Source organism: Photobacterium chitinilyticum (assembly GCF_004104355.1).
GTDB classification, from domain to species: domain Bacteria; phylum Pseudomonadota; class Gammaproteobacteria; order Enterobacterales; family Vibrionaceae; genus Photobacterium; species Photobacterium chitinilyticum.
The window spans coordinates 403,701-461,371 of record NZ_RJLM01000004.1 but is presented as its reverse complement, the minus strand read 5'-3'; the positions used below and the strand labels follow the sequence as shown (position 1 = coordinate 461,371).

48 protein-coding genes and 1 tRNA gene (1 of these 49 only partly in view) are annotated in these 57,671 nt (G+C 46.9%); 25 read left to right on the top strand and 24 right to left on the bottom strand.

Translation table 11 applies throughout. The features are described from left to right. Positions 1–1,898: the 5' portion of a CHASE3 domain-containing protein gene (locus EDI28_RS13075; protein ID WP_128784317.1), read on the bottom strand. It extends 61 nt beyond the left edge of the window; 1,898 of the gene's 1,959 nt are visible here — the first part of the coding sequence; its start codon is at positions 1,896–1,898; its stop codon lies off the left edge, out of view. Between the two features lie 779 nt (positions 1,899–2,677). On the opposite strand from EDI28_RS13075, the gene EDI28_RS13070 reads away from it, so the two are divergent. From EDI28_RS13070 to EDI28_RS13060, 3 genes are all read left to right on the top strand, one after another. Beyond that, positions 2,678–4,156, top strand: coding sequence for a peptide MFS transporter (locus tag EDI28_RS13070; RefSeq protein ID WP_128784316.1), 1,479 nt, complete (start codon positions 2,678–2,680; stop codon positions 4,154–4,156). Positions 4,157–4,736: 580 nt separating this feature from the next. Beyond that, positions 4,737–6,215, top strand: coding sequence for a peptide MFS transporter (locus EDI28_RS13065; protein ID WP_128784315.1), 1,479 nt, complete (start codon positions 4,737–4,739; stop codon positions 6,213–6,215). Between the two features lie 473 nt (positions 6,216–6,688). Continuing rightward, positions 6,689–7,567, top strand: a complete 879-nt coding sequence (locus tag EDI28_RS13060; RefSeq protein WP_128784314.1) for a hypothetical protein — start codon at positions 6,689–6,691, stop codon at positions 7,565–7,567. Positions 7,568–7,592: 25 nt separating this feature from the next. On the opposite strand, the gene EDI28_RS13055 is transcribed toward EDI28_RS13060, so the two are convergent. Next, positions 7,593–8,087 carry a PaaI family thioesterase gene (locus EDI28_RS13055; RefSeq protein ID WP_128784313.1) on the bottom strand — a complete coding sequence of 165 codons (495 nt, stop codon included), beginning with the start codon at positions 8,085–8,087 and terminating at the stop codon, positions 7,593–7,595. Between the two features lie 248 nt (positions 8,088–8,335). On the opposite strand from EDI28_RS13055, the gene EDI28_RS13050 reads away from it, so the two are divergent. Further along, positions 8,336–9,700, top strand: coding sequence for an 8-oxoguanine deaminase (locus EDI28_RS13050; protein WP_128784312.1), 1,365 nt, complete (start codon positions 8,336–8,338; stop codon positions 9,698–9,700). A gap of 113 nt (positions 9,701–9,813) precedes the next feature. Here the strand turns inward: EDI28_RS13050 and EDI28_RS13045 are convergent, their stop codons facing one another. After that, positions 9,814–10,428, bottom strand: coding sequence for a TetR/AcrR family transcriptional regulator (locus tag EDI28_RS13045; RefSeq protein WP_128784311.1), 615 nt, complete (start codon positions 10,426–10,428; stop codon positions 9,814–9,816). 240 nt (positions 10,429–10,668) lie between these two features. Here EDI28_RS13045 and EDI28_RS13040 point away from each other — a divergent pair, with 240 nt between their 5' ends. Beyond that, positions 10,669–11,592 carry a DMT family transporter gene (locus EDI28_RS13040; RefSeq protein WP_233353363.1) on the top strand — a complete coding sequence of 308 codons (924 nt, stop codon included), beginning with the start codon at positions 10,669–10,671 and terminating at the stop codon, positions 11,590–11,592. A gap of 17 nt (positions 11,593–11,609) precedes the next feature. On the opposite strand, the gene EDI28_RS13035 is transcribed toward EDI28_RS13040, so the two are convergent. Beyond that, positions 11,610–11,951: a histidine triad nucleotide-binding protein gene (locus EDI28_RS13035; protein ID WP_128784310.1), complete on the bottom strand. Its 342-nt coding sequence runs from the start codon at positions 11,949–11,951 to the stop codon at positions 11,610–11,612. 128 nt (positions 11,952–12,079) lie between these two features. Here EDI28_RS13035 and EDI28_RS13030 point away from each other — a divergent pair, with 128 nt between their 5' ends. Further along, positions 12,080–13,003: a histone deacetylase family protein gene (locus tag EDI28_RS13030; protein WP_128784309.1), complete on the top strand. Its 924-nt coding sequence runs from the start codon at positions 12,080–12,082 to the stop codon at positions 13,001–13,003. 87 nt (positions 13,004–13,090) lie between these two features. Here EDI28_RS13030 and EDI28_RS13025 read toward each other — a convergent pair whose 3' ends face one another. The 5 genes from EDI28_RS13025 to EDI28_RS13005 are packed head-to-tail and all read right to left on the bottom strand — an operon-like array spanning position 13,091 to position 18,683. Beyond that, the gene (locus tag EDI28_RS13025; RefSeq protein ID WP_128784308.1) at positions 13,091–14,065 is read right to left on the bottom strand and encodes an ABC transporter ATP-binding protein; all 975 of its coding nucleotides are present in this window, start codon (positions 14,063–14,065) and stop codon (positions 13,091–13,093) included. Next, a complete protein-coding gene (locus EDI28_RS13020) occupies positions 14,062–15,048 on the bottom strand; it encodes an ABC transporter ATP-binding protein (protein WP_128784307.1) in 987 nt (328 codons plus the stop codon). Before EDI28_RS13020 ends, EDI28_RS13025 begins: the two co-directional genes overlap by 4 nt. Before the next feature lies 1 nt (position 15,049). Continuing rightward, positions 15,050–15,943, bottom strand: a complete 894-nt coding sequence (locus EDI28_RS13015; RefSeq protein ID WP_128784306.1) for an ABC transporter permease — start codon at positions 15,941–15,943, stop codon at positions 15,050–15,052. A gap of 12 nt (positions 15,944–15,955) precedes the next feature. Next, a complete protein-coding gene (locus EDI28_RS13010) occupies positions 15,956–16,909 on the bottom strand; it encodes an ABC transporter permease (protein WP_128784305.1) in 954 nt (317 codons plus the stop codon). A 16-nt stretch (positions 16,910–16,925) separates the two neighbouring features. Then, positions 16,926–18,683: an ABC transporter substrate-binding protein gene (locus EDI28_RS13005; protein WP_128784304.1), complete on the bottom strand. Its 1,758-nt coding sequence runs from the start codon at positions 18,681–18,683 to the stop codon at positions 16,926–16,928. A 580-nt stretch (positions 18,684–19,263) separates the two neighbouring features. Between EDI28_RS13005 and EDI28_RS13000 the strand changes: the two genes are divergently transcribed. Further along, on the top strand, positions 19,264–19,980 hold the full coding sequence (locus EDI28_RS13000; protein ID WP_128784303.1) for an HAD family hydrolase: 717 nt from the start codon (positions 19,264–19,266) through the stop codon (positions 19,978–19,980). A gap of 158 nt (positions 19,981–20,138) precedes the next feature. On the opposite strand, the gene EDI28_RS12995 is transcribed toward EDI28_RS13000, so the two are convergent. From EDI28_RS12995 to EDI28_RS12970, 6 genes are all read right to left on the bottom strand, one after another. Beyond that, on the bottom strand, positions 20,139–21,506 hold the full coding sequence (locus EDI28_RS12995) for an alpha-glucosidase/alpha-galactosidase (RefSeq protein ID WP_128784302.1): 1,368 nt from the start codon (positions 21,504–21,506) through the stop codon (positions 20,139–20,141). A gap of 2 nt (positions 21,507–21,508) precedes the next feature. Next, positions 21,509–22,498 (bottom strand): ABC transporter permease, encoded by a 990-nt coding sequence (locus tag EDI28_RS12990; RefSeq protein WP_128784301.1) that lies wholly within the window; start codon positions 22,496–22,498, stop codon positions 21,509–21,511. Further along, entirely contained in the window at positions 22,498–23,253 is a 756-nt protein-coding gene (locus EDI28_RS12985; RefSeq protein WP_128784300.1) for an ATP-binding cassette domain-containing protein, read from the bottom strand. Before EDI28_RS12985 ends, EDI28_RS12990 begins: the two co-directional genes overlap by 1 nt. Then, on the bottom strand, positions 23,253–24,149 hold the full coding sequence (locus EDI28_RS12980; protein ID WP_199287424.1) for a sugar ABC transporter substrate-binding protein: 897 nt from the start codon (positions 24,147–24,149) through the stop codon (positions 23,253–23,255). The genes EDI28_RS12985 and EDI28_RS12980 overlap by 1 nt, the downstream gene beginning before the upstream one ends. Before the next feature lie 403 nt (positions 24,150–24,552). Further along, positions 24,553–24,643: transfer RNA gene (locus EDI28_RS12975), tRNA-Ser, on the bottom strand. 426 nt (positions 24,644–25,069) lie between these two features. Then, positions 25,070–25,975, bottom strand: a complete 906-nt coding sequence (locus tag EDI28_RS12970) for a DMT family transporter (protein WP_128784299.1) — start codon at positions 25,973–25,975, stop codon at positions 25,070–25,072. Positions 25,976–26,087: 112 nt separating this feature from the next. Here EDI28_RS12970 and EDI28_RS12965 point away from each other — a divergent pair, with 112 nt between their 5' ends. From EDI28_RS12965 to EDI28_RS12955, 3 genes are all read left to right on the top strand, one after another. After that, positions 26,088–27,509: an aminotransferase-like domain-containing protein gene (locus tag EDI28_RS12965; protein ID WP_128784298.1), complete on the top strand. Its 1,422-nt coding sequence runs from the start codon at positions 26,088–26,090 to the stop codon at positions 27,507–27,509. Positions 27,510–27,637: 128 nt separating this feature from the next. Further along, complete coding sequence (locus EDI28_RS12960; RefSeq protein ID WP_128784297.1) at positions 27,638–28,789, top strand: PQQ-dependent sugar dehydrogenase; 1,152 nt, start codon at positions 27,638–27,640, stop codon at positions 28,787–28,789. A gap of 187 nt (positions 28,790–28,976) precedes the next feature. Then, positions 28,977–29,618, top strand: a complete 642-nt coding sequence (locus EDI28_RS12955; protein WP_128784296.1) for an N-acyl amino acid synthase FeeM domain-containing protein — start codon at positions 28,977–28,979, stop codon at positions 29,616–29,618. A 113-nt stretch (positions 29,619–29,731) separates the two neighbouring features. Here the strand turns inward: EDI28_RS12955 and htpX are convergent, their stop codons facing one another. Next, a complete protein-coding gene (gene htpX / locus EDI28_RS12950; protein WP_128784295.1) occupies positions 29,732–30,616 on the bottom strand; it encodes a protease HtpX in 885 nt (294 codons plus the stop codon). Between the two features lie 344 nt (positions 30,617–30,960). Between htpX and EDI28_RS26960 the strand changes: the two genes are divergently transcribed. Both EDI28_RS26960 and EDI28_RS12945 read left to right on the top strand, forming a co-directional pair. Beyond that, a complete protein-coding gene (locus tag EDI28_RS26960) occupies positions 30,961–31,122 on the top strand; it encodes a hypothetical protein (protein ID WP_164918543.1) in 162 nt (53 codons plus the stop codon). A 229-nt stretch (positions 31,123–31,351) separates the two neighbouring features. After that, on the top strand, positions 31,352–32,008 hold the full coding sequence (locus EDI28_RS12945; RefSeq protein ID WP_128784294.1) for a hypothetical protein: 657 nt from the start codon (positions 31,352–31,354) through the stop codon (positions 32,006–32,008). Between the two features lie 117 nt (positions 32,009–32,125). Here EDI28_RS12945 and bioD read toward each other — a convergent pair whose 3' ends face one another. The 4 genes from bioD to bioB are packed head-to-tail and all read right to left on the bottom strand — an operon-like array spanning position 32,126 to position 35,818. After that, a complete protein-coding gene (gene bioD / locus EDI28_RS12940) occupies positions 32,126–32,806 on the bottom strand; it encodes a dethiobiotin synthase (protein WP_128784293.1) in 681 nt (226 codons plus the stop codon). Beyond that, positions 32,799–33,623 (bottom strand): malonyl-ACP O-methyltransferase BioC, encoded by an 825-nt coding sequence (gene bioC, locus EDI28_RS12935; protein WP_128784292.1) that lies wholly within the window; start codon positions 33,621–33,623, stop codon positions 32,799–32,801. Before bioC ends, bioD begins: the two co-directional genes overlap by 8 nt. Next, a complete protein-coding gene (gene bioF / locus EDI28_RS12930) occupies positions 33,616–34,779 on the bottom strand; it encodes an 8-amino-7-oxononanoate synthase (RefSeq protein WP_128784291.1) in 1,164 nt (387 codons plus the stop codon). Before bioF ends, bioC begins: the two co-directional genes overlap by 8 nt. After that, entirely contained in the window at positions 34,766–35,818 is a 1,053-nt protein-coding gene (gene bioB, locus EDI28_RS12925) for a biotin synthase BioB (RefSeq protein WP_128784290.1), read from the bottom strand. The genes bioF and bioB overlap by 14 nt, the downstream gene beginning before the upstream one ends. 216 nt (positions 35,819–36,034) lie before the next feature. Here bioB and bioA point away from each other — a divergent pair, with 216 nt between their 5' ends. After that, entirely contained in the window at positions 36,035–37,294 is a 1,260-nt protein-coding gene (gene bioA, locus EDI28_RS12920) for an adenosylmethionine--8-amino-7-oxononanoate transaminase (RefSeq protein WP_128784341.1), read from the top strand. A gap of 91 nt (positions 37,295–37,385) precedes the next feature. Continuing rightward, positions 37,386–37,949, top strand: coding sequence for an LON peptidase substrate-binding domain-containing protein (locus EDI28_RS12915; RefSeq protein ID WP_128784289.1), 564 nt, complete (start codon positions 37,386–37,388; stop codon positions 37,947–37,949). Between the two features lie 114 nt (positions 37,950–38,063). Here the strand turns inward: EDI28_RS12915 and EDI28_RS12910 are convergent, their stop codons facing one another. Beyond that, positions 38,064–38,429, bottom strand: a complete 366-nt coding sequence (locus EDI28_RS12910) for a DCC1-like thiol-disulfide oxidoreductase family protein (protein ID WP_128784288.1) — start codon at positions 38,427–38,429, stop codon at positions 38,064–38,066. Positions 38,430–38,923: 494 nt separating this feature from the next. On the opposite strand from EDI28_RS12910, the gene EDI28_RS12905 reads away from it, so the two are divergent. The 5 genes from EDI28_RS12905 to EDI28_RS12885 all read left to right on the top strand — a co-directional run bounded on the left by EDI28_RS12905 (position 38,924) and on the right by EDI28_RS12885 (position 44,562). Then, positions 38,924–40,504: an L-lactate permease gene (locus EDI28_RS12905; protein ID WP_128784287.1), complete on the top strand. Its 1,581-nt coding sequence runs from the start codon at positions 38,924–38,926 to the stop codon at positions 40,502–40,504. 108 nt (positions 40,505–40,612) lie between these two features. Further along, entirely contained in the window at positions 40,613–41,332 is a 720-nt protein-coding gene (locus EDI28_RS12900) for a (Fe-S)-binding protein (protein WP_128784286.1), read from the top strand. Positions 41,333–41,344: 12 nt separating this feature from the next. After that, complete coding sequence (locus EDI28_RS12895) at positions 41,345–42,757, top strand: LutB/LldF family L-lactate oxidation iron-sulfur protein (protein WP_128784285.1); 1,413 nt, start codon at positions 41,345–41,347, stop codon at positions 42,755–42,757. A gap of 10 nt (positions 42,758–42,767) precedes the next feature. Then, positions 42,768–43,550, top strand: coding sequence for a LutC/YkgG family protein (locus tag EDI28_RS12890; protein WP_199287423.1), 783 nt, complete (start codon positions 42,768–42,770; stop codon positions 43,548–43,550). Between the two features lie 109 nt (positions 43,551–43,659). Continuing rightward, positions 43,660–44,562 carry a LysR family transcriptional regulator gene (locus tag EDI28_RS12885; protein ID WP_128784284.1) on the top strand — a complete coding sequence of 301 codons (903 nt, stop codon included), beginning with the start codon at positions 43,660–43,662 and terminating at the stop codon, positions 44,560–44,562. Between the two features lie 61 nt (positions 44,563–44,623). On the opposite strand, the gene EDI28_RS12880 is transcribed toward EDI28_RS12885, so the two are convergent. After that, positions 44,624–46,537: a pyridoxal phosphate-dependent decarboxylase family protein gene (locus EDI28_RS12880; RefSeq protein ID WP_128784283.1), complete on the bottom strand. Its 1,914-nt coding sequence runs from the start codon at positions 46,535–46,537 to the stop codon at positions 44,624–44,626. A 578-nt stretch (positions 46,538–47,115) separates the two neighbouring features. On the opposite strand from EDI28_RS12880, the gene EDI28_RS12875 reads away from it, so the two are divergent. Beyond that, a complete protein-coding gene (locus EDI28_RS12875) occupies positions 47,116–47,799 on the top strand; it encodes a GntR family transcriptional regulator (RefSeq protein ID WP_128784282.1) in 684 nt (227 codons plus the stop codon). Positions 47,800–48,050: 251 nt separating this feature from the next. Here the strand turns inward: EDI28_RS12875 and mlc are convergent, their stop codons facing one another. Next, the gene (gene mlc, locus EDI28_RS12870; RefSeq protein ID WP_128784281.1) at positions 48,051–49,265 is read right to left on the bottom strand and encodes a sugar metabolism global transcriptional regulator Mlc; all 1,215 of its coding nucleotides are present in this window, start codon (positions 49,263–49,265) and stop codon (positions 48,051–48,053) included. 389 nt (positions 49,266–49,654) lie between these two features. Between mlc and queE the strand changes: the two genes are divergently transcribed. The 5 genes from queE (at position 49,655) to EDI28_RS12845 (ending at position 57,094) form a co-directional block, all read left to right on the top strand. Continuing rightward, the gene (gene queE, locus EDI28_RS12865; protein WP_128784280.1) at positions 49,655–50,323 is read left to right on the top strand and encodes a 7-carboxy-7-deazaguanine synthase QueE; all 669 of its coding nucleotides are present in this window, start codon (positions 49,655–49,657) and stop codon (positions 50,321–50,323) included. Between the two features lie 186 nt (positions 50,324–50,509). Further along, complete coding sequence (locus tag EDI28_RS12860; RefSeq protein WP_128784279.1) at positions 50,510–53,317, top strand: hydrogenase expression protein HypA; 2,808 nt, start codon at positions 50,510–50,512, stop codon at positions 53,315–53,317. 373 nt (positions 53,318–53,690) lie between these two features. Beyond that, entirely contained in the window at positions 53,691–55,313 is a 1,623-nt protein-coding gene (locus EDI28_RS12855) for a methyl-accepting chemotaxis protein (protein ID WP_128784278.1), read from the top strand. 89 nt (positions 55,314–55,402) lie between these two features. Beyond that, the gene (gene asnS / locus EDI28_RS12850; protein ID WP_128784277.1) at positions 55,403–56,803 is read left to right on the top strand and encodes an asparagine--tRNA ligase; all 1,401 of its coding nucleotides are present in this window, start codon (positions 55,403–55,405) and stop codon (positions 56,801–56,803) included. Positions 56,804–56,875: 72 nt separating this feature from the next. Beyond that, positions 56,876–57,094 carry a VF530 family protein gene (locus EDI28_RS12845; RefSeq protein ID WP_128784276.1) on the top strand — a complete coding sequence of 73 codons (219 nt, stop codon included), beginning with the start codon at positions 56,876–56,878 and terminating at the stop codon, positions 57,092–57,094. Between the two features lie 74 nt (positions 57,095–57,168). Here the strand turns inward: EDI28_RS12845 and EDI28_RS12840 are convergent, their stop codons facing one another. Further along, on the bottom strand, positions 57,169–57,648 hold the full coding sequence (locus EDI28_RS12840; RefSeq protein WP_128784275.1) for a YehS family protein: 480 nt from the start codon (positions 57,646–57,648) through the stop codon (positions 57,169–57,171). Positions 57,649–57,671 lie beyond the last annotated feature (23 nt).

The following is a 57,671-nucleotide window of genomic DNA, read 5'->3' as shown; positions in this document are numbered from 1 at the left end:
TTACTAGATTCAACCGTATTCTCAGCATCAACAGCGCTCTGCTGAGATATCTTGTTAACACTGACTACATTTTGGTTGATTTGTTCAGTCGTTACACTTTGCTCTTCAGAAGCATTAGCGCTCTGGGTGTTCATATCATTGATTTTGGAAATAACCTCAGAAATAGCATTGAAAGCATCACCTGACTTACCGGCTTCTACCACACTACTTTTCACAAAGCCGCTACTCTTTTCCATACTTGCAACTACTTCGTGAGTTCCCTGCTGCAAACACTCAATCAGTTCCTGAATCTCAGTAGTAGAATCTTGAGTTCGTTTGGCCAGGCCACGCACCTCATCGGCAACAACCGCGAACCCACGCCCTTGCTCTCCAGCACGAGCTGCCTCAATGGCTGCATTTAAAGCCAGTAGGTTTGTCTGGTCAGCAATGCCCCTAATCACATCGAGGATACCACCAATATTATCGGCCTCTTGGGCCAATCCACCCAGTCTTGTTGAAGTATGATTGATCTCACCTTCGAGATTGCTAATACTTTCAATTGTGCCCTGAACAACCTGAATACCCATTTGCGCCTCACTATGAGCCTCATTGGCAAATTGAGCAGCCTGAACAGCATTTTGAGCAACTTCTTGTACCGAAATTGACATCTGGTTCATAGCAACAGCCACCTGATCGGTCATATGCTGCTGCTCCTGGGCTCCCTGGCTTGTATTTAATGTTATTGAGGTCAAGTGGTCAGAAGCACTACCTAGGCGCTCACTGGCATTAGCCATGTTACCTATAATCCCTTTCAGACTATCTGCGGTGGTCTGTAACGCGGTTAACAAGGTGCCTACTTCATTGCTCTCACCCTGTTGAAGTTGAATAGTCAAATCTCCATGGGCCAACTGTTTAGCCGCATCAACAGCCTGCCTAATTGGCTTTGTAATACTGTTAGAAATCACTATACCAATCCCAAAAGAAGCAATAACAGCAGTCAATCCGCCAACCATAATCACCATAATGGCCAAAGATGAGGCATTTTCAGACGCGACTTCTCGCTGTTGCATCAAGTCTTTTTCAATACCTACGATGGTAGCAACTTTTTCACGCAAGCCATCCATATAGGTTTTTCCACGTTTTTGGGCTAATTCCAGATAGAGATCATCAACCGTCTTGAATTTGCTTGCCTTACGAACAAGACCGATGGCCTTCTCACCATAACTATTAACCCATTCATTCACACTTCTATCTAACTCAGTTCCCTGTATTGAAGGTAACAGCTTTGCTAGATTCTGCAGGCCAGCATTATAAGGTTCTAAAAAAACCTCTTCCTTATTAAGCATAAATCCGCGTAACCCAGTTTCCATATTAATCATGGCCGTAAGAACATCATCTCCTACATAGCCGAAGTCACCAGAGGCAATCTCTTTACGTAACCCATCCATTTTCTGCTTTCCGATACCGGATGAAATCAGTGCATTGAGCTCACGGTTGGATCGCTCTCCATCGCGGATATTTTTTCTCAAGGTAATAATACTTTCGGCATAGTTTTGCCAGTCGGTCGCATCTTTTGCAACATCATCAAACCGCTTCTGCTGGGCAGGGTTGTCGCTTGTAAGTGATTTAACTATCTTCAAGTGTTGCTGAAACGTATCTTTACCTGCAATATAAGGTTCTAAATAATCATCTTGCCCCGCAATTGCAAAGCCTCTTAATCCTGTTTCCTGATCAACCATCGAGTTAACTAGGCCAGTAGAATTATCAATAACTTTATATGTGTGCTCTACCATTATAGATGTCGAGCCCATAGTTTTAATTGAGCTCCAAACGACATAAAAAAGTACAACGAGAATGAATATCGTTATACAGTTACCAAGCATTAGCTTATTTCGTATAGAAATATTTGATATATTCATATTATCACCTAAACTCTATCATTCAAGTTAACCAAAATAAACAACAAGCTTGGTTAATGAGTCGACTAACTATATAAACAGGCTTTCTTCTATCTAACTTAAGATATACTATTTAACCCTAACATCCTAAATATTAACAACTATGACAAATTCATAATTCATAATTCATAATTCATCCCTATAGTATTTCTGCACTCCACAACTTCATTTAAAATACCATTTACCGAAAAAACCACACACTTTCTAGTATGGCAAAAATTATTTAAATTACAATTTTAAATAACCAAATCAACAATCAATCAAAATCAATTAATAACTATTCGAACAGTATTGTTATCAAGCATGATTATTTAATTAGAAAATCACAGCACACTTCACTCTCATTAACACTATATCCCCAAAACACCAGCGAATATAAAAATCGTAATTATTCTAGCACTCTTCTATATGTTGTTCATAAACCAACCCACACATAGGGATATCTAAACTAATACTAACAAATCTATCACCCTGTCAGACCACCTGAATCTAACAGTGCAATAATTAACAATATCCATCGAAAGCAGGTTAAAAACCCACACTTTAGACAAATACAACATTTAATAAGAAATGAACTATAAGATATTCTTTATGCATTAATTAGAATAAATAATGAATAGATCTTAATTTTTGCGACATAACGCCAATGTTCGAAATTAGCAGTAATGTTAATATCCCCCCGCAATTACAGTTTCTTACAAAGATTCGCATTCATTACCCATTAATAAAGAGATGTTGTTATGTGGAATAGACTTAATAAGTCAATGATGGTTTGCCAAATGATGTTCGGCCTATCATTTTACGGCGTGATGGTAATTTTGACCCGATTCTTCCTGGATGATCTCGGGTATAGTGAAGCTAATACCATGATGGTCGTCGGTGCCTTTTCTTCTATTGGGCCTTTATTTGCTATTGCCGGCGGATTTATCGCTGATAAATTCCTAGGAGCATACCGCTCTCTGACTATCAGTTTCGGCGGTTTTGCAACGGGTTATACCTTACTGGTACTGGGTGCCTCAGCATCAAACGTTCAAATGAGTCTTGTCGGTATTGCACTGGCCAGCTATGCCCGTGGCCTAATGTCTCCTTCCTACCCAAGCTTATATAAACGTACCTTTGCAACCGAAGAAGATTTTGAAAATTGCTATCCGGTAAACTATTCGGTAAACAACATTGGCTCCTTCCTGGGTCAATACCTGTTCCCAATGGTTGTACTGGCTATCGGCTTCAACGGCAGCTTTATGCTATCAGCGATTATAGCCTTCATTGCATTTGCCACTCTGGTTGTTTCTCACAAACCTTTGGTCAGTGTCGGTGCCGAGATTGACCGGCAGCCAGTCAGCCCTAAAAACTGGGCAGCCTTTATCGGTATCTCTCTATGTATGATAGGCTTGGTATTCTTCATGTTCTCCAACATGGATATCGGTAAGAACATTGTTTATGTCATCGGCGCGGCGGCAATCGGCTACTTCGTCTCTTTGATGCTCAAAGCAGAGAAAGCTGATGCACTAAAGATGGGCACCATCCTTATCATGACAGTGCTAACAACCGCCTTCTTCGTCTACTACGGCCAGATAATGACCTCCATGACCATGGTAACCATCAACACAATGCGTGGTGACCTGTTCGGATTCATTCCATTTGCACCAGAGGCATCAATGGCGATGAACCCTCTATGGTGTATCGTTGGCGGCCCGCTAATCGCAATGACTTTCTCTTCACTTGAGAAACGCAACATCAACTTTTCAACAGCAACAAAAGTTGGCTTTGCGTTCATCCTGACAGCCATTGCATTCGGTATCTTGACCGCTGCCGTAATGGGCGTTGGCCCTGATGCTGTGATCCGCCCAGAAATCTTCCTGGCTGTCCACTTATTCCAGGCACTGGCTGAAGTTATCGTAGGTAGTATGGTTGTTGCCTTTATCCTGTCTGTCGCACCGAAGCACATTGAGAACTTCTCTGTTAGCCTGTTCTCTGTCGCTATCGCGCTAAGTGGTATTGTCGGTGCCGTATTCTCGACGTCGATAGCCCTTGAAAAAGGGCAGGAAATCACTCAGGAAATTATCCAGTCTGTATACGGTGGCTACTTCAGCACGTTAACCATTCTGGCAGCTGTTATGGTAGTGGTTGCGCTTATGGCATCTCGCATCATCCGCATCATGCTTAAGAGCAGCGAAGCGGCAAGCGAAGAGTTAGCACCGGTACAGGCTGAAAGCTAAGCTCACAAACTAAGTTTCAAATATAATATTAGTCAATTACCCCCAAAGGCTTCCACATGGAAGCCTTTGGGGGCTGTAATAACAACATGGGTAACACCAATACTGATTTAATATATTTATACGACTAATAAATAATTGATGACGTAAACTAACAAGCACTAAATACTTATTTAAATAAGCAAACAATTATTCTCACTATAAGAGGTTGTTAAACTTATAGTCGCTTTTAAAGTCGCTTATTCCCTTGCATAAACCACCCAAAGCACCCGCACATTTAGGAAAGCCAAACTAATATCAAGCAAACTGCCACCTCATCAGACCACTTACAAATAACGGCATAATTAATGCTTATCACCCGCCTAAACAAACTAAAAGTCGACACTTAAGCAAGTTCAAAAAACTTAACACAAAACAATCATAAGAAATACTGCGCAAATCCATTAGAATAAATAATGAATATCTATTAGCTTTTGAGACATAACACCAATGTTTGATATTATGAGTAATGTTAATATCCTTCCCGCAATTACAATTTCTTACAAACATTCCTTTCATTATCCATAAACAAAGAGATTTAGTTATGTGGAATAGACTTAATAAGTCAATGATGGTTTGCCAAATGATGTTTGGCCTATCATTTTACGGCGTGATGATAATTTTGACCCGATTCTTCCTGGAAGATCTCGGTTATAGTGAAGCTGATACAATGATGGTAGTAGGTGCCTTTTCTTCTATTGGGCCTTTATTTGCTATTGCCGGCGGATTTATCGCCGATAGGTTCTTGGGAGCATATCGCTCGCTGACAATCAGCTACGGTGGCTTTGCAACGGGTTATACCCTGCTGGTTCTGGGTGCCTCTGCATCAAATGTTCCTATGAGCCTTGTGGGTATTGCACTAGCCAGTTATTCCCGCGGCCTAATGTCTCCTTCTTACCCAAGCTTATACAAACGTACCTTTGCAACAGAAGAAGACTTCGAGAATGGCTATCCAGTTAACTACTCAGTTAACAATATCGGTGCCTTCTTTGGTCAATACCTGTTCCCGATGTTTGTTCTGGCCATTGGCTTTAACGGCAGCTTTGCCCTGTCAGCATCTATGGCATTCATCGCATTTGTCATTCTGGTGGTTTCTCACAAACCTTTGGTCAGCGTCGGTGCCGAAATTGACCAACAGCCTGTAAGCGCGAAGAACCGAGCTGCTTTTGTCGGTATCTCTCTTTGTATGATTGGCCTGGTATTTTTCATGTTCTCGAACATGGATATCGGTAAGAACATTGTCTATGTCATCGGCGCAGCTGCAATCGGCTACTTTATCTCGTTGATGATTAAGGCCAAGAAGGCCGATGCACTGAAGATGGGAACTATTCTTATCATGACAGTGCTAACAACCGCCTTCTTCGTTTACTACGGCCAAATGATGACATCCATGACCATGGTAACCATCAACACAATGCGTGGTGACCTATTTGGACTCATTCCAATTGCACCAGAAGCATCAATGGCGATGAACCCACTGTGGTGTATTGTTGGCGGACCACTAATTGCGATGACCTTCTCTTCTCTTGAGAAGCGAAAAATTAACTTCTCTACAGCAACTAAAGTAGGCTTTTCATTCATCCTAACCGCCATTGCATTCGGCATTCTTACCGTTTCCGTTATGAGCATTGGGCCTGAAGTGGTTATTCGCCCAGAAGTATTCCTGGCTATCCACTTCTTCCTGGCTCTGGCTGAAGTCATTGTAGGCAGTATGGTAGTTGCCTTCATCCTGTCTGTCGCACCGAAGCACATTGAGAATTTCTCTGTCAGTCTGTTCTCTGTCGCTATCGCGCTAAGTGGTATTGTCGGTGCCGTATTCTCGACGTCGATTGCCCTTGAGAAAGGCCAGGAAATCACCCAGGAAATTGTTCAGTCTGTATACGGTGGCTACTTTAGCACGCTAACAATTCTGGCCGTTGTCATGGTAGTTGTTGCACTGATGGCTTCTCGCATCATCCGCATCATGCTTAAGAGCAGCGAAGCCGCACAACAAGAAATGGAAACGGCACCAACTGAGAGCTAATCAGGCTAAACCTAATTGGTTGTGACAATCGTTCTAACTAGGCCTCCGAATAGAGGCCTTTTTATTTTCAACTTGCAATGACATTATCCCTAAGTAATAAAGCGATTAGGCAGGCAAGTTAACAACATCCTTTGTAAAATCTACAACCTAAGACGATTATTGGGCCAAATAAGTCTAAGCTTGATTATAGCTGTATCATCGAAATTTATCGGGCGGCAAGAATGGCTTTCGGGCTAAGAGCGATAGGTAATTCCAAGTGGTGGTGGCCTGCCAGAGTAATACTCGCCGGGGGACTATTAGTACTGCCTCCTCTGGGTGGAGCATATTGGGCTGGAAAGCCGCTGGCCCCGTACCTGAACTTGTTACCCTCGACACTCTATGTGGAACAACCTCCCTTTTCATGGCCGATATTCCTCTTCCTAAGCATATTAATATTAGTATGCACTTTACCCTTTATATATCGGTTTTATTGTGTGCCAAAGCTACCTGAAAATACGACCACACCCCATTTCACCTATCCCTGGTGGGGTTGGCTGGGGTTAGCACTACTTGGTGTAAGCTGGGTGCTTGCTTTGGCAAACAATGATGCGCCGGAGGGATTACAGCGATATACCTTCACGCCACTCTGGCTTGGGTACATATTGGTCATCAACGCCTTGAGCATAAAACGCAGCGGAAGTTGCCTAATGCTAAAGCGGCCAAAAATGTTTCTGCTGCTGTTTCTCGTCAGCTCTGCATTCTGGTGGTTTTTCGAATACCTCAATCACTTTGTACATAACTGGTATTACTTAGGGCCTCCCATTACACCATTTGCCCGCGTACTAACCGCTAGCCTGGCTTTTTCAACGGTGCTTCCTGCAGTACTAAGTACCGTCTACTGGATTGCAACTTTCAAGCAGTTACATCATGCCTACACCGGCTATTGGACGTTTAGGGTTCCATACCCAAGAAGGCTGGCACTGCTGGCGCTAATCACTTCTACCCTCTCGCTGTTTGCACTGGGAGCATGGCCTGATTCTTCTTATCCCTTAGTCTGGGTATCACCATTAATTGTCTTGGTATCATTACAGGCTCTGACCGGTCAGAAAACTATCTTCTCAGTACTACAAAACGGTGACTGGCGTCCGTTCTGTCTTCCGGCAATGGCCGGGCTGCAATGTGGCTTTTTTTGGGAGCTATGGAACTATGGTTGTATGACTCCCTGGAAATACAATATTCCCTTCGTCGATCGTTTCCACCTTTTTGAGATGCCTTTGCTTGGCTACGCAGGTTACTTACCATTTGGACTAGAGTGTACTCTGATTGCTTCTTTTTTGGGCCTTAGGGTACACACCTCACCGAGTACCCAATAAATAAAACTGCTGTCTAGGAGGATACTTATTCAGCCGTCGCCAATGTCGACACAACCTTGAGTGACAGTGTCAGAGAAAAAGTCGCTACAGGTTCATTCCCATCACGCGCAGGACAGGTGACGGTTACAGAGACTGGTTCATTCACTCTTGTTCCAGTTTGATGACTCTTCTCAAGCATTTCGCGGATCATTTTCCCCTGGTAACAACTAAAAATCACATCATCTTCAGGTCTTCGCAAAAATTCACCTTGTACAGATTTAAAGGCAAGAGATACGTCTAGCCCCGAGTTATTCGCCATATCCATTGCCAGCAATCCAGCAGCAACATCTGCACCAATAGCCAGAGCCCCGAAATACATACTCTCAAGGTGATTTTTGGTCTTGTCATTAAGAGGGATCTTCAACGAGAGATGATCATCGCTGATCTCCATGATCTCAGGAGTACAATAATCAATTAGCTTAACCTTATGTTTGCCAAACTGTTTCAGCATCTTGTTTGCTTGAGCGACTCTGCTTTCCATTGCCTTCTCTCTTTAATTACCGACTCATTAGACCAGTTAAGTCTGTGAAATACGAAAAGTCAAACTCACGTTTGAAAAATGTAACAAAACGGCAGACACTAAGCACAATAAACTGGTAGCCTGTGTGGATATTGCTAACTACCTCAATAGCAGTAGGCAATAGCACTTAACCCAATCTATCTATTAACAAGCAATGTGATAAAGACCCTCTCCCCTGAAAAGGTTGAGATGGCTAAGGATTACTATGAATGGAAACCATCTGGCTTAAAAACCCTTTAGCAATGTACACCGGAAACGATGAAGATGCCCGAGGAGGTATAGTCATCCAAGGTGACAAGGTTATTGAGTTGATCAGCTTGGGGCACGAACCTTCCCACAAAATCGACACCGTTATCGATGCCAGCCAACATGTTGTTACCCCTGGGCTAGTCAATGCCCATCATCACTTTTACCAGACACTGACACGCGCCTACCCCGATGCGCTTAACAAAGAGTTATTCCACTGGCTTAAAACTCTCTACCCGGTCTGGGCAGGGCTTGACGAAGAAATGATGAGCCTGGCAACAGAAGTCGCACTGGTTGAGATGATGATGTCCGGCTGCACCACTGCTTCTGATCATCACTACCTAATACCAACCGGCCTTGAACATGCCATCGACCTTCAGGTTGAAGTCGCCAATAAGCTGGCCGTTAGAGCCATTTTCACCCGCGGTTCAATGAGCCTTGGGGAAGATGAGGGCGGCTTGCCACCGCGCCATACGATTCAGACCGAACAAACCATCATTGATGATAGCCTGCGGCTAATCCGCAATTACCACCAGCGCGGTGATGGTGCCATGATCCAGCTGGCACTCGCTCCATGCTCGCCTTTCTCTGTCACCACAGAACTGATGAAAGAAACGGCACGCATTGCCAAAACCGAAAATGTCATGGTTCACACCCATTTATGCGAAACCATCGACGAAGAGGACTTCTGTCTTGAGCGTTTTGGCCTCCGTCCGGTCGACTATCTCGAAGATGTCGGCTGGCTGAACCACCGCACCTGGCTGGCACATGGCATTCATTTCAATGAAGAGGAAATCGCCCGCCTCGGCAAGGCCAATGTCGGCATTTGTCACTGTCCGTCCTCGAACATGATGTTGGCTTCCGGTATATGCCGTAACAAAGAGCTAGAAGCGGCAGGTGTCAATGTTGGCTTGGGGGTAGACGGCTCGGCATCGAATGATGGTTCGAACCTGATCAATGAAGTTCGCATGGCGTTGTATATTCAGCGACTTCGCTATGGCTCGGCCAATGTCAGCCATTTTGATGCCTTACGCTGGGCCACCTCTGGCTCGGCCAAGGCAATGGGACGAGATGATTTCGGCACTTTGGAAGTAGGGAAGCAGGCTGATATTGCCATGTTCAAATTGGATGATATTCGTTTTTCCGGTTCCCACGACCCGCTTGCCGCATTGATTCTGTGCGGAGCCTACCAGGCTGATCGGGTGATGGTTGCCGGGCAGTGGCGAGTACATGATGGACATGTACTCGGTGTCGACCTCGAGCAACTATTGTCTAAGCACCGTAATGCGGCCAAGCGACTCGCCCGGAAAGCTCAAGCACTGATGTAACTCTTGTGTAGCAATACTCTTGACCAAAAAACCAAGCCAGCCACACCAATGGCTGGCTTGCGACTAGTACTGAAACTGGGACTGGGACTGGGACTGGGACTGGCGAAAAATACCTACTTCAACTGGTCTATCTGACAACCGTTAATTACCAAGCGCGTCAGAAATTCTGCAGCATCCGCAAAGTCTTGATCATCAAGCTGCTGTTTGTCCATCACCTTGCAGATCTGCCAACTGAAATCGGCATAGGTTTGCGTTGCAGCCCAAATCGTAAACATCAAATGATGCGGAGATACGCGTGCCATCGCACCGCGCTCAATCCAACGTTCAAATTTAGCAATGATCATCTCAGACTGACAATGAAGCTTATTGGCAATATCTTCCGGCAGATACTTGGCACCAGTCATCATCTCATTGGCAAACGCCTTAGAGGCATAAGGGTGATCTCGGGATATTCTCAGCTTGGTCTTGATGTATTCACTGAGAGCTTCACTTGGTTCATCAAGCAGCTCAATCGGTTTTGACGCCTCAAGCAACGGAAGCGTAACGCTCTCGAGGACGGCTCGGTACAAGTTGTCCTTGGCTTTGAAATAATAATAGATATTGGGCTTGGGTACATCGGCGGCCTTGGCAATATCAGCCATCTTGGTTGCCGCGTAGCCTTGCTCAGCAAAAAGCTGGCAAGCAACCTGTATTATCAGCTCTTGATTCTTTTCTCTTATTCGTGACATTGACAGCCCTGCCTACCCGATAAATTCAAATACCTAACTTGGTCAATAACAACACTGGACCATTATTTAATGTGCCAGCACATTGTTATATTTGGTTTTTCTATAGTAATGGATCTCTGATAACGGCGAAAGCTCTCCCTTGCCGTGATTAACATCACAAAATTGTTGACCGCAGGGTCAAGTATTGATTAAATAGTCCGCAATTTGAACCCTATCACCTTTTTAACGAGTAACTTGCCTATGACAATGACAGCCAGCCACACTGCGCACCTCAAGATGTTTGCCTTCACAGCACTGATCAGCCTCTCGTTCCCGATTGGCAGCCATATCACCGCGCAGTTGAACCCTCTGGTTGTTACCTGGATACGCTACCTGCTTGCCAGCCTGCTATTTGTGGGACTATTAATTGGGCAAAAACAGTTTCGCATACCAACAGCCAAAGATTTTGCCCGCTACACCTTGATCTGTCTGCCGGCACTGACCTACTTCGTCACGATGTTTATCGCGCTGCAGGATACCAGCGCCCTTGATACCAGTGCGCTATATACAACGGTCCCGCTTATGAGCGCCGTTTTGGCCGCCGTTATATTCAGACGTCGTGCTCCTTTAACCGTTATTGTTGCTCTGCTGGGGGGAATGATAGGAGCTGGATTGATCATCTTCCGTGGTGATCTGTCGGCGGCGGGCTCTATTGCTCTGACTAGCTCAAATAAAATCTACCTGCTTGGCTGTTTGGCGATGGCGCTGAACCCAATAGTAGTGAGGAAATTCTATCGTGGTGAGTCAATCACCCATATGACCTGTTGGACACTGGTATGTGCCACGGGACTGCTCACTCTGGGAGCAGCTCCGCAGCTTACCACGACAAACTGGTCTGTAATTTCAACTGACATCTGGCTCGGTATTGGATATCTGGCGATCTTTGCAACTGCATTGAGCTTCTTTTTATTCCAGCAAGGCAGCGTCTCCTTGGCACCTGAACAGGTATCTGCCTACACCTACCTGATCCCGGTAATGGTGCTACTGGTAGACCGTGCTCTCGGCCATATCGAACCTTGGTCGCATGTCGGTTTTGGTGTGGTTATCGTGATGCTTTCAATGCTGGTAATGATTGGCGGTACATCACTGATCTCGGCTTTGCGCCGCCACAAAATACCAAGCTAACCAATAACCCTGCAGCCTTACCCCGGAGGCCAGTGCATATTGCGCCCTCCGAGCAGATGCAAATGAATATGATATACTGCTTGTCCTCCCTGACGGTTACAGTTCCACACCAATCGGTAACCGTCGTCAGCCAATGACAAATCCTTAGCCAGCTGGGTTGCCGTCAGGATCATATGGCTAATTAGATCACTGTTTTCTTTCCCCAGTTCGTTGATAGTAGCGATGTGCTGATGCGGTACGAGTAAAATATGCGTCGGGGCCTGGGGAGCATTATCATGGAAAGCGACAATCTGATCATCATCATAAATCAACGTCGCCGGAATCGCTTTGCTCGCAATTTTACAGAAAATACAATCCATTAGAATCCTCACTCAGTGTTGTAGGCTTCAACTATAGTTAAAAGCGTTATATGTAACCCTGAAAGTAAAGCATAACGGCTTACCCCCTTTTCACAGGAAAAGCCATTTGCTGGAAGGAGCTGCTAGCTATGACCACGGCTTTTATCACCCATGGAGATTACTTAAAGCATGTAATGGGCCCGGATCACCCCGAGTGCCCGGAGCGGCTGGGAGCCATAACACAGTATTTGGCATCAACCGAGTTGGGTGACCGAATAAAATGGCTGGCAGCCCAAGCCGCCTCCGACGAGATGTTGGAAAAAGTCCATCCTGTCGAATATATTCGCTGGCTCGACAGCCTCCAGCCAGAGACTGGTCTGGTATACGCCGATCCCGATACGGCACTCAACCCGTTCACCATGCATGCAGCCCGCTTGGCTGCCGGGGCAGTAACCATGGCAACGGACATGGTGCTCGATAGCAAGATCACCAATGCCTTCTGTGCCGTACGGCCGCCCGGGCACCATGCTGAAAAAAGCACAGCCATGGGGTTTTGTTTTTTCAATAATATTGCGGTCGGAATCGAACATGCGCTAAGTCGTACCGAGATAGAAAGAGTCGCTGTTCTCGATTTTGACGTCCACCACTGCAACGGCACTATAGATAGCTTCAAAGATCGCCCGGAGGTATTGGTATGCTCAACCTTTCAGCACCCTTTTTATCCTCTGAGATACTATGATATTCAACGTCCCAACATTATTAACTCACCTCTGACCGCCGGAACCAAAGGCAGCGAGTTTCGCCTCGCCGTCGAACGCGACTGGCTGCCGGCACTGCACCGTCACCAACCCCAAATGATCTTTGTGTCGGCAGGTTTCGATGCCCACAAAGAGGATCCGCTAGGACAGCTTCTGCTTGATGAAAGTGACTACCGCTGGGTCACCGGCCTCATCACGGATGCAGCCGCATGCTTTGCTAATAATAGAGTTGTGTCTGTACTGGAGGGAGGGTATGACCTACTTGCACTGGCACACAGTGTCCATGCCCATATCGATGTATTAGCCAGTAAATAAAAAGACAAGCAAGTAAAAAGGCCAACAACATCGCTTTCATGCATGCTGCTGGCCTTTAGGTAACGTTAACTGCTGCTCGGCAAAAAATCAGTCAAATAAGTGACAGGCAACGAGATGCTCTCCGCCTTGCTCACCCGTATTGTGAGCAACTGGTCGTTCTTCCTTGCACCGACTCATCGCATGGGGGCAACGAGTCCTAAAAGTACATCCGCTTGGTGGCGCCAATGGTGAAGGTACATCCCCCTGCAACTTCATTGACTCTTTGCTGGCAGTCGGATCCGGGATCGGAATGGCCGACAGCAATGCCTGGGTATATGGGTGCTTGGGATTGCGATAGAGCACTTCCGCCGGCGCTTTTTCGACAATCCTCCCCAGATACATGACACCGACCTCGTCGCAGATATGCTGAACCACACCAAGATCATGAGCAATAAACAAGAAGGAAATCCCCTTCTTCTCCTGCAGATCCGCGATCAAATTGAGTACCTGAGCCTGCACCGATACGTCCAGAGCTGAAACGGGCTCATCGGCAACAATGAACTTTGGCTCAAGTACCAACGCCCGTGCAATACCGATCCGCTGTCGCTGACCACCTGAAAACTCATGGGGATAGCGGTTTAGCACTTGTGGACGAAGACCAACAATTGCCATCACTTCGGCAATTTTGGCTTCTCGTTCATCTTCCGTACCGATTTTATGGGTATCCAGAGGTTCGCGCAGGATCTCATGAATCGTCATTCTCGGGTTCAGCGAAGCATAGGGATCTTGAAAAATGATCTGAATATCTCGCCGCATCGCCTTGAGGTCACGACCTCTCAGCTGAGAGATATTCACCCCCTCCAATTTCACTTCACCAGAAGTCGGCTCATGCAATCGCAATACGCAACGGCCCAAGGTTGACTTACCGCAACCTGACTCACCGACTAAGCCAAGTGTTTTTCCTCGTTCAATGGTAAAGCTGACATCATCTACTGCTTTACAGGTTGCCGGTGTCCCAAAAAAGCGACTGCCTGCCGAAAAGTGTTTCTTGAGGCCGTTAACCTCTAACAATACTTCACTCATTGAACATCTCCATTCGGGCTAAAACAGGCGACCCGGTGTATTTCACATCCACTGAGTTCAGGGACCACTTCATGACAGCGGCTATGGACCTTGTCGCAACGATCGGCAAAACGGCAACCGTTCGGCAAATGCAGCAGATCAGGAACAACCCCTTTGATGGTCGGCAAACGGGGAACTTTTTTATCCCGCACAACCGGGATCGATTCCAACAGCCCTTTGGTATAAGGATGCTTCGGGTTGGCGAAAATGGCTTCTACCGGCCCTTCCTCGATAATTTGACCGCAGTACATCACGACTACCCGCTGGCATGACTCAGCCACGACACCCAAATCATGGGTAACCAGGATCACAGCCATATTCAGCTCTTTTTGCAACCGAACCATTTCGTCCATTACCTGAGCCTGAATGGTGACATCCAGTGCAGTCGTCGGCTCATCAGCCAACAGCAGATCAGGGCCACATGACAGTGCCATGGCAATCATAACCCGCTGGCGCATACCACCAGAAAGTTCATGAGGATACTGATCAATCCTTTGTTTAGGAGAAGGGATTCCGACAGTATCAAGCATCTCGATCGCTCGAGCACGTGCCTGCTTTTTGCTGACATCGTTGTGGAGCCGAATCACATCAACCATCTGGGTCGAGATCCTCAGCACCGGGTTTAACGCCGTCATCGGTTCCTGGAAGATCATCGAAATTTCGTTACCACGAACTTTGCGATATTCTTTCTCGTTCAGGCCCACCAACTCACGGCCTTTGAAAATAATGCTACCATCAACAATCTTACCCGGAGGTGATGGCACCAAGCCCATAATAGACAACGAGCTGACGGATTTACCACAGCCGGACTCGCCGACTATAGCTACCGTTTCACCCGGCATCACCTTAAAGTTCACTCCGTTAATCGCGCGAACCGTGCCTTTGTCGGTCTTGAATTCAACCGTAAGATTCTCCACCGATAACAGTGGGGTTTGCTCAGACATATCAAATCTTCCTTGGGTCCAACGCGTCTTGCAGCGAATCAGAGAACATGTTGAAGGCCAACACGAGTACAAACAGCATGCCTGAAGAGGCGAAGAAGTTGCAGAAATAACCTGCCGTCACCTCACCACTGGCCTCAGCGATCATAAGCCCCCAGCTAATACTGTCTTTCACACCCAAGCCGAGGAAGCTCAGAATCACCTCACTTTTAATGGCAGTGATAAACAACAGTGTCATCTCTACCAGAAGGATGTGCGACGTATTGGGTAGCAGGTGTTTGAAGATCACTCGGTAAACCGGCACGCCCAACGAGCGAGCGGCTTCGGTAAACTCCATATTCTTCAGCTTTATCACCTCACCCCGCACCAACCGTGCCGTTCCCATCCAAAAACAGGACATCATGGCGATATGCATGGCATAAGGGTTATCGGCCAGGGCGACCGCAAAAGCGGCAACCATCAAATAATATGGAATACAATCAAGACAGTTCATCAGCCAGAGAAATAGCTCGTCAATCCATGTTCCCGAAAAATACCCGGTGGTCGAACCTACCAGCGCGCCCGTGATCGTGGCCACAACAGCAACGGTCAACCCAACCTCAAAAGCGGTTTTGGTACTGTAAATAGCCCGTTGGAAAATATCCTGACCATTAATATTGGTACCGAACCAATACTCGGCCGTCGGTCCCATTTGCCCGTCGGCAAGCAGTTCATCCCATCCCTGGGCTATCAGCCCTAGCCACGCCAAAATAGCGATAAGAAGATATAAGCCAACCACAGACAGGCTGATCATACCGACCTTGTCACGAATAAATTTTTGAAATGCTTTGGTCCAAAGGGATTCACGTTTTGCAGGTACCACCGCGCTACTTCCCTGTTCCATTATTGCGTCCGACATTGCTTATTGTCCTTATTTAAGAGAAATACGCGGATCGACGACGCGATACAAGATGTCCACCAGGCTCACAACAAGGATAAACATCAACGTAGTCAACACGATGATCGCCTTCAAGACAGGCAGATCGCCGGTAGTAATCGCATCGTAGGCAGTCAGCCCGACACCAGGAATACCAAAGTAACTTTCCAGCAACAGCGCACCGCCTACAATCACGAAAGGAATGGAGAACACAATGCGAGTTACGATTGGAATCAGGGAGTTTCTCAGGACATGCTTGAACAAAATCGTGCTCGCACTATGACCAAATGCTTTGGCTGTGCGAACATGATCTCGGGTTGTCTCTTCAACAATCACAGCTCGATAAAATCGAGTGTTGTAGCCCAGAGCCACAAACACCGATGAAATCGTCGGTACCGTTATGTAATAGAGATAATCCGAAAGGGAATTTACCTCCCAGCCATAGACTGGGAAGAGATTCAGGCCATAACTGGAGCAGAATATCAGCTGCGTCGTTATGATTACGATGAGATACGAGATACTCATCCCCACCACTGAGGATGACATGATCAATTTATCCAACCAGGTAGAGCGATGCATCGCTGCAAACAACGCCAGCAATATCCCCAGCACGTTACCTAGAATAAATCCGGGCAACTGCAAGGCGATCGAGACCGGAATAGTTTTCGCCAAAATCGACGTTACCTTCTCTCCAGTTGAATCGGAATAGCCGAAATCAAACAGCAAGACTTCTTTGATGTACTCAAAATAGCGCACAAAGAAAGGCTGGTCGTAACCCAGCTGATGCCGGATCTCATTGATCTCTTCGATGGTAGGGTTACGGCCCAGCAAGTCATACGTCTTGTCCGGTCCGAAATAAACCATCAACACAAAGCTGATAAGCGTCACCCCAAAAAGCAAAGGGATGCTGTACATCAGCTTCCTGATACAGTGTTTTAAAATCTCCATAATGACCCAGCTTTAGTTATGATTTGATATCAACGTATTTTAGATAGTTACCTATTACGTCACGCTGAGGCCACATAATGGCATTCTTGTGCCACATACGAATACGCGTGCGCGAGTAACCGCCGATACCAACACAATCATCGACAACCATCTGGTTCATCTGCTTATAAATTTCGGTACGTTCCGGACTTGGCTGCATGATAGAAGCTTGCTCGTAGAGCTTGTTGAACTCAGGGTTGTTGTAGTTCGAACCATTCGAACCCGGTGAACGGTTTGGACCATAGAACAGCTGCAGGGTATTCTCAGCATCCGGATAGTCTAATCCCCATCCCATAGGAATTAGCTGGGTTTTACTCATCTTCACATCTTTGTTGAAATCGCCGAAAGTTGCGTAAGATTTATTCTTAATCTTGTTCTTCGGATAACCAATTTTGGTCAAGTTACCGCGGAACTGCTCGAAAAACTGCTTGTTTCGAGTGCTCGATACACCAGGGAAATACAAGACCGGCAGGCTTCGCTTATTCCAACCATGTTCCTTCAGCAGTTTCTTGGCCCCGGCAATATCTTGCTTGATAGAAGCCTTATCCATTGCAGGGTCAAAACCGTCTGTACCCGGAACGATGAAACCAGGATAAGCCTCACCTATCCCTAGATAGAAACGAGAAACTCGCTGTGGCCAGTTAAATGACTTCACAATCGCACATCGCAGCGCTTTATTGGCGGCACCGATCTTAGGATCTTCCGAGTAACCGAAGTATTCATCGTCAAAATTGAAGAAGTTATACACGAGGCCCGCTTCAGGATTCACCCGGAAGTTAAACTTCTCTGCGTATTCAGGCTTTAGCGTTACAGGGTGCTTGCTGGCAAGCACTTCATTCATCTGCTCATTTTGCAGCGTCGTATTAACAATTTCCGTCCCTTTGCTGAAAGAGTTCCAGCGTGCGGAGGCTTGTTTCACCCAATTAAGCTCGACACGATCGACAATCGGAAGCGTCTTGCCATCCAAGGTAGCGATACCGGTAAAGCCGTGCACTTTTTCATCGTAACCAGAACCAGCCACATCAAAAATTTCTTGTCGATAATTGGTGTTTTTTTCCAACACCGTTTTAGTACTGTTATGTGAAACCACCTTAAATGGCCCAGAGCCTACCGGGTGTACAGACAACTCGCGCCCATACTTTTCAACCGCTTCAACAGGCACGATACCCGAATACCCCATCGCCAATGTATAAGTCAGCTGAGGAAACGGTTTAATCAATTTTATTTGTACGGTGTGAGCATCTAAGGCTTGCAAGCCTTCAATGGATTTTGTGTAGTCAGAACCGTTGGCTTTCCAGTCATCGACGCCAACAATCTTGCCCGTCCACAACCAAGAACCCTGAGAGCGGTTTTTCGGATCAAAGTGACGCTTGATTGAATAAACAAAATCGGCAGCCGTGACCTCTCGGCCCTTACCATCAGCAAACGCAGGGTCGTCAATAAACTTCACGCCTTTCTTTAGCTTAATGGTATAGGTCAGCCCGTCTTCCGACACCTGTGGCATGTCTACCGCCAGATTAGGTTTGAGCTCATAGGGAGATTTCAGATATTTGTATTCGTAGAGTGTGTCATAAACTGCAGTAGTAACAGTGTTCGCATATGTTGTGCCGGCTTGAACCGGATCAAAAGTGGTTGGCGTGCCGTCTTCGGAGAACTTCAAGACCTTGATGTCATCCGCCAACGCCAAGCTGGAGGCTACAAGCGCCGCCAGCGGTAACAAAGTGATTTTTTTCATATAACTTCCTGTTAATTAATTCTCATGCTTTGTATTACATCCATGAGCGATACTTACTGAGCAAAAGCTGTCTCCTTCTGCCCTAAAACCGGGGCTCAACAGACGGGCGGCAACTGGCTCAACATCCAAGTTTCACCCGAAAAAACCTCAGCAACTCGAGGATGCCAGAGAGTCAATAATCCCAATTTATAAAAAGAATATTAAGCCATCTGAAACAAGTGCAACAGCATATTGCAGCATAAGTGGGAGGTAATGCAAATATTTCTAAATATCCGATGTGGCTATGATAGTGACTTATACCAATCCGATAAATGATATCGCTTAACCCCATTACAGCGAGAAAATAACCTGCAAGATAAACGCTCTGAGAATATTATTTCCACATGGTGGAAAAGAAAGAGTCAAAGGGCTGAATAGCGCACCCCATACATTGACAAGTCACCGCGATGAGACGAAATGAAAAAACGAGTAATACCGGATCAATTCAGTATTTCCCTATGTGAACATTACCTCTCTGACTTAACGGCATAAATCATTTATATTTAGGCCCAGTAAACAGCAGTTATGAGGAAAAGAAATAATGAGGTTTGATGCTATCCTTTGGGATTATGATGGAACGATTGTCAATTCTGTCCCTAAGAATATCGATATTACAAAGAGTATTTTATCTAGGGTTGCTCCTCATTTAGCAGGAGATAATTTGCCTCGCTACCTACAAAGCGAGTCCGCTTACCATGAAGCAAATCATGCTGCAAAAAATTGGCAAGAACTCTACGTAAAATACTATGGCATGACTGAATCTGAAATGTTGACGGCAGGAGCGTTGTGGGCTGAACACCAGCTAAGCAATACTACCCCAGTCGAACTTTTCGCAGAAATTGACTCAACGGTACGTGCATTATCTGCTGTGCCACACGGAATTTGTTCCCAAAACTCATCAAAAAACATCATGAATGTATTAACCCAGGCTCAGGTTAATTCTTATTTCAATGCAGTCATCGGTTATGATGACATACCTAACAACCATCAGAAGCCTGCACCTGAAAGCGGAGTGGTTTGTTTAAAGCAAATATTTAATGAGTTAGAAAACAAGTCAATTGTATATATCGGTGACCATGAAGCCGACGTACAGTTTGCCCGAAATCTACAGGCAACAATGCCCTCTAGTGCCAAGGTCACTTCGGTCGCTGTGGCTTATAGTGGTGCGATACCTGAAAGCTGGTCAACACAACCCGACTTTATTATTCGATCACCTCAAGAATTACTCTCTCTATGCAATCCCCATATAGATAAGTAAAAATCTTAACAAAGAATACTTAATGGCCACCTATAAGCTATCAGCAACTCGGTATACATTTGCTGCATTTAACTAGGTGGCACTTGGTAGCTGAAATTGATTAATAGAGATACACCATTCCTGAACTAACCGCTCAGAACAGAACATAACGCTATGTATTACACATTGGCAAACTGTGGCAACCATTGACGTTGTGCGGCGAACATTTCTGTAAACATCCCGTCAATTTGCTCCAGTGTACAGACTGTTGCCGTCACCGGATCCAGAGCCAATGCATACCGAGCGGCATCAAGGTTATGGGTTAATGCCGCTTCTACAATCAGTTCTTGCACCGCGGTATTCGTTTTGATCAAGCTGGCACACTGCATAGGCAAGCGCCCCATTTTCTGAGGATGAAGCCCTTGGCTATCAACCCAAATAGGCACTTCGACCACACAGTTTTCAGGTAGGTTATCGATCAGCAATCCCGCTGACTGGCGGTTAGGTACATTACCATTGATCCGTACACGTTCACCACTTACCACCGCGTTAATCAACTTCGGCGCATTGAGCATATTCGGTTCGATGACAAATTTCTGTATGCCTGCCAACTGGGCGTCAATTTCAGCCTCTCCCGCAGCATGCACTTTTTCTTCCAGCGCCAACAGATCCCAGCGTTGAGGAAGGAAGTGATTAATCATCTCTTCGTTTTTGCGGAAATAAGGCAGGTAATCACTGCAGTGCCAATGATTTTCGGTGCACCATAAACCAAAAAACTTCAATACTTCACAACGAACGCCATCAGCGGCATAGACCTTCGGGTTATTAAACAGTTCACGGATCTTAGGCTGCATATTCTCACCATTAGCCATTAACTTGGTGATCCACGTCATATGATTAATGCCCGCAAATTCATAATCGATGTGCGAAGGAACCTCTTGATACATCAGTCGCTGCCAGCGCTCGGGGGTTGACGGGTGATCGATCCAATCACCTTCCCCCAGATACCCGACAAGCTGAGCCGCAGTATAGCGAACGCCATAACACAAACCGATAGACTTAATCGGGCTAGAATCCTTTGCCGCCCAGGTTAACGGCGCCAGTGGGTTGGCGTAATTGATGAACAACGCCTCGGGGCATACCTCTTCCATGTCTCTCAGTATGGCCAGCATCGGAGGAATATGACGTAAAGCCCGAAAAATACCGCCGGGACCCATCGTGTCGCCAACTTCCTGTATCACACCGTATTTTGCCGGTATTTGCATATCCAGCCGCCATGGTTCCAAGCCTCCGACCTGAATGGCATTGATCACAAAGTCAGCACCAGTCAACGCCTGACGCCTATTTGTGGTCATGCTAATCCGTACACTGATATCAGCTTGATCAACCATTTTGCTAATAAGCTGATAGCTCCTTTTAAGTACCTCGGAGTCGATATCCATCAGCACCAGGTCAATGCCATTCAAAGCAGGATAAGAAAGTAAGGCCGAAGTAATCTGGCGAGTGAACATCACACTGCCCGCACCGATAATAGTTATCTGAGTCATATCTATACCTTATTAAAAAGTAGCCGCCGCCATGATCCCATGTGCTGTTTCAGCAACATGCTATGGATCATCAACGAAACAAGAATGGTGACGCCATAGATCAGGCGAGTCCAAAAACCCGCCAATCCGGCACTAATTATCCCGGCTTCCAAAATACCGATAATGCAAGCGCCAAATAGTGTACCCATCAAGGTACCGCGCCCCCCAAGAACAGAGGTGCCACCAATGAACACCGAGGCAAAAACCAATAGCATGTAGCCCTGCCCCTGATTAGGCCACCAGCTGCTCATCTCAAGACTGACAAATACCCCGACCAGAGCCGACATTGCCCCCATCAGCATGAACAGTAATAAACGAGTCCGTTCAACCGGCACGCCCATCATTCGTGCAGCCGTCGGGTTATCACCAATGAAATTGACGTTATCACCAAAAACATGGTGTGACAGAAGCAGCCAGAGCAAGAAAACCATCAACAGAGCCCACAACACCTGAGCAGGAACCACCTCAGCAATACGCCCGACCATCAGTGTATGAATCCAACTGTCGCGCACCTGCGGAATACTAAGAGCAAGACCATCGGCCAGCACGGTTGTCAGGCCACCAAGAAAGAACTGGGTGCCAATGGTGGCAATAATCGAAGGAATACGGAAATAAACCACCAGTATCCCGTTCAGAATACCGCAAACCAAACCCGCAGCAATCGCCCCCCCGAGGGCAAGCAAGGGAGACTGGGTAGCCTGAAAGATGGCTGAAAAGACAAAGCCGCCCAGTGCAACAACCGCCGGAAAACTCATATCGATTTCACGTGCGATAATCAACAGCGTTAATGCAAAAGCCAGCATTGCGGTAAACGGAATTGTTGACATAAATGAAATGTAAATACGGCCATATAGGAAGGTATCCGGGCTTGAAACCGTAAATACCCCCCAGAGAGCTACAAGGATAAATGCAGTTAACACCGGAACCCGATGACGTAACATGAAAGTGTTCATCAGGCCCCTCTCCCTACAGCATCCAACAACGCCAGCTGCAGCGAAGACTGGGTCATCTGTGATTTTCGGTATTCCGCCACAATACTGCCGCGATCCATCACCACAAACCGGTCGGCAACACGGTAAGCATCATTCATGTTATGGGTGATCAGCAAACATGCTCTGCCCTGCGACTTTAATGTCTCGATAAAGCACAATACTTTCTCAACCTCACCCACCGACAGAGCCGTCGTCGGTTCATCCAATATCACGACCCGAGCATCAAATAACATGGCACGGCCGATTGCCAACCCCTGACGTTCACCACCTGAGAGCGAACTCACCGGCGCATCAATATTGGCTCCGACACCACGAAAATCTAAAGCCTTGAGAAGCTGAGCAGCCTGCCGACGCTCTTCTTTGTAATCAATAAATCCCAGCCTGTTGCGAAAATGCCGACCAAGAAATAAATTGCGCCAAACGCTCTGCTGCTCACCGAGTGAGCCAGACTGATACACCGTTTCAATACCTAACTGGCGGGCCTGTTGTACCGAATAACGGTGAGTCGGTACTTTCTCTCCACCAATCAACAACTGACCATCCTCAATTTGCTCGGCACCGGCAATCAGCTTGATAAGGGTTGATTTTCCCGCTCCGTTGTCGCCGAGCAACGCACACACTTCACCACGATTAAGCGAAAAATGAATATCTTTTAACGCATGAACAGGGCCAAACCATTTATTCAACCCGGTCAATTCAAGCACTCGCTCCGTCATTAACGAATGCCTTTTGCCGCTAATGGGGCAATAAAGTCAATATTGCTCTGGCTGACAAATCCGGCACCAGTATTAATGTCCAGACCTGAGAACCCATAACGCTTACTCAACACAACCTGTATTACCGACAGGTAACCCATCAAGTACGGTTGACTGTCGGCAACAAGCTGAACATAACCAGTTTTAATCGCATCCGCAGTCGCTGGTGAAAGGCTAAACCCGGCGACATACAACTCTTGCGGGCGAACCCCGGCATTACGCAAAAAGTTCCCCATTTGCGAGGTCAGCGCCCCATGATCCACCATAATCAACTTCACATTTGGGTTGCGCGCCAAGTATGCCGTGATCACATTGGTTCCAAGGGAAGGATCTTTATCTGTTTCTGGTGAGATCTGCAGGAAATCAACAGCTAAACCAGCCTCTTCGAGGGTACTAATCAGCCCACGGGTAGAATCACTGCGCTCGGCAATATCTTTAATGCCCCAGACCATCGCTTGGTCTCCGGATTTGAACTGACCACGGCGCAATGCTTCTTTGGCCAAATGAACACCACGCACTGCATTACTTACCCCTACATAGCCAAATCCTTTACTTTGATCTGCAGCCATAATGCCAGGAAGAGCGGTATCAACAGAGGAGACCTGAACACCTTTGCTAAACGCTTCGCTAACCAAACGTTCGTAGGCGCTGTCACCAGGATGTCCCATCACTACGATACCAGTTGGTTTGGCTGCCAATGCCAGCTTGAAGTTTTCAATCATCTTTTGTGGCTGCCAATCAGAGTACATCACACGTAGATCAACACCCAGATCGCCCGCCGCCTGTGTCGCTCCGTTTTGAACAACCGTCGCGTATGGCCCTCCTACCGGGCCACCGACATCAAACCAAATCGACATGTCCTCCCCTGACGGAGAAGCCATTGCAGTCGAAGCGGATAACGAGAACACAGCCGACAAAAGAGCAGTCAACACTGCTTTTTTTGATTTACAGGATAAAACGCCACAAATACTCACAACAACAATACTCCAGATTGGTATAACCATGAGTTGCACATAATACTCCTCGAGTATTGATCTTTGATCAAAATAATATTCTTTTTATGAGTTCTATCTCAGTAAGTGAAAAGATCGACAGAGACTAAGAAAGAGAAGAAGGAAGAAAAGTATTGAGCGTTAGCCAAGCACTTCTGCTGAGCTTTCTGAATGTAGCGAAGTGCTTCAAGGGTATTGCGGATTTACTTCGCTCTTTACCAAGCAACAGATGTAAAAAAGCCAGCAATTAAGCTGGCTTTTTTAAATGTGGCGGAGAGATAGGGATTTGAACCCTAGATACGCTACAAACGTATGCCGGTTTTCAAGACCGGTGCTTTCAACCACTCAGCCATCTCTCCGTAAGTGCGGCGAATAATACACACCCATTTTGTAAGTGTAAATACCCCACAGAACCAACCGCCTAGTTATCAATCAACATTGTTGAATTTCAATCAGTGGTTATGTATTTCTGACTGTATTTTCTCTCGCACATTCATTTTGCATATAAAAGTACCCAATGAATCTCCGACGTTGCATCCGAAAAGAACAGTGTGAACTAAAATAAGAAACGAATAACAAAAAAGGAAGCTTATGTGAAGTTCGGGATACAACTATTCGCCGTGATTATCATTCTATTTAGCAGTGCTGCAAAGGCTTCGAGCACCGAATTTATCCATGATCTGTATCTACGATAAACGTTCCCGCCAGGCCGAAATTAGTCAGAGTTTCAATTCTGACCGTCTCAATTAACCACTCTACTAATGACTCAATTCACAAGTCAAAAATTAGCTTTCCACCCGAGCGGCTACTCGTGCACGACCTAAAGGCAACCTTGGCTTTCGAGTAACCAAATAAACCGCTACTGCCGCAAGCAAAAATCCAACAACTCCATAGCCATCAAATGATTCACCAAAGACCAACCAAGCTTGGAAGGCTGTCATAGGTGGCACCAGATAAAAAGTTGATGCTACTTTTGATGCCTCACCATTCTTAACCATATATAGAAGCAGTATAATTGCGATGCCCGACAGCACGAGAACAAGCCATACCAAGGCAAAGATAAACTCAGGCGTCCAGTTGACCACCATCGTTTCGGTTGTCAACGCAACGGGCATAAACAACAAGGCTGCCGCGGTATATTGCCATACGGCCCCACCGATCATATCAACCCCTTGGCAGAACTTCTTCTGATAGAGGGTACCTAGCGTGATCCCCAACAGAGCGAAAAGTGTAAACACATAAGCGGCCTGACGGCTCCCCTCATGCTGCCACTCCATGTTTCCTTGCAGTACCAACCCAATCCCGACAAAGCCGATCAACAAACCAACCCACTGTGAAAGCCGCATCCGCTCATTCCAAGCCATCACCATAATCACCGCCGTTAAAATCGGCTGTAACCCTACCAACAACGAACATAAGCCCGCTGGCATTCCAAGTGAAATTGCTTCATAGGTACCGCCAAGATAAAAGCCATGAATCAATAGTCCAGCTATCACCGAATGAAACAACGCCTTACCTCGTGGTAAATGGGCACGTAGAATGAACATCAGCAAGATAAATACCACAACATTGGCGGCCATTCTGAGAAAAAGAAAGGTGGCAGGCTCCGCATAAGGAAGGCCAAACCGGGCACCGATAAAGCCCGAGCTCCAGAGAACAACAAAGATAAACGGTATCATGCGAGCAACCATCACTATTTCCTTTCCTTTTTATTTGTTAGACATTACTTTAATTGGGTACAGAAAAGTTAATAGGGACAGATTTAAGCTATTTTTAGGGTACAGATAAACTAGGAGACGGGGCGTGTCTAAGAAGTATCAACAAGTTGTCGAACTTATCAACGAGCGAATCAACAAGCAAAGCTATCAACCAGGCGATAAGCTTCCCTCTATTCGTGACTTAAGTACCCAGTTGGCAATCAGCAAGAATACTGTCATCCGCGCCTACCAGCAGCTTGAGGCTGGTCAACGAATTGAGGCACATCCACGATCAGGTTATCTGGTTGCCAAACGTGCAAATCCGGGTATCACAGCTATCAGTGAACCCGGCTATGTCGACTTGATGTCGCTAAGCAAAGAGATCATGAGCCTGTCTCTTTCTCGTCAGGTGTTGGCCGCTGGCTCTGCGCATCCAGACACCCGCTTTCCGGCTATTCGGTCTCTTTATGCCGAAATCGGACGCCATAGTCGCTACCAAACCAATATTCCAAGCCATTATCAGCTTCCTCCGGGAAACGAAGACCTGATCAGACAACTCGTTTTTATCAATCAAGAACTCGGCGTTACAACCTCTGCAAATGATATCCTGATCACTCACGGGGCGCAGCAGGCCATCAGTCTCAGCCTGCAAGCGATTACCCAACCCGGTGATATTGTACTCGTCGAATCTCCGAGCTATTTTGGCAACCTGCTCCTACTTGAGTCTCTTGGGCTAAAAGTCGTCGAGATCCCCGCCAGTATAACGAGCGGCATTGACTTACAGGCTTTAAAGCAAGCTCTTGATCGCTGGCCGGTTTCTGCCATTATCATCAACCCCAGCTTCAATAACCCTATCGGCTATGTCATGTCGCAACCTGATCGGCTAACTTTTCTAGCTATCACCAGTGGTATTCCGATCATTGAAGATGATGTTTTCGGCGGATTGGCCTATAACCACAGACCATTGCCCCTAAAAGCACTGGATGTGGAAAACAGAGTTATCTATTGCAGTTCATTGTCAAAAACACTGGATTCCCGTCTGCGTATTGGCTGGGTTATTGCGGGGAAGTATCAACATCAAATTGAAAAGCGGCTAATGACAGACAACATGGGCAGCTTGAACCTGATGCAATCTGCTGTTGGACAGTTCCTGACGACAGGCAAGTTCCGTCAACACCTTGGCAAGATACGTAAGAGCTACGCCAAGAAACAACGCCTATTTTTTCAAACTTTCACAGCAGAGCTCGATCGCTATTCATGGCTACAAAACCACTATCACCTCTCCCAGCCTGAGGGAGGCTTTCTATGCTGGCTGACCTTGCCAAAGAGCGCAAATTGCAACGATATTTATCAACAAGCGCTTCGCCACAATATCAGCATACTGCCCGGGAGTATGTTTAGTACCCAAAACCAACACAACCACTGTATTCGTCTGAGTTTCGCCACTTTTGATGAAAACCGCCAATGGGAAAAGGGGCTGGAAAAACTCGCACAGATAATTGCATCCCATCTCAAACCTCGCGAGTAATGGCACGGCGAATAACAAAGGCAATGACTCCAACACTTATGCTCGGCATAGCGATATATGCAGCGACAAATGAACTATGCTTGGGTTTAACTTGAAGAATAAACCTTACGAACCAAAGGCTTTAATTCATGAAATTCCCTGTCGTTCGCCCCGAATACCTTTTTTCCCTATCTCTTTTATCAGGGGTATGCGCACTGCCCTCGACAGCCTATGCCTCGGTGGTACTCAACGGTTCTAGCAACAACATGGATTATCAGGTTTCACTGGTTGCCGAACACCTATCAGTTCCATGGGGTATAACATTCATCACTAGCCAGAAACTGTTGATCACCCAGCGTCACGGGGAAGCCGTTATTCTCGATATTTCAAACAACAGCCAAACAGCGGTTAAAGGCCTTCCCGACGTTACTGCCAGCGGACAGGGCGGATTACTCGACGTTATCACCGAGCCGGGATACCAACAGCCTAATGGCTGGTTGTATTTCACCTACAGCAAAACTATTGGTAATCAGGCAGTAACCGTGCTGGCTCGCAGCAAGCTCAAAGTAGATACACTGACTCAGTGGCAAGAACTGCTCGTTACCCATTCAGCCACACCAACCTATCGCCATTTTGGTAGCCGTATCACCTTCGACCAGCAAGGCCATCTGTTCTTTTCCGTCGGCGATCGTGGTGAACGCGACAACGGACAAGATTTAACAACACATGCCGGCAGTATTCTTCGCCTCAACCATGACGGTACAGTACCTGCGGACAATCCTTTTGTTGCCCACAAAGCAGCACTTCCCGAGATCTGGAGCTATGGTCACCGTAACCCTCAAGGCTTGGCATTTGACATCGACAGCAAACAACTATGGGCAAGTGAGCATGGGCCTCGTGGAGGCGATGAAATCAACCTGATAAAAAAAGGCAGCAACTACGGCTGGCCTGTCACCTCTCATGGCAAAGAGTATTGGGGACCAATTTCGGTAGGAGAAGCCAAAGAAAAAGAAGGGATAGAATCACCGCGAAAAGTCTACATACCTTCCATTGCGCCGGGTAGCCTATTGCATTATACCGGCACAGCCTTTCCCGGCTGGCAAGGCGATCTATTCGTTGGTGCATTGAAACTAGAACACATCAATCATCTTACCCTTAGCCCGGAAGGCATTATTACCTCGGAAGAGCGCCTGCTATTACCGTTACAAGAGCGGATCCGAGCACTGGTGCAAAGCCCCGAAGGCTGGATTTACTTCACCACCGATAATGGAAACTTGTACCGGATATCACCGCTAGAATAACCGAATAAAAACACCAGTCCGTTCAATTGAATTTCACTATAGAACACAATAAAAGCAATCAGTTGCATTTGGTATATGTCTCGCAACGTTCTTAAGCTTCACAAGCTAAAATATCATTGCATTATGCGGGGGCTGTATCTGCCCATACCCCGCTTGCTTGAACAAGCTCAAGGAAAGATGTACCAATATGGATATTCACTCGCTCAAAAATCACTACTGTGCAACGCCGGCACTACTCGATGAAGCCTTTGCCATTCGATATCAAGCCTATTTACAGCAAGGTTATATTGATACCAATAACCAACAAAGGCTGGAAGACGAATTTGACCATATGCCAAACAACCATACCTTTGTACTGCGGCAAAATAATCAATCGATAGCTTCTTTACGGATATCGATAATCAATCAACAACCAGGTTGGATAGATATTCCGGTAAAGCGGCTATTTCCCGAAACCTTTATGGAACTAGAAAAACAATATGACACCCTTGTCGAACTAAACCGCCTTACCGTATTACCCGATATTACCGACTTTTCAGCCACCGTTCCCCTTGCCCTGTTTGCCAATGCAATGCATTTAACTGAGGTAACAGGAAAAACGCTCGTCATTTGCGCCGCTAGGAAAAATCATAAACGATTTTACGAGCGCTTAGGATTTAAGAAGATAACCGATTACAAACGCTATCCTACCCTAAAGTTTGATACCGCAATGTTTGTCAGTGAGTGGGATCCTTGCTCCGATCTGCTAGCCCAGTACCCATTGGCGGTACATTACCCCCAGCTCAAATCTGCATTATCAAATCATGATTGGGCGCAAATCTTATCCTAATATTTGCTCCGCAATCAGCTTAATGCTCATTGAGGACCTGTGTGATCTTGGTTACTAAAAAAATCCCCTATGCCATGGCCTAGGGGATTTCATTTATTAAGTGGGTAACTGAATTATAAATGTTCACCACGGCGCAGCGCATCGATACGCTTATCGAGAGGTGGGTGCGTCATGAACAACTCGGATAGTGACTTTTTACCATTAATACCGAAAGCCATCATCGAACCTTCAAGCTGAGATTCATGACTTACCTTCAGGCGTTCAAGCGCAGCAATCATTTTTTCTCGACCGACAAGGTGTGCCGACCCGGCATCGGCTTTAAACTCACGGTGGCGGCTATACCACATCGTCAAGATGCTCGCCAGGAAGCCAAACAATACTTCCATAATCGAAGATACGATGAAGTACATCATAAAGCTGCCCCCTTCGCCTTCACCGTCTTCATCGCCGTTATTGAACCCACTAACCGCACCGGCAACCAAACGCGAAACGAAAATGACAAAGGTATTCACTACACCCTGCATCAGCGTCATCGTCACCATGTCACCGTTAGAGATATGGCTGACCTCGTGTGCCAATACAGCTTCTGCTTCATCGCGTGTCATACTACGGAGCAAACCCGTAGATACCGCAACCAACGAGTCATCCCGCTTAGCGCCTGTCGCGAAGGCATTGATATCAGCGGACTCATAAATAGCAACGGTTGGCATACCGATACCCGACTGCTGTGCCTGACGCGAAACAGTTTCCATTAACCAGTGTTCGGTTTCATTACGCGGGTGCTCAACCACCATGCCGCCGACCGAACGCAACGCCATCGACTTAGACATAAACAGTGAAATCAATGAGCCGCCAAAACCGAACAATGCCGCCATTACCAATAAGCCATTCAAACTACCTGGCTGTAAACTGGTAAAAGCGTAGATAAGGTTCAAGACAACACTGAAGACCAGCATCACAGCAAGGTTAGTTGCCAAGAACAATGCAATCCGCTTCATATTTTTAATATTCTCCAATAGCAATCAAGCTTTCTAGTTCTACACAAACGATGGAGCATCACACACTTATTTCATATGATACAAGCCAATCAATTTGTTATTTATAGTATGGTCGATCAATCCAATTACAAGTAAAAGGGCTAAATTGTTACGTTTCGTTATTATTTACCACAGAATGCACCGCCGTAAATCTTGTTTAACAACCTAGTCAACAATCGGTGATGTGAGTCATAAATGACGGCTTTAGACTTTAGTCTTATTGAAAGTATGAAGGCATTCCACTATTGTCGAGTGTATAGCATTAACAACGCAGTATACCACCGTCAAATTTTCAAGGAGGAATGATGGCTGATCACGAAAACTATCAGGTTGCTATTGATATCCTACGCTGCCATTTAGGCATGTCAGCAGACGAAGCTCACAAAGAACTTGGTATTGAGCCAGCGGGTAGCAAAACGCTATCTGATACACAGGAAGCGCTTATCGGGCTAACCGTCGAAAGTTAATCTAGTACGAAAACCGACTTCTAAAACCTCCTCTTTTTGAGGAGGTTTTTCTTTTTGACGTAGAAAACATCTAACACATGAGAAGTGTGACACTTATCACTAAATACAGCCTGCATTCAGTGTGATAAAAGCATAATAGCCCGCATATAACTATCAAAGATAAATCTGCCTGTATATCCCATTTTCGTCAGTGACGTCCTCGCGGTCTACAGGAGTTATGGTTCTTATTATGCAATCTACTCTAATCAAAACAGAAAGCACCCAAACTGAGGTGCAACCATTACACCCTCTTATTGTTTCAACCGCATACTTCTTCGGACTGGCACTACTGCTTGCGTTTTCCGCTCTTGTCATCCACCTGGAAGTTACCCAAATCAATGGCAGTATCGGTGAAGACTCGCTAGTCGAATGCCTCCAGGAAGGTTACCTTCTCATTACCGCCGGTCTCTTTGCTGCCGTTGCAATCAAACGCAGTGAACTACGGGGATTTGCTTTTTTGGTCAGCGCGTTTTTCTTTATTATATTAATCCGGGAGCTTGATAGTTTATTCGATCAAATTCACCACGGTTTCTGGAAGTACCCAGCATGGCTGCTAGCTACCATCGCCATTGGTTATGCGCACTCCCATAAGGAAACGTCAATTGATCCACTGACAAACTACATCAGCCATAAAAGCTACAGCCTGATGCTCGCTGGCATTGCAACATTGTTCATTTTTGCCCGTATCTACGGCATGAGTGATTTATGGCAAGGGGTCATGCAGGAAAGCTATATACGTTCGGTTAAAAACCTGGCAGAAGAAGGAATGGAGCTACTTGCATACAGTCTCATCATGTTCGCAGCCGGTTGGTATTGCCTTCCTGAACTCTTAAAGAAGGGCAAATGAGGCCACATCTAGCCGCCTGATATACTGGATGCATTTGATAAATCTAAAGCAAATAAAAAACCCTGCATTTCTGCAGGGTTTCTATTATCGATTAACTCACACGATATAAGAAGGCGTTTACAAACCTAGTGGTGACAGGTCAATGTACTTAGACAGATCACGCTTCTTTATACCTGGCATATATGGGATCTCGCCCAGCTTCTGGCCTGGTAAGTTTTCTTCCAGCATGCGAATAATTTCTGCGTAGTTTTCAGTGCCCGGATTAATGCGGTTAGCCACCCAGCCTACTAGCTCCAGGCCATCATGCTTAATTGCTTCAGCGGTAAGAATTGCATGGCTTAAACAGCCAAGCTTAACACCGACAACCAGAATGACCGGCAATTTCTCCTGCTTCACCCAGCTAGAAAGAAAATCAGAGCGAGATACCGGCACCCGCCAGCCCCCTGCGCCTTCAACCAGAACAACGTCAGATTTTGACTTAAGGTGATCCAAGCCCTGAGACAAGGTATCAAAGTCAATTACCCGCTTTTCCTGCTCAGCCGCTAAGTGCGGTGATACCGCCGCTTCGAACGCATACGGATTTACTTCGTCATAGGCAAGCTCTACGACTGAGGCATCCTGAATATATAATGCGTCTGAGTTACGCATCCCCTCATCGGTCGGCGCACTGCCCGACGCAACAGGCTTATAACCCGCCATCTTAATGTTCGCGCTGCCAGCTGCGTGTAAAATTGCGCGAGAGGCAACAGTTTTACCGACTTCGGTATCTGTTCCTGCTACAAAGAAAGCGTTAGTCATTAATAATTACTCCAAAACAGACTTGGTATGTTGCCGGCAGTTGACCATTCTCATCTCGGAACTCATCATAAGCGCCTTCTAATGCCTGAATCGTTTTACGACCGGCCAAGCCTGCTTTGCGCTCCTGCTGCAGATGCGTTGCCCCTATCCCTTTCAGGTCTTTCATGAGTTCAACTGCCGTATTGTATTGCATCTTAATAGGCCTGAATTCTAGGCCATCACTCGGGCAGCCCGCTTGCGCCAGCGCAAGTTTTATCTTTTTTTGCGAAAGAAACTCGTTCACATGTTGATGCTGATCAACCTGCAGCCAAGACTGAGAAAGCTCATACAGTGAGCCGTCAACGAGTGTTGTAAACAGGATCAGGCCTCCCGGCTTGACGACTCGCTTCATTTCTTTGAGCGGAACAGAAAGATTATCACACCACTGCAGAGCCAAGCTGCTAAAGGCAAGGTCATACTGGTTGTCTGCAAGCGGCAGGTTTTCGGCATCGGCTTCCAGATATCTTGCTATGTCACCGCAGCGCTCTTCAGCACGAGCGAGCATTTGCACCGATAAGTCAGCAGCACAAACCTGATAGCCGCGCTGCAGCAACTGTTCACTGAAATACCCGGTCCCGCAGCCAAGATCAAGTGCGTTACAGCCCACCTGACTGACAGCCGGGAGCTTATCTAATAACAGATGACCGACCTGGCGCTGAAATGCAGCCGCCTTATCATAGTGCCTGGCCGCGCGGCCAAATGCCTCGGCAATAGCCTGCTTGTCTTGCGGTTGGATCTCATGCTGACCATGAGTGACTGCATTCATTCCATTAGTCATGAATCACCTCATTAATACCTATTGCAAGCTTCTCTATATCAGATCGACTGTGCGCTGCCGTCAGTGTAATACGCAGACGAGCACTGTTGGCCGGAACGGTTGGCGGACGAATCGCACTGACCCAGATCCCTCTCTCTTTCAGGGCAAGGGAGGCTGATACGGCTTTATCACTATTGCCAATAATCAATGGTTTTATCGGTGTCGTTGTTGCAACCAACTCAACTTCCGGCTCAACCCGTTCAGCAAGCAATTCACTGAGCTCTTGCAGCTTTTCCCGACGCCAGCCCCCCTGTTGGATCAAGTTACAGGCCTTGCTCAATGCATACGCCTGAGCCGGTGGCATCGCTGTCGAATAGATAAAATGACGCGCAAACTGCACTAAGTAGTCAGCCGTTTCCTCGCTGCACAGCACTGCCGCCCCTTGTAGGCCAAATGCCTTACCAAAGGTGACAACCAAAATATCGGCTTTAATACCGGCCTGATCACAGCTGCCACGTCCCTGCTCTCCCAATACGCCGCAGCCGTGGGCATCATCGACAACCAGCCAGCTATTGTACCTGGCACACAAGGACTTCATTTCTGCAAGCGGTGACAGATCACCGTCCATACTGAAAACCCCTTCAGTCACTACCATGCTGGCTGCTTCGGGGTGTTGGTGGTGACAACGTAACAGGGAGCGATAAAGGGCTGTTGTATCGTTATGTGGAAACCGTCGCATCGTAGCCGGTGACAGCAACCCAGCCTCCATCAGCGACGCATGATTCAGCTTATCCTGGATTAGTACATCATCCTTTTCGAGCAGTGTGAACAGCAGCGCCTGGTTGGCACTGAATCCGCTGCTAAATAGCAAGGCTCTGTCATATCCAAGCCAGTCAGCTAACTGCACTTCGAGTTCATGATGTGCTGAGTGAAAACCGGTAACCAACGGTGAGGCACCACTACCTGTACCGTATAGGCTTAAGCCCTGCTGCCAAGCCTTGATCAACTCGGGAGCTTGGGCCAGACCAAGATAGTCATTACTGGAAAAGTTAACTAGCGACTCCCCATGGCATTCAATCATCTGCTGACGACGATCGAGGCGGGTACGCTGGCGATACAAACCCTGAGCCTTACGCTCACTCAGGGCCTGTACAATGCGGTGTTTAAAGCGAGGCATCGTAGAAAAGATCGTCTTTTGTCGGGCGTGCAGCAACTCGCTGAGCGACCTGACCCAACAACTCTTGCTCTTGTACTTCATCCGGCTTCGCTGCTTGCTGCTGGCGATTAATCCCCAGCTTTTCAAACAGCATCATGTCTTTGTCTTCACCCGGATTCGGTGTAGTCAGTAATTTGCAGCCATAGAATACCGAGTTGGCACCCGCCATGAAGCAAAGCGTCTGCATCTGTTCGTTCATGTCTTCGCGACCGGCAGAAAGTCGAACGGCAGATTTCGGCATAATAATACGCGCGACCGCGATAATACGGATGAAATCAAACGGGTCGACATCATCTACCGATTCCAGCGGCGTACCTTTGACCTTGACCAGCATATTAATTGGCACGCTTTCAGGGTGAACGGGCAGATTCGCCAACTCAACCAGCAAGCTAGCACGGTCACGCGAGCTTTCACCCATGCCGATTATACCGCCTGAACAAATTTTCATTCCCGAGTCACGAACATGACCCAGGGTATCAAGGCGATCCTGATAGGTACGGGTGGTGATAATATTGCCGTAATATTCTGGTGAGGTATCGAGGTTGTGATTGTAGTAATCAAGGCCGGCACCAGCCAACTCATTGGCCTGATCACCTGTGATCATCCCTAGGGTCATACAGGTTTCCAGTCCCATCCCCTTCACGCCACGTACCATGTCGAGCAGATACGGCATATCGCGCTCTTTCGGGTTTTTCCAGGCTGCTCCCATGCAGAATCGAGTCGCCCCCGACTCCTTGGCTTTATTGGCGGCCTCCAATACACGCTCGACTTCCAGTAAGCGCTCACGCTCAACGTCGGTACGGTAATGGGCACTCTGCGGGCAGTACTTACAATCTTCCGGACAGGCGCCGGTCTTGATTGAAAGCAAGGTACTGACCTGTACCTTATTCGGCTCGTGATGCTGGCGATGAACGAGCTGTGCTTCAAACACCAAATCCATAAACGGCTTGTCAAATAAGGCTTGAACTTCCTCGATGCTCCAGTCGTGACGTATTTCCACGTGTATAACCTCTATTGTCAGTGGCTGTCCGGCAACTGGAATACTCGTAGGGCCAGAGCTAAACAGCGACTTGATTTATTCTGTTTTCATTTGATTCAATACATTAAATATCGATCCAAACGAGTATCAATACTTGGCTAGTCTACTTCGACTTAGTAAACTGTCAACCATCAACAAGGCCAAAGGTTTACATCTGTGCAAAAATTAATCAACGCAATTGATCTGGAATTTGACCAGCAGCACGTCTGGCACCCTTACACCTCGACACTCAACCCACTACCATGTTACCCGGTAGAGAGTGCCGACGGAGTCTACCTACAGTTAGAGGACGGACGTAAGATTATTGACGGGATGTCGTCTTGGTGGTCGACCATTCACGGCTATAACCACCCGGCACTCAATCAGGCTGCCAAGGCGCAGATTGATAAAATGTCTCATGTAATGTTTGGTGGTATTACCCACCAGCCAGCAGTCGATTTATGCAAGAAGCTGGTCGACATGACGCCGGCACCATTGCAGCATGTATTCCTGGCTGATTCGGGATCCGTTGCTGTCGAGGTCTCGCTAAAAATGGCCCTACAATACTGGCATGCCAAGGGAGAACGCAGGCCAAAATTTCTCACCATCAAACATGGCTACCACGGCGATACGTTTGCTGCGATGTCGGTTACCGATCCGAATAACTCCATGCACAGCCTGTATAAGGGCTTCCTGCCAGAACACATTTTTGCTCTATCACCAGAATGTCGGTTTGATGAAGAGTGGCGCGAAGATGATATTTCTGACTTCAAACAGAAGCTAGAATCCAACCAGAACGACATTGCCGCTGTGATCATTGAACCGATCGTCCAAGGTGCAGGTGGCATGCGGATCTACCATCCGATCTTTCTTAAACGCGTTCGTGAACTATGCGACCAAGCTGGTATCTTGCTTATCGCCGATGAAATTGCCACCGGCTTCGGTCGTACCGGCAAGCTGTTTGCCTGCGAGCACGCGGGGATCAGCCCAGATATTATGTGTGTCGGCAAAGCACTGACCGGTGGTTACATGACGCTCTCCGCAACCCTGACAACCAAGCACGTTGCTGACACGGTATGTGGCGGAGAAGCCGGTTGTTTCATGCATGGTCCTACCTTTATGGGCAACCCGCTGGCCTGCGCCGTCGCCAATGCCAGCCTTGAACTGCTGCAACAAGGTCTCTGGCAACAGCAAGTGGCCAACATAGAAAAACAGCTTGCTCAAGAATTGCCTGAAATCGGTAAGCTCGAAAAGGTAAAAGACGTACGCTGGCTGGGGGCAATCGGGGTGGTTGAGCTCTATGAGCCTGTTGATATGGTCCAAATACAGAAGGATTTTGTAGACAACGGTGTCTGGATTCGCCCTTTTGGCACACTTGTCTACATTATGCCTCCATTTATCATTAAACCACAGGAACTTAGCCGCCTAACTTCCGCAATGTTGTTAACTCTGCAGTAGTATCGAAAAGCAGACAATTTCCTAAAATTGTCTGCTTATACTAATCACTAACGTTACATCCATTAAATAACGTCAGTAAAGGCTATGAACTATGCAGTTACCCCTTTTTCCGTTACAGCTATATTTGTTACCGGGTGGTATCAGCAAACTCAGGATCTTCGAACCAAGGTATACACGCTTAGTTAAACTCGCTATGGCATCTGGTGAAGGCTTCGGCCTTTGCATGAAGGATGGTGATACTCTTTGCCACTTTGGCACCCGTGCTATCATTACCGACTTTGAGCGTTTATCCGATGGTTTGTTAGGTATCACAGTTAAAGGTGTCGAGAAGTTTATCATCAATGAACACAGGCAAGAGGATGATGGGCTACGGTTTGGCGATATCACGCTGATGAAGAACTGGTCACCGACGATAATGAAGTTTTCCGACCGTGATATAGCAAACAGTCTTCGAGCCCTATTTGATGAGTACCCTGAGCATGCCACAAACTATCCCATACCGGACTACGATGATATGACCTGGGTATGCCAACGGTGGTTAGAAATATTACCCTTGGAAACAAATCAGAAACAATGGTTTATGAGTAGAAGTGATCATCGCGCTGCGCTGTCTTTTCTACACAATATTATTAATGAACAATTAAAAAAAGAATAACACGAGACAGAGGATTTCTTGGTGTTATGTCTCAATCTATGTCCACGGACGTGTCTATTCACAGCGACATGATTGAGATTTCCATCCAACCTGAACCACTGAACCAACCAGAGCTTACCCCCTGCCATCACGAGCAAGCCGCTTATCTACCGTGTGTCGATACCATCGCGATAACTGTCGGCGAATAAATGAAATCTGGATGACCCAAGCGACAGGCTTCAACCACCAAACCTGCTGCAACAATAAAATGTAGGCATCCATTTCGCGATAGAGCACACCATGACCATCCCAAACATGCAGTTCCCTTAGAGCCTGAGCCGGGTCAATGCCATGTTTCATCATGTAGTCTTCCTGGCCCGTAATATCGAACCAATAAACTTGATCAATATGTTTGCCAAGCCATAGCTCGTAGCGAGCCCGATCTTCAACACAACTAGCGCAGGAGCCATCATAAAAGACGGTCAAATGTATTCTTTCCATTTCACCTACCTCAATAACTTTCCAACTAAATCTGCTTTCTTAAATGTAGAAATAAATGTCTAAATTTGGCAGTAAATAAAAGGATTTGTTGTTAAATTACAACAAATCAACAATCGGTAATGATAACCACTCCCACCCGTGTAAAGGTCTTGATAAATTCGTTAATTTTATCACCTCAATCATTGGCTAATTATAGCAAAATGATTGTTTCCATAACTGAACCAATAATAACTCACTCATCGCAGAGATAAAAATAAGCTCTTGAAAAATAGAGAAATACTTCAACTTCCAAATTTAACATTCGGAGAGGAATCACAAACAAACCATTTGTCACACTTTTAACAAAACAAAAACAGATAGCCAGATTGATTTTCCTGCCTAGAATATTCCTCCCACAACGTCGCCAAGACACTTTGCCTCTACCGACAATTAATAATTAGAAAAATAACTTCACAAACACAACCTGAACATCGACTAATAAAGTGGGATAAAGAATGATAAACCTTGCAATATCTGTTGTGCCGATTTTGCTTCTTATCTGGATGATGACCAAGAAAGATGCCCTACCTTCACATATCGCGCTTCCCGTTACAGCGCTGATTATTGGCTTACTGCAACTCTTTTACTTTGGCACAGATATCACTCTGATTTCTGCCAATATGATTGCCGGCACCTTGTCTGCAATAACCCCAATTTCAATCATTGCAGGCGCCATCCTACTGAACCGTGTTATTGCCCTTTCTGGCGCCGAAGCGGTTATCCGCCAATGGCTAGAAGGGATCAGCCGTAACCAGACCGCCCAGCTGATGATCATTGGATGGGCATTTGCCTTCATGATTGAAGGTGCTTCCGGTTTTGGTACACCTGCTGCAATTGCAGCACCGATTCTTGTCGGCCTAGGCTTTAATCCATTAAAAGTAGCAATGCTTGCCTTGGTTATGAACTCAGTGCCGGTCTCGTTCGGCGCTGTCGGAACACCAACTTGGTTTGGCTTTAGCAGCCTAGGACTGGATGAAGCAACACTGATGGAAACAGGCCGCCTGTCGGCACTGCTTCATTCAATTGCGGCTTTCATCATTCCGGTAATTGCATTGAAGTTCGTTGTCAGCTGGCAAGCTATTCGACGTAACCTGCTGTTTATTCAACTCAGCATACTATCTTGTACCGTTCCATACCTACTGTTTGCCCAGTGGAACTACGAGTTTCCATCTCTGATTGGCGGTGCAATTGGCCTGACTCTGTCTATTTTACTAGCACGTTATAATATCGGCCTCGAAGCACCAGAATCTACATCTCAAGCCAATAACGTACAGATCCCTTTCAAGACTGTCTTCAAGGCAATGAGCCCAACACTACTGCTAATCCTTATTCTCATCGTCACCCGTATTCAGCAGTTGGGTATCAAGGGAATGCTAACTGACAGCACGCCGTTGTTTAACCTAAGCCTCGGCTTCAGTGATCTCAGTGTCAGCCAGGCATTAATCATTAAATTGAGCAACATTCTTGGCACAGAAACCAGCTGGGCATATAAAACACTATACGTACCGGCCTTAATCCCGTTCCTATTGGTTGTTCTGATTTGTATACCGGTACTTGGTATGCAACGTAATACGGTCAAACAGGCCTTTACCGAAACAGCGAGCCGCATCAAGATGCCATTTATTGCACTTGTCGGTGCCCTGATCATGGTGAAGTTCATGATGATCGGTGGTGATAAATCGCCAATCATGACAACCGGTCAAGCTTTCTCCGGCCTTATGGGGGCTAACTGGCAGTGGGTTGCATCCTACCTCGGTGCGCTAGGTGCGTTCTTCTCGGGATCTGCAACGGTTTCCAACCTGACCTTCGGCGGTATCCAGCAAACAATTGCACAGAGCGTTGCAATACCTGAGACAACCATTCTGGCTCTGCAATCAGTAGGCGCCTCGATGGGTAACATGGTTTGTATCAACAACATCATTGCCGTCTCGACCATTCTGGGGATTGCCAACAAAGAAGGCTACATCATTAAACGGACTGTGGTGCCAATGATTCTATACGGCGTAATTGTCGGCTTGGTAAGCGCGTTTATCTAATACTTTCGACCCTATATTCGAAATACATGTACAGCGTTAACCACCACGCTGTACATAGAAAAATCAACCACACTATAAATACGGTTCAACCGTCACTGGAGCAATATCATGAAGGTAAACTTTTTTGCCACCTGTCTGTGCGACACGGTAAAGGCCGAGGTTGCCAAAAAGTCTGTCGTGCTTTTGGAACAGCTTGGCTGCGAGATCATCTTCCCTGAAAAACAAGGATGCTGTGGCCAACCTTCATTGAATAGTGGCTACATTGAAGACAGCAAGCCAGCAATGAAGAATCTGATCGCTGCCTTTGAAGAAAATGACCACCCCATCGTGACACCAGCGGGGTCATGTGCGGCCTCAATCAAGCGTTATCCGGAATACCTAGCTAGTGAACCAGAATGGGCAGCCCGTGCTCAAAAAGTTGCTGACCGCCTGTTCGAACTAACTCAGTTCATCGTTAATGAGCTGGGCGTTGAAAACGTCGGTGCTCGCCTAAAAGGCCGTGCTGTTTACCACCCGTCGTGCAGCTTGATCCGCAAGCTGGGCGTACGCGAAGAGCCCCTACGCCTGTTAGCTAATGTCGAAGGCCTAGAAATGGTGCCAATCAAAAACCAGGAAACCTGCTGCGGTTTCGGTGGTACTTTCTCAGTCAAGATGTCAGAAATTTCCGGTGAGATGGTCAAAGAAAAAGTCCATCACATCAGTGCCGCCGAACCTGAGTACCTCATTGGTGCCGATATCAGCTGCCTGATGAACATCGGTGGACGTATGACCCGCGAAGGGCGTCCAATCAAAGTACTGCACATTGTTGATGTGCTGATGAGTCGTTAAGAGGGCGTTGTTATGTCGATGAAAACCAGCAATATTAAATTCAAAGATCGTATAGACGTTCAGATGCAAGACGACTTCATGCGTAAATCTGTTGCCAATGCACAGGAACGTATGTTCACCAACCGCGCTATTGCCGCCGACAAACTCGGCAATTGGGAAGAATGGCGCGAGATGGGAATGGATATTCGTAATCACGTTCTGGACAACCTGGACTACTACCTCCAGCAGCTAAGTGACAACGTACAAAAAAACGGCGGACATGTTTTCTTCGCCCGTACCGCAGACGAAGCGACGGACTATGTTGAAAACATCGTTCAAGAGAAAAATGCCAAGAAAGTCGTCAAATCCAAGTCCATGGTGACAGAGGAAATTGGCCTGAACAAAATCATCGAGCGCAATAATTGCGACGTGGTAGAAACCGACCTCGGCGAATATATCCTGCAGGTCGATGACTGCGATCCGCCGTCCCATATCGTAGTACCGGCCCTACACAAAAACCGGATGCAAATTCGTGATGTGTTCAAGGATAAAATTGACTACCAGGGCTCGGATGATCCCGAAGAGATGACCCGCTATGTGCGAAACTACATTCGCAATGACTTCCTGGAAGCTGACATCGGTATCACCGGGTGTAACTTTGCGGTAGCGGAATCCGGCACAGTGGCTCTAGTGACCAACGAGGGCAACGCCCGTCTGGCCACCACCCTGCCGAAGACTCACATCGCCGTGATGGGTATGGAGCGTATTGTTCCGACCTTCGAAGAGCTGGATATCGTTGTCAGCCTACTATGCCGCAGCGCAGTTGGCCTGCCGCTAACCGGTTATGTCACTGCCCTGACCGGCCCTCGCGAGGACGAACACTGCGATGGTCCGGAAGAATTCCACCTAGTGATTATCGATAATGGCCGCTCTGATATTCTCGGCTCGGAGTTCAAAGATATCCTGCGCTGCGTACGCTGTGCCGCTTGTGTCAACACTTGTCCGGCATACCGCCATATCGGCGGCCAGTCTTACGGCTCTATCTACTCCGGTCCTATCGGTGCCGTTCTGTCGCCTCTGCTCGGCGGCTACGATGACTTTAAAGATCTGCCTTATGCCTGTAGCTTGTGCCGTGCCTGTCACGACGTATGCCCGGTAAAAATCCCGCTATCAGATCTGTTACTCAAACACCGCCAGAAAATGGCTGAAAGCAAACAGACACCGTTGCTTGAACGTGCCTCTGTCAGTGCTTTCAACTTCATCAACGCCCGCCCACTGCTATGGGGCAATACCGTAAAAGTCGGTGCAACAATGGCCAGCGGCCTGATCCGAAACGGTAAGCTCCCCGTCAACATCGGTGTCAGTGCGTGGACCGAAACACGTGACTTACCAGAACCAGATGGCGAGTCTTTCCGCAGTTGGTTCAAAAAACGTAATCAGGGGTAAAGGTGAAATTATGGCTAACAATGACTCAGAAAAAACAATGGATCACCAAACCGCACAGCGAATTTATAACCGCGATAGCTTCTTGGACAATATAGCCCAGAAGCTAGGCCGCGAGCGTAAAACGACACCTGTCGAACGCCCGGCCCTGAAATACCGCTGTCATCATGACGTCATGGCAGACAAGAGCCAAGACGAGCTTAAAGCTGAACTCATCAAATATACCGAGACAGCGCTCGGTGCCCGTGCCTTAGAAACCACAAAGGCCGAACTGGCGAAAACACTTAAATCAGCCTGTCTGTATTACTGCAACAACGAGGAGGAAGACGCTGCACGCCAAGACAGCGAAACTATTCTGTCTGCTGATGAAAGATTACTGGCACTGGTTGACCCAACAGAGCTGGCAGATAAACAGCACTCTGTTCATGTTTGGGATCAGTCTGCGGGCTACGAGCCGAACATTACCATTGCGGAACGTGCTCAGGTCGGTGTTGTATTTGCCGAACAGGCACTGGCTGAGTCTGGCACAATGGTGCTCTATAGCAATCCGGCACAGGGCCGCGCAGTTAGCCTGTTGCCAGAGGCATCGGTATTTATCGTACCGCAGAGCACTTTGATTCCACGACTGACTCAAGCAACGGCCGCCCTGCATGAGAAAGCCAAGAACGGAGAGCGGATCCCGTCTTGCGTCAACTTCATTTCGGGTCCGAGCTCAACCGCTGATATTGAACTCATCAAGGTTGTCGGGGTACATGGCCCGGTCTATGCCACTTACATCGTAATCAATGACATGTAGTCTGGTTTCACCGACTTCCCCAGCAAAAGATGCGTACGCAAGGTCGCATCTTTTGTGTTTCTGCCGCCGTCACATATAATGCTGTCAGTTTCGAGGAGTGACTGTTTCCATGCCGCAAATTGATGATCTCGTCTTATTTACCCAGGTGATTGAACACGGTTCATTCAGCAAAGTAGCTGAACTGAATAAAATCACAAAATCAGTTGTCAGCAAACGCATCAGCAAGCTCGAATCCGAGCTTGGTGTCCAGCTCATCTACCGGACAACCCGTAAGCTGACCCTGACCGAACCCGGTGAAGTGTTATACCATAGATCCAAGGATATCCGCCAAATCGCCCATTCGGCCTTTGATGCCGTTACCGGTTTCAGCGAGACATTATCCGGCCATATCCGGATGTCAGTCCCGACGATTTCCGGTGAATTATTATTGGCAGAGGCCGTTTCCGATTTTTGCCAAAAACATCCCGGTATGACCATCGATATGTCGCTGGACAACCACTTTGTCGATCTCTTGTCAGAGAATGTCGACTTGGTGATCCGCACCGGCTACCTCGAAGACTCTAGCCTGATCGCCCGCCATATATTCAATTCGCGCTGGGTCATTTGTGCTTCGCAGAAATATATAGAACAAAACGGCATGCCGATGACGCCCAAGGCACTCCAGCACCATAACTGCCTTGGCTATAACCAACAGAGTACCGGTCCTTTTGACTGGCAGTTCGTGCGCAACGGTGAGTTATATACCCTGAAAGTCACAGGTAACTTTTCTTCCGACAATGCCGCAGCATTGCGTAAATCATCCCTTGCTGGCAACGGCCTGTCCTATCTGCCTACTTGCCTGATCTATGACGACCTGCAAAACGGTGATTTGGTCGAAATACTGCCAGAGCATACCGGGAAAGTTGTCGGGATCTATGCGGTCTACCCTTATACCCGCAAGCCTGCCAAACGCATTCAGGCGCTAATCGAACATATCCGCGAGCGTTACCTGGAAATCAAGGACCGCTTTTAAACAAGACTCCAAACAAAATGACGAGCCCTTTTGAGGCTCGCCATTGTTAGATAAAACCCGTTTATGCTGCCGTGTGTGAAAGGTTCTTCTTGTTTTCCTCATCGACGATTTCTGTCAGGATCTGAGTGAAAATCTCTCGCAGTTGACTCCAGTACTGGCTGAAGCGAACCTCATCACGCAGGAACGTCGTCATTATCGCGGAGCGCAGAATGTAAACCGATCCCTCCGCTTTCCACTCCTGCTCCTTAAATCCACGCTGACAGACATAATTGCTCGGGGTATCGCCATATTCATCAACGCTCAACGACGTTGATGATGTCAGGAAGTCTTTGCTGTAGGCTCGCCCTGAGGCATAGGAGCACAGTTCATAGATCCGCTGGTTCAGACTATTATGATCAGCCAGGCTGTCATTGCCCAATTCCTTGAAGGTAAAGTTAACCATATGGAAATCCGGGTGCATCAACGGCCGTACTTCGAAACTACGACCATGAACAACAAACGGCTCGGCATTGGCAAGCTTGCTGGCAAACCAGTCTGCCGTCACGATACCGCGGCCAATCACATGACCATAGCCGCTGATATTCAATGGCACCAGTCGGTGCGCTGCCCATACGGCCGCAGCCGTTGAACCGGCTTTGGACCCTTCCATAATCGATGAACCCAACATAACTGGCTTATCAAGTTCATCCTGCTCACCAGACTCTTCAAACACATAAGCAGCATGATAGGAAATAAGGTCAACAATACGACTATCTTTCATCGTGATTGCGCCAGCCGAGTATTGGATATATCCCACCTTATGCGGATCGACGGTGATAGAGTCCACCTCCGACATTGCCTTAAACGCGTCATAGACGTCACGCTTGGGCCAGACAACCCCTTCTGGAATGATCTCGTTAGCACGGTAACTGTCAACCAAGGCATCGTAATCCATAAATTGATTGTCTTCATCGAGGAACATAGAACGGACATAACCACCATAAGCGGCATCAACATGGATATAGAAAGAAGAGCCATATTTCTCCTCGCATTCCTGGCGCAGTTTCACGACTTCATGGACGGCATCAACAGAACCTTCTTCCGTTGTCCCGACCACCGATACCATACCTAAAATAGGAATACCTTCTTCCATCAGTCGGAAAGTCGTTTCACGCATAGCCTCCACATCAGTACGGTAGTTGTTGTCAACATCAAGCTGGACAATATGCTCCTGACCCAAACCCAGCACATCCATTGCCTTCATCCACGAGTAGTGCTTCGAGCGTGGTACCAGGAGTTTACCCAGCTTGCCCGGATCAACACCAGCTCCTCGCACCGACAGCTCGCGAACGTCTTCAAAAACACCGCGTTTTTTAAGCTCATCGGCCAAGTCTAAAATATCTGAGCTCTTCATATTCAGTAACTGATGCTCTGTCAGGCCAGCAACCAAATCTTTCGCACCATCGTGCTGTGCTATCGCTAGCGGCATCGATTTCAGGTTACGGGCGACCCAAACCCCTTCGTAGTTAGCAACCGTGCCGCCCGAGGTAATGTGTCCCCAGGACTTGTTCACGTCAAAGCCGAACATCTGGCACAGGTCGCGCCCGACTTCAAGCTCCAAATCCGTCGTCACAGGTGAAGCTTCTACTGCACAGTTATTCTGGTTGTACATCATCGTCATAACGTAGGCCAGGTGCGATACCATGAGGGTATCTGCGTTCATGTGGCCAAGGTAGCGAGGTGAAAACCAAGGGACCGATTTGGTCTTAAGACGAGAAGACAAATCACGAAGGATACCTTCTGTACGATAAAGCGTGTCGCGAAAGTCAGGTTGATGCTGGGTGTGCGGCGTAACAAGTGCCGAATCTTCCGGGTGGAAACCAGAGCGCCAATGCATATGCTCGGTAATAGCATATTCCATCATCTCTTTATAAAAAACCCGGTTTTCAGATTTTGGGCCCAAGAAAAGGGCATCAACATTCACTTCTTTGTTCATAATAAAACCCATACTGTGATCGTTTGAAAAACCAACGAAATGGCTAATAAACCATTACTTGAAGCCCCTCAATTTCACACTTCAATCCAATTTCAAGCAGAGAGAAATCCCTCTGCATATTCACAAGGTCTGATCGGTTTTGAATAAATTATGTCATCGAAAATCAGCAAAAATGCATAACTACGATCATGGCCTAACGTCTTTTCGGCACAAGACGTTATAAAATCGATAATTTCATGAGTATCGATTAAAAATCGATTTTATCTCAATAATCGATATTTATATATGCAACATGAATTATATCGGTTGTTTTGGCATCTAAGAATGACCAAGTTGTGTACTTGATCACTAAATGCAACTGTAGGCTTACAGATAAAATCCAGCTTAAGAAAAATATAACTCAGACTGTGATGATATTGCTGCTGCGCTTATTGACATCGACACTGAGCAATATAATAGTTATCTAATTGAATATATGGTGAAATATTCAGCCTATTCTCTCACTGCCTTCATGTGGTGGTAGCAGAAACGGATAATATCAACCCGACAGCAGAAGCGGTGTAACAAAGGTACAACGGATGAATGATATAGGCAGAGATAGATTCGCAACGTTAAGCGATCGGGTAATGCATCAAATCCGCCATGACATTTTATGTGGTGAATTTAAAGCCGGACAAAAACTGATACTCAGTGAACTTAAAGAAAAATATCAGGTTGGCGGATCGCCGCTCAGAGAAGCAATGGTGCAGCTGAGCTGGCAGAAATATGTCGTTATGCAGCCGCAGAAAGGGTTTTGGGTCGCAGATGTCTCTCTTACTGAACTGCGAGAAATATTGAAAATTCGCCAGGCGGTCAGTGGTGTCGCCCTAAAAAATGCCATAGAACATGGCGGTGAAGAGTGGGAATTATCGATTATTACCGCCTACCATAAGCTAAGCCGTCTAAACCCGGCTTCACCAGCTTTTGACTATGATGAATGGGAACTCCGGCACAAAGAGTTCCACCTTGCACTCATTAGCTTACCCGGCACCGAGTTCACCTCAGATCTCATGTACTACATTTATGATCAGCAAGAACGCTACCGTCAGTTTTTGCTCAATGAATCCTTTACCTCCGAACAGCAATACCACGACGAGGGGGAGCATCAAGCCATCATGCAGGCCGTACTTGCCCGAGATGTTGATTTAGCCCATCAGCTACTCATCCAGCATACAGAGCGTCTATACCATATCCTGGAAAAACTGCTTGAGTATAAAATCTAATAATACCGAATTATTGACAGGCTATCCTTTAGGAACAAATCCCTTGCACCTAAAGTTGATAGCCAATTTGTTATATGACGGAGCAGCTACGGCTGAATATGTAGAATTTGTCTTCAAACTCACAGCATTAAGGTCAGTAAGCAAATAAAGATAAATTAACAGCAACCGGTATTTGACTGATCCTGAATTCGTATAGCTACTCACACTATTTAGCAACCTTTATCGGCGGCTAGATAGTGTGAGTATCACGCCTAACCTTCAATCAGCTTCATTAGCAGATGGCCGTCATACATGGCCTGTTTCACCAATGCGGCTCCCGGCATGGTTGCTTGGGTATAGAAACAGCTTTGTTCTATCACCAAATCCTTGTTGTAGACAGGCAACGACTGAGTACGGATGCACTCCATAATAGCAGGATAAAGGACGCTTTTAGCTCGGTTAAACTCACCGCCAATCAATATCTTATCGGGATTAAACAAGTTCACCATAATGGCGATGGCCTGCCCCAAATTATGGCCCAGCTCAACGATCACCAGCCTTGCCAACGTATCGCCATCAACAGCAGCGTCACAAATTTTCTCAATTGTCAGTACCTTGCCATGAAGAGAGGATGGATGCCCTTCACGTAGACCTTGTTCAACCTGCTCAATGATCGCATTTAAGCTTGCAACCGTTTCCAGGCAACCATGGTTGCCACAAAAACAACGTTTTCCATAAGGCTTAATCTGGATATGGCCTAGCTCACCGATATTACCAACACGGCCTTGAAGTACCACATTGTCCAATACGATACCGGCACCAACACCTTGGTGAATTGAAATCAAAATGGAATTGGCCACTTCCCTCGAGTTTCCGAACAACTTTTCGGCCAGCGCCCACGAGCGAGTATCATTACCGATGAAAACAGGTAACCCGGTTGCCTCATGGATAGCAGGACCAAGTTCGAGGTTGTGCACGTCATAGTGAGGCATTTGCAAAACCGTCCCCTTCTCGGCATTTATCAACCCCGGCAGCGATACGGCAATTGCGGTGATACGGTCTAACTCACCAACATGATTGGCAAAGAAGGTGTTAATTTCATCTAGGAGCGTCTTAAGTACGGCATCTTGGTGTAAGGCTGCGATTTCCTGCCGTTCTTCCACCAATATATCGCCCCCAAGCTCATGCAAAGCAATCGTAAGATATCCGCGTCCCAGGCGGATCGACAAAAACTGCCATCCTTCGTTGGCAGGAAGCAACCCTATTGCCGGGCGGCCTCTACTGGTCGACTCCTGGTATTGCGTTTCCTTGACTAGATGAGCTTCAATCAACTCTCGAGTGATCTTGGTAATACTGGCGGGCGCAAGCAGGCTGCGCTTAGACAATTCAATTCGTGAAATAGGACCGTACTGATCAATAAGCTTGTAGACGCTGCCGGCATTATTTCTTTTAATATGGTCAATGTGACCAGGCTGAGCGACATACATGCCAATACTCCCGACATTAAAAGTGAAAATAAACGTTAATGGATTAATTTTTTTACTTTGCGAACTAATTGTGAAGTCGATTCTTTCGAGGACGTGACATCCATCACGACTAATACCTAATTGTACCTGTTTTTTGTGCTATCAAATCAGTATTAGGTATCTTTTTAGGGTAGTTTTTTTACAAATAAAATTTAAGTTATTCCCATCAGAAATTCTCTGATACCACATTTACATATTGATGCCAACGATCGTCGAACAGTACCGAAACTCGGTTATTCCACCACTATTGGCTAAAGACATCAGCAATGAGTTTTGACATAATGCTCTGCTGCTATTTTGCAGATTGATTTATTGCAACAAGAAATGTTCAACTCGCCACGAGGTTAGCGGTGTACAAAATTAACGAAGTCTTTGAAACCATTCAAGGTGAAGGTGTATTTACCGGCGTCCCAGCCATCTTTGTTCGCTTGCAGGTATGCCCTGTCGGCTGCGCTTGGTGTGATACCAAACAAACCTGGACCGCCGAGCCACAAGATTTTTCTTCACTGGAAGACATCATGGCAAAAACAGCCGACTCACCGCTTTGGACTAATCTTGATGCTGACGGCGTTGTTCGCCTATTAACAGATCAGGGCTACACCGCTAGACACGTAGTGATTACCGGTGGCGAACCTTGTATATACGATTTGGTTCCCCTCACTCAATCTTTGGAAAAGGCTGGCTTTCGCTGCCAAATTGAAACCAGCGGCACATCAGAAGTCAAGGCAACTACGGATACCTGGGTCACTGTCTCGCCTAAAATCAACATGAAAGCAAAACTGGACGTACTGCCATCGGCTCTGCAACGAGCCGATGAAATCAAACATCCAGTCGGGACGTCCAAAGATATTGAGCAGCTTGATAGCCTAATAGACGGTATCGCACTAAAACCCAATGTCAGTATTGCTTTGCAGCCGATCAGCCAGAAGCCGAGAGCAACAGAGCTCTGTATCGATACCTGCGTAAAGCGTAACTGGCGGCTGTCGATTCAGACTCACAAGTATCTCGCGATTGCCTAAACCCGACATCAGCCGCTGACTTCATCGCGGCTGACTTCACCCTGGTGTTATAATCTCGCTTGCGACTTTATTCTTACATTTTAGATCCCTGCCCAATCTACAAGACAGTGCCGCTCCTTTAACACGCCCCAATTTACCCAAATCTATACTGAGCGCAAAACATAATAAATGTTTGGGGATTTTGTTATGCGCGCTTATCTAGGATATTACCTTGCCGCCGTCTGCTGCCTACTTCTTTCGGCATGCGGCGGCGGAGGAAAAGACGAACCCGTAGCGGCAGGTGAAGCCGCACCGGTCTCGACCAAGTTTACGATTACTGTCGATACACCCACTGATTTATTTACGGCCCAAACGGCTGACTTCAGCTTGATCAGCACCGCTTACGCCGAAGCACAGACTAGCCTTACCGAAGGGAGTTTCGCTGCCGTCTGGCTAGACAGCACGGGAAAAATTCTCGAGAGAATTGACATCACAAGCTGGCAAACCCTCGGCAACGGCACCTACGTCATTGAAGCCGGCACCCGCATCCGTATCAATGCGGTATTGTTAGTCGACCAATCTCCTGTCCCTGATATTACTGTGACCATTGGAGACACTATCCCACCTCACCTCTATATGGTGCCATTAACGGAAGAGAGAATTGCCGTCAGCCTCAAATCAAGTCTGGCCTATTACGCCTTGGTTCAACGCGTGTTGCTTGACGAAAGCTGGGGAATTTTCGAGGAGATTTTTTTCAGTCCGGCACGAAGTAAAGTGTTTCTATTCCAGCAAGAGCTCAATGCTATTGCCGATGATCTCGAAGCCACCCTACTGCCAAAAGTCGGCTTACAGAACATGAGACTCAGTAATTTGCTCTCGCTTTCCATCGTCCAGAATATGACAAAAGGCAGAATGGAACGTTTTGTAACAGAACAGACATCCGCCGAAGCCAATATTCAAGCTATTTTAAATGACGGCTATTGGAAGATAGGCAGCTTTAGCTCCAATAGCGGTAGCGGTATTCTCACCGACCAAATGGTTTACAGCGGGCAAGGTTCCGAAACAGGGGAAACCACGATTAGTGAATACCGCTGGGATAAAAATGGCGTCGAAGATATCTCACTGACAGAGGTTTTTACCTATCTCAGCGGAACGACCAGCTTTGGCTCAGACGATATAACCCATCAAGTACTTACCTCAAATGGCTGGGTTGGCTTGTTTGACTACCTTAAAGTCGAAGTGGCTACTGCAAAGACAGTATTGCTGACCGATGCGGCACTGGACAAGGATGACGAAACAGGCGTCACAATGGATGCCAAGGTATATCCACTCGTCGATAAAAAAATTCACGACTTCCTGTCAGGGAAAGATAATCACTACGTAACCCGCTACATTCCGGATGATGCGACATTCCAGGCCGGAGCATTTGGATTTTATTTCACCTGGCGCCCCGAAAATGAGCGTTACCTCCTGTGTGATAACCGAAATAATACGGCTTGCCGGATCTCACCCGTCTCTTTGCCTGATACGGGCTATACCGAGATAGCCAGTGTCCTTACGGACCCAAGTGACGCAGCAAATACAATTGATGAGGTCAATGGCTTCAAGCTGTCCGACAACGTTATTGTCGAGTTGATCTCCGATAACTTCTTTACCGCAAGATACTGGGTCAACATTGCCGCTGATAACTGGAATGTACAAGACATTGGTACCTGGGCGCCTATTAATGTGGCTGGCAAAGCAATGTTCCGGTTTGAAGTCCCGGCGGTCATTAAGCAACTATCAGACAACTATCCGTTTGATCAGCGCAGCCTGTTCCTTGTCGAGGACCGCGGGTTTGTCCATATCGGCGAGAGTTTGCTAGACAATGAAACCTTCCATTTCTCCGGTTTCGATAACGTTGCCAAACAGCAGATTTTTGAGGCTGCAAGCCGCGACAACCTGCCTCCGTTTGGTGTGTGTAACTTTGGCAATGGCTTCGGTGCCAATATGAGCCAATACCTAAATGCTGTGACTGAATGCGGCGGTGACGAACGTTTCACTTCCCAGGCGGCCAGTGCACTTGCCGATCAGCACTTGGTTCAAATTTCCGAACAGGGAGATATCTCCACGATTATTCTGCGCAGCGACAACAGCTGGGAGCAGTACAAGAACACTCTCCTAGAAGCAGCTAACCGTCAGTGGACACTGACAGACGAAGGATACTTGCAGCTAACGCCGAATACATCCAGCCCTGATATTTTCGATTATTGGTCGTTAACGAGCTTAGATCGTGCCAGAGGAATATTGGCAATCAAGGTCTATTCTGCACTTACCGATAGCAGCGATCAGATTTCTACCTTGATGACCAAAGAGTACGCCCCTGATCAGCTTGCAGCATGTACGAGTCAAGACTCAGGCTGGGATCAAGCAACCACCAGCCCAATTACCAAGAAAACGCTGGCTCAATACCAAGAGCAATCTCAACTGTGTAAAGTCATCTGGGAACAGCGTAACCCTCGCTTCACCGAGACACTACTCATTGGGCAGACAGGCAATACCAGTGACGACAAAGCCCTTCAGTTTGCCGGTGACAATTCACGCTACCTTAAACTCAGCGACAACTTTGAAGGCGATTTTTTTACTGGAAATTACATTGACGAAGATGGCTGTAAATTCAATATTCCCGTGAGATGGAAACTTGAAGGTGATGGCACGCTATATTACGAAGCTGTTGACGGTTCGTTAAATGAGCGAATAACGATGACAGATACAGATGGCTTCCGCTTTGCCATCAAGGCATTTAATCACCAAACTCGCTGGCAGACAGATGAAACCTTGCAATTTGCGGCAGATGACGGAGAGGTGTGGAGCGATATTGTCTCGCTGGTAAGCGCATCAAGCGTGCCAAATGTAATCCACCAAGAGTTACTGGATAATCCTGAAACCCCCGCCGAAGGCCCGATTGCAGGCACCATTCTGAATGACGGCCTTGAGTGTGCCCCTCCGGCTCCACCACCGGAGCCTGCACCATAACCCCCCGGTCGCAGGGTAAACATCTAATGACACAAGCAGAAAAAAGCTCGTATTATCGAGCTTTTTTTCTGAAGCAAATAAAACCACTACTTTTCAAAATCTGTTTTTATGTGACCAAGCAGCCATGCTCAACTTCACAATAACCAGAGCAGAACTATTTTTTAACAACCTCAGCTATTACACTATACCCATATAAAAATATAAGAATAACAGACTGAACTGTTATCTAAGCCAACCGAAGTCGTTCTTCACCCCGTCAAAATCAGAGCAATTGATCTCATCATTGCTTTGCTGTTGTCGTGGCAAAAAGAAAGCATAGGGATGGTATCTATTCTGTTAGCGATGAAACGCCCTACAAAAGAGATCATGGAAGATGCGCTTAACAATTGCTCACAAACTCCTCTTAACACTTTTTATAGTGTTTACCGTTGTGTTAATCACATCATTGGCCTATGAATCGCGTCAGCAAAAGGTGCTGCTTGAGTCTGTTATTAGCGAGCAGACCTTAGACAAGGCAGGCAACTATTTCGACAGCCTAAACATGATGATGCTCACTGGCACCATGGCCCAGCGAGAAACCCTGCGCGACAAGGTACTCTCCCACAGCGGGATTGAGAACGTCCGCGTTATTCGTAGCCCAGCAGTAACCAATACATTCGGTCCGGGACTGAACGATCAGGCACCGATCGATGAATTTGACCAGCGAGCACTTCAAGGCGAACTAATTACCGAAACCATCACCACCACCAACAACAGCCAGACACTGTTGGTCGCCCTGCCCATGAAGGCCAGCGCCAACTATCGAGGCACAAACTGCCTTCAGTGCCATATCGTACCTGAGGGGGAAGTACTTGGTGTGGTTAGGCTAGAATATAACCTCAACCCGCTCTACCAGCGCGTCAATGAACAACTGCTGGTTGCCGGTGGTATCATGGCTGTTATTGCCGCTACCGGTTTTCTGTTCTCGCTTACCATGATTCGTAGAATGATCGTTCGACCACTGCGCCGTGTATCGGACTATATGAAGCAAGCGAGTATTAACAAAGATCTAAGTGGTCGTCTAAATGAAAGCCGAACGGATGAAATCGGTGAGCTTTGCCATAGCTATGATCAGATGCTGGATAATTTCTCGTCCAGCCTGCAGCAGGTGCAAAATACGTCTGAATCACTGACCCAACAGGCAAACCACCTAATAAGTGTATCGGCAGATACAACCAATGCCGCCGACAGCCAGCGCAATGAAACCTCTGAAATGTTTATTGCAATCGATGATATGCAGCATCAGCAACATGACATCGAACAGCGAACAACGGAAGCCGCGACTTTAAGCCAGAACGCCTCTCAGTCCGCAATTCTCGGTACCCAGCTTGCCAATGATGCCGGCAACGACATCAAAATCCTTGTCACCGATATAGAGAATGTCAAACACCGTATAGATAATCTCAATGAACAAAGCCAACAAGTTGCCAGTATTTTGGATGTGATCCGGGCGATTGCAGAGCAAACTAACCTTCTGGCTTTGAATGCGGCTATTGAAGCAGCCAGAGCAGGAGAGCAAGGTCGAGGCTTTGCCGTCGTTGCCGAGGAAGTACGTAATCTGGCCAACCGCACCCATCAGGCAACCGGCGATATCCAATCGATTATCGAGGCGCTGCACAATGACTGTGAAGCATCAGCCTGTGCGGTTGAAACAACCTGCCAGACGGCTTACAGTAAAATGGCAACCATCGAGCAGCTTTCTCTGGCATTATCAGAAATAGGCGGTGGAATTCAGGTGGTTAACAACCACGCGAATGATATTCAGCAACAAAGCTCGACTCAGGCCCATGTAGCCGATTCTATTAGAACAAAAGTCGAAACCATCACCAGTCATGCAGACGATACCTCCGCCCATGCACTACAATCTCGTGAGATTAGTGTAAATCTTGAGCAGTTAGCCGAACAACTAGAGCAATTACTTCATCAATTTACCCTTTCAAGTGATAACAAAGCTTGATGCTTGACGTAAGACAGGTAATATTGCTCTTTCGGACTGTATCTTTAAGCACATATTTATAAAGTGCCTTAACGGAGAATAATTTAAACATGACTTACGCGCCTGTAACAGACGTATTAAGCGGTAAGCTGGCAGTAGACACTGAAGTCACTGTCCGCGGTTGGATCCGCTCACGTCGTGATTCCAAAGCTGGGATCTCTTTTCTTGCCATTTATGACGGCTCTTGTTTCGACCCGATTCAGGCCGTGGTCCCAAATGAGTTAAATAATTACCAGGAAGAAGTTCTAAAACTGACGACTGGTTGCTCTGTTGAGGTCACAGGCAAGGTTGTTGAATCACCAGCAAAAGGTCAAGATTTCGAGCTAGCGGCAACAAACGTTAAAGTTGTTGGTTGGGTTGAAGACGCTGACACATATCCAATGGCAAAGACTCGCCATTCTATCGAGTATCTTCGTGAAGTTGCTCACCTGCGCCCGCGTACTAACGTGATCGGTGCGGTAGCACGTGTTCGTAACTGTCTGTCTCAGGCAATTCACCGCTTCTACCACGAACAAGGCTACTTCTGGATGTCAGCGCCACTGATCACAGCTTCGGACTGTGAAGGTGCCGGTGAGATGTTCCGCGTGTCAACTCTTGATTTGGTGAACACACCAATGACTGATGCTGGTGAAGTTGACTTTGATAAAGACTTCTTTGGTAAAGAAACGTTCCTAACAGTATCTGGTCAGTTGAATGCTGAAACGTATGCTTGTGCTCTGAGCAAAGTGTACACATTCGGCCCGACATTCCGTGCTGAAAACTCAAACACCAGCCGCCACCTTGCGGAGTTCTGGATGGTTGAGCCGGAAGTTGCTTTCGCAGAGCTTGACGATGTAGCAAAACTGGCCGAAGACATGTTGAAGTACGTGTTCAAAGCGGTTCTTGAAGAGCGTCGTGACGATCTTGAGTTCTTTGCACAGCGTATCAACAAAGAAGCAATTACTCGTCTAGAGCAGTTTGTTGATTCTGACTTCGCACAAGTTGACTACACAGACGCAATCCAGATCCTGAAAGATTCTGGTCGCGACTTTGAATTCGATGTTGAGTGGGGCATCGACATGTCTTCTGAGCACGAACGCTACCTTGCTGAAGAACACTTCAAGGCACCAGTTGTTGTTAAGAACTACCCGAAAGACATCAAAGCGTTCTACATGCGTATGAACGATGATGGCAAGACTGTTGCTGCAATGGACGTTCTTGCACCGGGCATCGGTGAAATCATTGGTGGTTCCCAGCGTGAAGAGCGTCTAGAGCTTCTGGACAAGCGTATTGACGAAATGGGCATCGACCCTACTCACCTAGACTGGTACCGCGATCTACGTCGCTACGGTACAGTTCCACATTCAGGTTTCGGTCTAGGCTTCGAGCGTCTGGTAACTTACGTAACTGGTATGGCAAACATCCGTGACGTAATTCCGTTCCCTCGTGCTCCACGTTCTGCTAACTTCTAATTAGAAGTTATCCTGAATAGAAAAGGCTGCCCTCGGGTAGCCTTTTTGTTTGTCTACCCTACTGGTAACCCTATGACCCAAGCTAACAACCCGCTACACGGTATTACCCTGGAAAAACTGCTCACAGAACTTGTTGACTACTATGGCTGGGAAGAGCTCGGTAGTCGAATTAACATTCGCTGTTTTACCGATAATCCGAGCATCAAATCCAGCCTGAAGTTTTTGCGCAAGACAGAATGGGCTCGGACCAAAGTAGAAAACCTCTACATTCAATTGAAGAAACACGGCTAATGCCAATCCTCCCCCATGAAAAAAGCGCCTTAAGGCGCTTTTAAATATCATCATTACCGCAATATTAACTGAGATTACTCAACACTTTCCTGAGCATCCGGTCGATGTTGCTGCTGCACACCCAACAAGAAATTACGCAGGATCTGATCCTTGCACTCACGGTAGTGTTTGTTTTCTGGCTTACGGAAGAAAGCACTTAGCTCATGCTTGCTCATACCGAAATTGACTGACTCCATAATATCCAGAACATCTTCAGCTTTTAAGTTCAATGCAATTCTCAACTTCATGAAAATCATATTGTTGGTCAGACGCTGTTCTGGTTCAGGTTGCGGGCCTTCCTTTTTACCACGTTTGATATTGATCAGGCCATTAAGAAAAATGGCCAATTCAGTATCACTGCATTTCTTAAATGCCGTATCATCTTCTTTCTTCAACCAATCGCTCACCTGCTCTCGCGTGACCTCATGCTCGGCTGCCTGAAAGATGTCGATCATTGCCGAATCACTGAAATCAAAGGTATAGCGAAGGCGGCGTAAGATATCGTTATTGACCACAAATATGTCCTAATAAAAACGGC

Coding starts and splice junctions, on each gene's coding strand:
- EDI28_RS12910 (WP_128784288.1), bottom strand. CDS start 38,429: ATGGAAAGAATACATTTGACCGTCTTTTATGATGGCTCCTGCGCTAGT.
- EDI28_RS12895 (WP_128784285.1), top strand. CDS start 41,345: ATGTCGATGAAAACCAGCAATATTAAATTCAAAGATCGTATAGACGTT.
- EDI28_RS12960 (WP_128784297.1), top strand. CDS start 27,638: ATGAAATTCCCTGTCGTTCGCCCCGAATACCTTTTTTCCCTATCTCTT.
- EDI28_RS13055 (WP_128784313.1), bottom strand. CDS start 8,087: ATGGAAAGCAGAGTCGCTCAAGCAAACAAGATGCTGAAACAGTTTGGC.
- EDI28_RS12890 (WP_199287423.1), top strand. CDS start 42,768: ATGGCTAACAATGACTCAGAAAAAACAATGGATCACCAAACCGCACAG.
- EDI28_RS13040 (WP_233353363.1), top strand. CDS start 10,669: ATGACAATGACAGCCAGCCACACTGCGCACCTCAAGATGTTTGCCTTC.
- bioF (WP_128784291.1), bottom strand. CDS start 34,779: ATGCCTCGCTTTAAACACCGCATTGTACAGGCCCTGAGTGAGCGTAAG.
- EDI28_RS13070 (WP_128784316.1), top strand. CDS start 2,678: ATGTGGAATAGACTTAATAAGTCAATGATGGTTTGCCAAATGATGTTC.
- EDI28_RS12985 (WP_128784300.1), bottom strand. CDS start 23,253: ATGACGGAGCGAGTGCTTGAATTGACCGGGTTGAATAAATGGTTTGGC.
- EDI28_RS13000 (WP_128784303.1), top strand. CDS start 19,264: ATGAGGTTTGATGCTATCCTTTGGGATTATGATGGAACGATTGTCAAT.
- EDI28_RS12980 (WP_199287424.1), bottom strand. CDS start 24,149: ATGTCGATTTGGTTTGATGTCGGTGGCCCGGTAGGAGGGCCATACGCG.
- bioC (WP_128784292.1), bottom strand. CDS start 33,623: ATGACTAATGGAATGAATGCAGTCACTCATGGTCAGCATGAGATCCAA.
- EDI28_RS12875 (WP_128784282.1), top strand. CDS start 47,116: ATGAATGATATAGGCAGAGATAGATTCGCAACGTTAAGCGATCGGGTA.
- EDI28_RS13050 (WP_128784312.1), top strand. CDS start 8,336: ATGGAAACCATCTGGCTTAAAAACCCTTTAGCAATGTACACCGGAAAC.
- EDI28_RS12995 (WP_128784302.1), bottom strand. CDS start 21,506: ATGACTCAGATAACTATTATCGGTGCGGGCAGTGTGATGTTCACTCGC.
- mlc (WP_128784281.1), bottom strand. CDS start 49,265: ATGTATGTCGCTCAGCCTGGTCACATTGACCATATTAAAAGAAATAAT.
- EDI28_RS12885 (WP_128784284.1), top strand. CDS start 43,660: ATGCCGCAAATTGATGATCTCGTCTTATTTACCCAGGTGATTGAACAC.
- EDI28_RS12945 (WP_128784294.1), top strand. CDS start 31,352: ATGCAATCTACTCTAATCAAAACAGAAAGCACCCAAACTGAGGTGCAA.
- EDI28_RS12990 (WP_128784301.1), bottom strand. CDS start 22,498: ATGAACACTTTCATGTTACGTCATCGGGTTCCGGTGTTAACTGCATTT.
- EDI28_RS12860 (WP_128784279.1), top strand. CDS start 50,510: ATGCGCGCTTATCTAGGATATTACCTTGCCGCCGTCTGCTGCCTACTT.
- EDI28_RS13030 (WP_128784309.1), top strand. CDS start 12,080: ATGACCACGGCTTTTATCACCCATGGAGATTACTTAAAGCATGTAATG.
- EDI28_RS13065 (WP_128784315.1), top strand. CDS start 4,737: ATGTGGAATAGACTTAATAAGTCAATGATGGTTTGCCAAATGATGTTT.
- EDI28_RS13015 (WP_128784306.1), bottom strand. CDS start 15,943: ATGTCGGACGCAATAATGGAACAGGGAAGTAGCGCGGTGGTACCTGCA.
- EDI28_RS12905 (WP_128784287.1), top strand. CDS start 38,924: ATGATAAACCTTGCAATATCTGTTGTGCCGATTTTGCTTCTTATCTGG.
- EDI28_RS13020 (WP_128784307.1), bottom strand. CDS start 15,048: ATGTCTGAGCAAACCCCACTGTTATCGGTGGAGAATCTTACGGTTGAA.
- EDI28_RS12915 (WP_128784289.1), top strand. CDS start 37,386: ATGCAGTTACCCCTTTTTCCGTTACAGCTATATTTGTTACCGGGTGGT.
- EDI28_RS12880 (WP_128784283.1), bottom strand. CDS start 46,537: ATGAACAAAGAAGTGAATGTTGATGCCCTTTTCTTGGGCCCAAAATCT.
- EDI28_RS13045 (WP_128784311.1), bottom strand. CDS start 10,428: ATGTCACGAATAAGAGAAAAGAATCAAGAGCTGATAATACAGGTTGCT.
- EDI28_RS12955 (WP_128784296.1), top strand. CDS start 28,977: ATGGATATTCACTCGCTCAAAAATCACTACTGTGCAACGCCGGCACTA.
- EDI28_RS13025 (WP_128784308.1), bottom strand. CDS start 14,065: ATGAGTGAAGTATTGTTAGAGGTTAACGGCCTCAAGAAACACTTTTCG.
- EDI28_RS13005 (WP_128784304.1), bottom strand. CDS start 18,683: ATGAAAAAAATCACTTTGTTACCGCTGGCGGCGCTTGTAGCCTCCAGC.
- htpX (WP_128784295.1), bottom strand. CDS start 30,616: ATGAAGCGGATTGCATTGTTCTTGGCAACTAACCTTGCTGTGATGCTG.
- EDI28_RS12845 (WP_128784276.1), top strand. CDS start 56,876: ATGACCCAAGCTAACAACCCGCTACACGGTATTACCCTGGAAAAACTG.
- EDI28_RS13035 (WP_128784310.1), bottom strand. CDS start 11,951: ATGGATTGTATTTTCTGTAAAATTGCGAGCAAAGCGATTCCGGCGACG.
- bioD (WP_128784293.1), bottom strand. CDS start 32,806: ATGACTAACGCTTTCTTTGTAGCAGGAACAGATACCGAAGTCGGTAAA.
- EDI28_RS12900 (WP_128784286.1), top strand. CDS start 40,613: ATGAAGGTAAACTTTTTTGCCACCTGTCTGTGCGACACGGTAAAGGCC.
- EDI28_RS26960 (WP_164918543.1), top strand. CDS start 30,961: ATGGCTGATCACGAAAACTATCAGGTTGCTATTGATATCCTACGCTGC.
- asnS (WP_128784277.1), top strand. CDS start 55,403: ATGACTTACGCGCCTGTAACAGACGTATTAAGCGGTAAGCTGGCAGTA.
- EDI28_RS13010 (WP_128784305.1), bottom strand. CDS start 16,909: ATGGAGATTTTAAAACACTGTATCAGGAAGCTGATGTACAGCATCCCT.
- EDI28_RS12970 (WP_128784299.1), bottom strand. CDS start 25,975: ATGGTTGCTCGCATGATACCGTTTATCTTTGTTGTTCTCTGGAGCTCG.
- EDI28_RS12855 (WP_128784278.1), top strand. CDS start 53,691: ATGCGCTTAACAATTGCTCACAAACTCCTCTTAACACTTTTTATAGTG.